The sequence below is a fragment of the Bifidobacterium sp. ESL0820 genome (assembly GCF_052606235.1).
The window spans coordinates 1,960,835-2,018,505 of record NZ_CP199594.1; the positions used below are offsets into that span (position 1 = coordinate 1,960,835).

At 61.8% G+C, this 57,671-nt stretch carries 49 protein-coding genes, 4 tRNA genes and 1 pseudogene (2 of these 54 running past the window's edge); 41 read left to right on the forward strand and 13 right to left on the reverse strand.

Translation table 11 applies throughout. The annotated features are described in order from the left end of the window. The 3 genes from ACUIAH_RS07745 to ACUIAH_RS07755 all read left to right on the forward strand — a co-directional run. On the forward strand, positions 1–144 hold the 3' portion of the coding sequence (locus ACUIAH_RS07745; RefSeq protein ID WP_081709230.1) for a hypothetical protein. It extends 135 nt beyond the left edge of the window; 144 of the gene's 279 nt are visible here — the last part of the coding sequence; the start codon falls outside the window, past its left edge; its stop codon occupies positions 142–144. Between the two features lie 256 nt (positions 145–400). Next, the gene (locus tag ACUIAH_RS07750) at positions 401–667 is read left to right on the forward strand and encodes a hypothetical protein (RefSeq protein ID WP_229131898.1); all 267 of its coding nucleotides are present in this window, start codon (positions 401–403) and stop codon (positions 665–667) included. A 503-nt stretch (positions 668–1,170) separates the two neighbouring features. Then, positions 1,171–1,887, forward strand: coding sequence for a hypothetical protein (locus ACUIAH_RS07755; protein ID WP_445340897.1), 717 nt, complete (start codon positions 1,171–1,173; stop codon positions 1,885–1,887). Between the two features lie 50 nt (positions 1,888–1,937). Here the strand turns inward: ACUIAH_RS07755 and ACUIAH_RS07760 are convergent, their stop codons facing one another. Together ACUIAH_RS07760 and ACUIAH_RS07765 are read right to left on the reverse strand one after the other, a co-directional pair. Continuing rightward, positions 1,938–3,164 (reverse strand): hypothetical protein, encoded by a 1,227-nt coding sequence (locus ACUIAH_RS07760; protein ID WP_445340898.1) that lies wholly within the window; start codon positions 3,162–3,164, stop codon positions 1,938–1,940. A 608-nt stretch (positions 3,165–3,772) separates the two neighbouring features. Continuing rightward, on the reverse strand, positions 3,773–4,102 hold the full coding sequence (locus ACUIAH_RS07765; RefSeq protein WP_313835932.1) for a DUF4176 domain-containing protein: 330 nt from the start codon (positions 4,100–4,102) through the stop codon (positions 3,773–3,775). Positions 4,103–4,420: 318 nt separating this feature from the next. On the opposite strand from ACUIAH_RS07765, the gene rpsO reads away from it, so the two are divergent. The 19 genes from rpsO (at position 4,421) to ACUIAH_RS07860 (ending at position 29,346) form a co-directional block, all read left to right on the forward strand. Next, a complete protein-coding gene (rpsO, locus tag ACUIAH_RS07770) occupies positions 4,421–4,690 on the forward strand; it encodes a 30S ribosomal protein S15 (protein ID WP_024626835.1) in 270 nt (89 codons plus the stop codon). 250 nt (positions 4,691–4,940) lie between these two features. Then, positions 4,941–7,694 carry a polyribonucleotide nucleotidyltransferase gene (locus tag ACUIAH_RS07775; protein ID WP_445340899.1) on the forward strand — a complete coding sequence of 918 codons (2,754 nt, stop codon included), beginning with the start codon at positions 4,941–4,943 and terminating at the stop codon, positions 7,692–7,694. A gap of 80 nt (positions 7,695–7,774) precedes the next feature. Next, a complete protein-coding gene (locus ACUIAH_RS07780) occupies positions 7,775–8,365 on the forward strand; it encodes a LemA family protein (protein WP_313838346.1) in 591 nt (196 codons plus the stop codon). Further along, complete coding sequence (locus ACUIAH_RS07785; RefSeq protein ID WP_445340900.1) at positions 8,362–10,626, forward strand: DUF2207 family protein; 2,265 nt, start codon at positions 8,362–8,364, stop codon at positions 10,624–10,626. The genes ACUIAH_RS07780 and ACUIAH_RS07785 overlap by 4 nt, the downstream gene beginning before the upstream one ends. Before the next feature lie 78 nt (positions 10,627–10,704). Beyond that, positions 10,705–11,586 carry an aldo/keto reductase gene (locus ACUIAH_RS07790; protein ID WP_445340901.1) on the forward strand — a complete coding sequence of 294 codons (882 nt, stop codon included), beginning with the start codon at positions 10,705–10,707 and terminating at the stop codon, positions 11,584–11,586. Next, complete coding sequence (locus ACUIAH_RS07795; protein ID WP_445340902.1) at positions 11,583–12,563, forward strand: polyphenol oxidase family protein; 981 nt, start codon at positions 11,583–11,585, stop codon at positions 12,561–12,563. Before ACUIAH_RS07790 ends, ACUIAH_RS07795 begins: the two co-directional genes overlap by 4 nt. Before the next feature lie 119 nt (positions 12,564–12,682). Continuing rightward, entirely contained in the window at positions 12,683–13,474 is a 792-nt protein-coding gene (locus ACUIAH_RS07800) for an IspD/TarI family cytidylyltransferase (protein WP_445340903.1), read from the forward strand. A gap of 22 nt (positions 13,475–13,496) precedes the next feature. Further along, positions 13,497–14,216 carry a pyroglutamyl-peptidase I family protein gene (locus ACUIAH_RS07805; protein WP_445340904.1) on the forward strand — a complete coding sequence of 240 codons (720 nt, stop codon included), beginning with the start codon at positions 13,497–13,499 and terminating at the stop codon, positions 14,214–14,216. A gap of 144 nt (positions 14,217–14,360) precedes the next feature. After that, a complete protein-coding gene (locus ACUIAH_RS07810) occupies positions 14,361–16,097 on the forward strand; it encodes a cell division protein (protein ID WP_445340905.1) in 1,737 nt (578 codons plus the stop codon). A 176-nt stretch (positions 16,098–16,273) separates the two neighbouring features. Beyond that, positions 16,274–17,257 carry a lysostaphin resistance A-like protein gene (locus tag ACUIAH_RS07815; RefSeq protein WP_445340906.1) on the forward strand — a complete coding sequence of 328 codons (984 nt, stop codon included), beginning with the start codon at positions 16,274–16,276 and terminating at the stop codon, positions 17,255–17,257. Positions 17,258–17,371: 114 nt separating this feature from the next. Beyond that, positions 17,372–18,736 (forward strand): C1 family peptidase, encoded by a 1,365-nt coding sequence (locus ACUIAH_RS07820; protein ID WP_313841428.1) that lies wholly within the window; start codon positions 17,372–17,374, stop codon positions 18,734–18,736. 169 nt (positions 18,737–18,905) lie between these two features. Further along, entirely contained in the window at positions 18,906–20,042 is a 1,137-nt protein-coding gene (locus tag ACUIAH_RS07825; protein WP_445341581.1) for a 3-deoxy-7-phosphoheptulonate synthase, read from the forward strand. Then, complete coding sequence (locus ACUIAH_RS07830) at positions 20,023–21,243, forward strand: 3-deoxy-7-phosphoheptulonate synthase (protein WP_045924840.1); 1,221 nt, start codon at positions 20,023–20,025, stop codon at positions 21,241–21,243. Before ACUIAH_RS07825 ends, ACUIAH_RS07830 begins: the two co-directional genes overlap by 20 nt. Before the next feature lie 64 nt (positions 21,244–21,307). Beyond that, complete coding sequence (gene mtnN / locus ACUIAH_RS07835; protein ID WP_045924839.1) at positions 21,308–22,042, forward strand: 5'-methylthioadenosine/S-adenosylhomocysteine nucleosidase; 735 nt, start codon at positions 21,308–21,310, stop codon at positions 22,040–22,042. A gap of 378 nt (positions 22,043–22,420) precedes the next feature. Continuing rightward, positions 22,421–22,942: a 50S ribosomal protein L10 gene (rplJ, locus tag ACUIAH_RS07840; protein WP_445340907.1), complete on the forward strand. Its 522-nt coding sequence runs from the start codon at positions 22,421–22,423 to the stop codon at positions 22,940–22,942. Positions 22,943–23,044: 102 nt separating this feature from the next. Beyond that, entirely contained in the window at positions 23,045–23,425 is a 381-nt protein-coding gene (rplL, locus tag ACUIAH_RS07845) for a 50S ribosomal protein L7/L12 (RefSeq protein WP_045924837.1), read from the forward strand. 394 nt (positions 23,426–23,819) lie between these two features. Further along, on the forward strand, positions 23,820–25,394 hold the full coding sequence (locus ACUIAH_RS07850; protein WP_445340908.1) for a variant leucine-rich repeat-containing protein: 1,575 nt from the start codon (positions 23,820–23,822) through the stop codon (positions 25,392–25,394). Positions 25,395–25,402: 8 nt separating this feature from the next. After that, positions 25,403–29,113 carry a helicase gene (locus tag ACUIAH_RS07855; RefSeq protein ID WP_445340909.1) on the forward strand — a complete coding sequence of 1,237 codons (3,711 nt, stop codon included), beginning with the start codon at positions 25,403–25,405 and terminating at the stop codon, positions 29,111–29,113. Continuing rightward, complete coding sequence (locus ACUIAH_RS07860; RefSeq protein ID WP_445340910.1) at positions 29,113–29,346, forward strand: hypothetical protein; 234 nt, start codon at positions 29,113–29,115, stop codon at positions 29,344–29,346. The genes ACUIAH_RS07855 and ACUIAH_RS07860 overlap by 1 nt, the downstream gene beginning before the upstream one ends. A gap of 9 nt (positions 29,347–29,355) precedes the next feature. Here the strand turns inward: ACUIAH_RS07860 and mscL are convergent, their stop codons facing one another. From mscL to ACUIAH_RS07880, 4 genes and pseudogenes are all read right to left on the reverse strand, one after another. Further along, a complete protein-coding gene (gene mscL / locus ACUIAH_RS07865; protein ID WP_045924834.1) occupies positions 29,356–29,883 on the reverse strand; it encodes a large conductance mechanosensitive channel protein MscL in 528 nt (175 codons plus the stop codon). 649 nt (positions 29,884–30,532) lie between these two features. Next, positions 30,533–30,823, reverse strand: a pseudogene (locus tag ACUIAH_RS07870) (hypothetical protein); the annotation flags it as partial. A 72-nt stretch (positions 30,824–30,895) separates the two neighbouring features. Next, positions 30,896–31,108: an FmdB family zinc ribbon protein gene (locus tag ACUIAH_RS07875; RefSeq protein ID WP_045924833.1), complete on the reverse strand. Its 213-nt coding sequence runs from the start codon at positions 31,106–31,108 to the stop codon at positions 30,896–30,898. Positions 31,109–31,209: 101 nt separating this feature from the next. Then, positions 31,210–31,887 carry a 5-formyltetrahydrofolate cyclo-ligase gene (locus ACUIAH_RS07880; RefSeq protein ID WP_445340911.1) on the reverse strand — a complete coding sequence of 226 codons (678 nt, stop codon included), beginning with the start codon at positions 31,885–31,887 and terminating at the stop codon, positions 31,210–31,212. A gap of 79 nt (positions 31,888–31,966) precedes the next feature. On the opposite strand from ACUIAH_RS07880, the gene ACUIAH_RS07885 reads away from it, so the two are divergent. The 13 genes from ACUIAH_RS07885 to rpmG all read left to right on the forward strand — a co-directional run bounded on the left by ACUIAH_RS07885 (position 31,967) and on the right by rpmG (position 42,195). After that, positions 31,967–32,620 (forward strand): GNAT family N-acetyltransferase, encoded by a 654-nt coding sequence (locus ACUIAH_RS07885; protein WP_445340912.1) that lies wholly within the window; start codon positions 31,967–31,969, stop codon positions 32,618–32,620. Positions 32,621–32,723: 103 nt separating this feature from the next. After that, positions 32,724–34,127, forward strand: coding sequence for a hypothetical protein (locus ACUIAH_RS07890; protein WP_445340913.1), 1,404 nt, complete (start codon positions 32,724–32,726; stop codon positions 34,125–34,127). 178 nt (positions 34,128–34,305) lie between these two features. Beyond that, a complete protein-coding gene (groES, locus tag ACUIAH_RS07895; RefSeq protein WP_015022393.1) occupies positions 34,306–34,599 on the forward strand; it encodes a co-chaperone GroES in 294 nt (97 codons plus the stop codon). A 118-nt stretch (positions 34,600–34,717) separates the two neighbouring features. After that, positions 34,718–35,818, forward strand: a complete 1,101-nt coding sequence (locus tag ACUIAH_RS07900) for a histidinol-phosphate transaminase (protein ID WP_445341582.1) — start codon at positions 34,718–34,720, stop codon at positions 35,816–35,818. A gap of 178 nt (positions 35,819–35,996) precedes the next feature. After that, a complete protein-coding gene (gene nrdI / locus ACUIAH_RS07905; RefSeq protein WP_445340914.1) occupies positions 35,997–36,485 on the forward strand; it encodes a class Ib ribonucleoside-diphosphate reductase assembly flavoprotein NrdI in 489 nt (162 codons plus the stop codon). Positions 36,486–36,550: 65 nt separating this feature from the next. Further along, positions 36,551–37,546: a class 1b ribonucleoside-diphosphate reductase subunit beta gene (gene nrdF / locus ACUIAH_RS07910; RefSeq protein WP_445341583.1), complete on the forward strand. Its 996-nt coding sequence runs from the start codon at positions 36,551–36,553 to the stop codon at positions 37,544–37,546. Between the two features lie 175 nt (positions 37,547–37,721). Beyond that, on the forward strand, positions 37,722–38,219 hold the full coding sequence (gene nrdI, locus ACUIAH_RS07915) for a class Ib ribonucleoside-diphosphate reductase assembly flavoprotein NrdI (RefSeq protein ID WP_101432834.1): 498 nt from the start codon (positions 37,722–37,724) through the stop codon (positions 38,217–38,219). A gap of 51 nt (positions 38,220–38,270) precedes the next feature. Then, on the forward strand, positions 38,271–40,466 hold the full coding sequence (nrdE, locus tag ACUIAH_RS07920; protein WP_445340915.1) for a class 1b ribonucleoside-diphosphate reductase subunit alpha: 2,196 nt from the start codon (positions 38,271–38,273) through the stop codon (positions 40,464–40,466). Between the two features lie 170 nt (positions 40,467–40,636). Then, positions 40,637–41,632 carry a class 1b ribonucleoside-diphosphate reductase subunit beta gene (gene nrdF / locus ACUIAH_RS07925; protein ID WP_045924827.1) on the forward strand — a complete coding sequence of 332 codons (996 nt, stop codon included), beginning with the start codon at positions 40,637–40,639 and terminating at the stop codon, positions 41,630–41,632. 116 nt (positions 41,633–41,748) lie between these two features. Further along, a tRNA-Tyr gene (locus tag ACUIAH_RS07930) sits at positions 41,749–41,830 on the forward strand. Position 41,831: 1 nt separating this feature from the next. Next, positions 41,832–41,903 (forward strand) — tRNA-Thr (locus ACUIAH_RS07935). Positions 41,904–41,907: 4 nt separating this feature from the next. Then, positions 41,908–41,981: transfer RNA gene (locus ACUIAH_RS07940), tRNA-Met, on the forward strand. 46 nt (positions 41,982–42,027) lie between these two features. Next, positions 42,028–42,195 carry a 50S ribosomal protein L33 gene (gene rpmG, locus ACUIAH_RS07945; RefSeq protein ID WP_015022386.1) on the forward strand — a complete coding sequence of 56 codons (168 nt, stop codon included), beginning with the start codon at positions 42,028–42,030 and terminating at the stop codon, positions 42,193–42,195. Positions 42,196–42,356: 161 nt separating this feature from the next. Here the strand turns inward: rpmG and ACUIAH_RS07950 are convergent, their stop codons facing one another. From ACUIAH_RS07950 to ACUIAH_RS07970, 5 genes are all read right to left on the reverse strand, one after another. Continuing rightward, on the reverse strand, positions 42,357–43,688 hold the full coding sequence (locus tag ACUIAH_RS07950; RefSeq protein ID WP_445340916.1) for an O-acetylhomoserine aminocarboxypropyltransferase/cysteine synthase family protein: 1,332 nt from the start codon (positions 43,686–43,688) through the stop codon (positions 42,357–42,359). A 112-nt stretch (positions 43,689–43,800) separates the two neighbouring features. Continuing rightward, positions 43,801–45,582, reverse strand: a complete 1,782-nt coding sequence (locus tag ACUIAH_RS07955) for an ATP-binding cassette domain-containing protein (RefSeq protein ID WP_445340917.1) — start codon at positions 45,580–45,582, stop codon at positions 43,801–43,803. After that, positions 45,579–47,399, reverse strand: coding sequence for an ABC transporter permease (locus tag ACUIAH_RS07960; RefSeq protein WP_445340918.1), 1,821 nt, complete (start codon positions 47,397–47,399; stop codon positions 45,579–45,581). Before ACUIAH_RS07960 ends, ACUIAH_RS07955 begins: the two co-directional genes overlap by 4 nt. A 9-nt stretch (positions 47,400–47,408) precedes the next feature. Then, positions 47,409–48,599: an ABC transporter substrate-binding protein gene (locus tag ACUIAH_RS07965; protein WP_445340919.1), complete on the reverse strand. Its 1,191-nt coding sequence runs from the start codon at positions 48,597–48,599 to the stop codon at positions 47,409–47,411. Positions 48,600–48,649: 50 nt separating this feature from the next. Further along, positions 48,650–49,714, reverse strand: a complete 1,065-nt coding sequence (locus ACUIAH_RS07970) for a uroporphyrinogen decarboxylase family protein (RefSeq protein ID WP_445340920.1) — start codon at positions 49,712–49,714, stop codon at positions 48,650–48,652. A gap of 393 nt (positions 49,715–50,107) precedes the next feature. On the opposite strand from ACUIAH_RS07970, the gene ACUIAH_RS07975 reads away from it, so the two are divergent. The 4 genes from ACUIAH_RS07975 to dapC all read left to right on the forward strand — a co-directional run bounded on the left by ACUIAH_RS07975 (position 50,108) and on the right by dapC (position 54,530). Further along, positions 50,108–51,337 carry an FAD-binding protein gene (locus tag ACUIAH_RS07975; RefSeq protein WP_445340921.1) on the forward strand — a complete coding sequence of 410 codons (1,230 nt, stop codon included), beginning with the start codon at positions 50,108–50,110 and terminating at the stop codon, positions 51,335–51,337. A gap of 93 nt (positions 51,338–51,430) precedes the next feature. Continuing rightward, entirely contained in the window at positions 51,431–52,954 is a 1,524-nt protein-coding gene (locus ACUIAH_RS07980; protein ID WP_045924822.1) for an amino acid permease, read from the forward strand. 57 nt (positions 52,955–53,011) lie between these two features. Continuing rightward, a complete protein-coding gene (fdxA, locus tag ACUIAH_RS07985) occupies positions 53,012–53,329 on the forward strand; it encodes a ferredoxin (protein ID WP_015022367.1) in 318 nt (105 codons plus the stop codon). 70 nt (positions 53,330–53,399) lie between these two features. Further along, positions 53,400–54,530 carry a succinyldiaminopimelate transaminase gene (dapC, locus tag ACUIAH_RS07990; RefSeq protein ID WP_445340922.1) on the forward strand — a complete coding sequence of 377 codons (1,131 nt, stop codon included), beginning with the start codon at positions 53,400–53,402 and terminating at the stop codon, positions 54,528–54,530. Here the strand turns inward: dapC and dinB are convergent. After that, positions 54,527–55,798: a DNA polymerase IV gene (gene dinB / locus ACUIAH_RS07995; protein WP_045924820.1), complete on the reverse strand. Its 1,272-nt coding sequence runs from the start codon at positions 55,796–55,798 to the stop codon at positions 54,527–54,529. The genes dapC and dinB overlap by 4 nt on opposite strands. Positions 55,799–56,024: 226 nt before the next feature. Here dinB and ACUIAH_RS08000 point away from each other — a divergent pair. Beyond that, positions 56,025–56,114: transfer RNA gene (locus ACUIAH_RS08000), tRNA-Ser, on the forward strand. Positions 56,115–56,323: 209 nt separating this feature from the next. Here the strand turns inward: ACUIAH_RS08000 and ACUIAH_RS08005 are convergent. Further along, complete coding sequence (locus tag ACUIAH_RS08005) at positions 56,324–56,986, reverse strand: IMPACT family protein (protein ID WP_445340923.1); 663 nt, start codon at positions 56,984–56,986, stop codon at positions 56,324–56,326. Positions 56,987–57,094: 108 nt separating this feature from the next. On the opposite strand from ACUIAH_RS08005, the gene ACUIAH_RS08010 reads away from it, so the two are divergent. Then, positions 57,095–57,671: the 5' portion of an AbrB family transcriptional regulator gene (locus ACUIAH_RS08010; protein WP_445340924.1), read on the forward strand. 56 nt of this gene lie beyond the right edge of the window; 577 of the gene's 633 nt are visible here — the first part of the coding sequence; its start codon is at positions 57,095–57,097; its stop codon lies off the right edge, out of view.

Genomic DNA, 57,671 nt, shown 5'->3' on the forward strand with positions numbered 1-57,671 from the left:
AGAGTCTGGGATTCGTTGGATGATGAGGACAGGCGAATGATCCAGTCGGATCGTACATACTATGGGACAAACTATGGTGCTGGCTTCGGCGGCGACACCAAGGTGAGTTTCTACGATGTCCTCGGCATCAGGCAGTTCGACTGATTCATCCCCGGATTCCTGTATGCTGTTGTAATCAGCAAGAGAATCGCCACTGGAGCGCTGGTGGAGAGTCCATAACCGCTTCATAGTTCGTACATGAGTGTTTGATTCTCTGGGGATGGTCCAGCCGTCTGTTCGGCCAAAAATGAGAATGCTCTGTGTCCCCAGCAGGCGCGGGGATGATCCTGCGGGGCATGGGATGGATGCCCTGCAGGTTCACAAAGATGAGAGGAGACGAATGGCCATGGATGAGGATTTCATGAGAGAAATGGCAACCAAGGACAAGGCCTGCACCACTCATGACAACATCCCCCAGGATCTGATCGACAGTTATGCGTCGAGGCATCCCATCACTGAGAAAATGGATGAAGCCGAGCGCCGGGTCTGGGATTCGTTGGATGATGAGGATAGGAGAATGATCCAGTCGGATCGCGTGTACTACGGTACAAATTACGGTACAGGCTGCGGTCCTGGTGACGAGTATGTGAGTTTCCGTGATGTCATCGGCATCAGGCAGTTCGATTGATTCATCCACCAAGCTCCCATATGCCGCTGCAATCAGCAAAAGAATCGCTATTAGAGTGCCGGGGAGAATCCATAACCGCTTCATAGTCCGTACATGAGTGTTTGATTCTCTCCAGCCGGAGTAATCGCATTGGTGTGCCCTGATTGAGGGTTTTGTCTGCTTTGTATATGACTAGCGGTAGGTGACTAGCAGGGTGTTTGAACACGGATCGTCATGGTTTTCAGATGAGCATGATCGGCTGGTCAGAAGACGCGGCCCGGGTGCTCATCGGATGCGTGGGGGATGAGTCTGGGTCTGCAGCATTTTTGGTCGCCGAAATCAGGTGTTCCTCGCTTCTGCGTGGATGGGCTGTGTCGCTTTCAGGATGACTCCATTTATCTGCTACCGTCTGGATGCCAAGTGTTTGCGAATTGTACTTTCCGCTCTTAAGCGCGGGTGCGCTGCCCGGTATAAGCTTGTAGGCGATGTGTCCACGAGCAGCGGGCTTGGAGGTGTGGTCGCCGATGGAGCAATTCGACGATGCGGATGGCGCGGAATCCGGCAGAAGCGATGCAACGGATTCCGCAGTCGTGCAACCGCACCCGGATGAGGCGACCGCAGTGAACAAGGTTTCGGCTCATCCTGAGGCGACCATTCCGGACTCTGAATACTCTCTGGCTGAGATCGAGCAGCGCCGTGCCCGCCCGGTCCGCTGGGTGGTCTTCGCGCTGGCGATTCTCTTGGCCATCGTCATTCCTTATGGATATGGGCGCTCTCTGGCCATCAACCATACCCAGGGCGTGCTCCACTATGCCTCGGTTCTGGATCCGCGCGGCATTGCCCTGATTGCCTGGACCGTGACTGTGCTGACCTTTATGGGCATCGGCATGTCCATCATCGAGTCGTCTTCCTGGTTCTGGCGGGTGGTCTTCGTGCTGAGCCTGGCTGCCGAACAGCTGATCGCCGGCCTCTGTCTGCTCAAGATGAACTTCTGGTACAGCACCTTCGTGGTCTACCAGCATCAGGCCATCCTGGCCAACGCGGCCAACTTGGGCATCATCGCGGCCGGGCTGGGCGTGGCGGTCTTTGCCGTTATTTTTGTGGCCATCCTGGTCTGCGTGCGCAAGGATTCCCCCTGGAACACGCTGACTCACAGCTGGTCGGCACTGTCCATGTTCTTCATCATTGAACTGATTGCCATCGCCATCGTCCTCTTCGGAGGCCTCATCACCGCGGCTTGAATCATAGGATCGCGAATTTACTAGGGGATGGGGGCTGATGCATATGGGCTTTACTCGGCTAATTCCCGATCCAGGCGTTTGGCTATCCGCTCGGCGTAGGAGGTATCTATGATGATTAGGCTCCCGCAGGTCACAAACAGAGCGACCAAGGGCCAGCCCATGAGGGTATGGACCCATTCGGGAAGGGTGAAGAAATCAGTGAGGAACATGAGCGGCACCAGGATGTAAACGCTGTAGCCGAGGACATGCATGGTGTAGGGGATGGTAGTTCCTGTGATGTATCGCATGCCGATCCAGTAGTTGTCGAGGGCGATTTGGAGTTCGCGGCTGCTGGCCGGGGTCATTTGGTGTTGGGGGAATTGCCGGTGGGTGGCCCAAACCCATGCGCCGACGCCGATGGCGAGGCCTAGGACGCAGCTGACGATCGCTGTGGTCCGTCGGGGCATGCCCAGGAGGACATCGCCCCCCTGGAGTGGAGGGTGCGGTCTGGAGCGGTGCCATGCGCGGGCTATTTTCAAGGCGGATATGAAGATGATGACGATCATCGCGGTGATGTATAAGGGGACGGAGTAGTGTCTTCTGTTGTATTCCCTGGCTTCCGGGGTCCGGTAGCGCATGGGGGCCTTAACGGGCTGGTTGCGGACGCGGTCCCAGTAGACGCGGGTGAACCGGTCGGGCAGGAAGCCGATGGCTTCGTAGCGCCACCATGCGGGGCGGCTGGCGTGCCAGTTCGGCGTCGGCCGTTTCCGGCGGCGGACCGGGTCCTCCCGCCGGTGATCGCGGGCGAGGGCGCGGACCTGGCGGGCGCGCAGGAGCCTGGTGACGGGGTTGTCGGGTCCCTTCCAGGCCAGGAGGCTGACCTGGTCCTGGGTGAAGATGACCAGGCCGGGGTCGGGGGTGTGGCCGACGCCGACCTCGGGCAGGGGAGCGTCGCCCCCGGGAACTACGCCGGGTCCGCAGGCAAGGCCGCCCACGGAGCAGATCCTGCCCGCGTACCATGGACCGGATGACCCGGTGGTCTGTTCGGGTGGCTGCACATACTGGCCGACCAGGCGGACCACTAGCCCGTCCTCTCCCAGACCGTCGAACCATCCGGTGCCTCTGTAGGCCCCGGATACGCTGGCAGGCCCGTCGGCCAGGACGACCAGCGAGCCCAGGGGCAGGACCTGCCCGGGCCGGGGCCGGCCGATCCTGCCGCGCCGCCGCCACACATGCCCCTGGAAGGTCTGCAGGCACAGGCCCCGCGCCAGGAGGTAGGGCGCCAGGACGCGGTCCATCAGCCGCCTCGACCTCCACGCATTGAACGACATCAACACAAACAACCAGACCAGCATCGCCGGAGAGCCTAATACGACATCTATCAATAGGTACAACATCAGTACGCCCCCACTAATGTCATCCCCGGTTTCAATCCGAGCCGCGCACATGGCAATGCAGGAGACAGCGGGAAAGCTACCATAGATTGTCCTTCATGTGGCCCCACTGTCATCTCCGTTCCCGCGATTGACGGAATCGTCGTGAAAAGCGTTGTCGGCTACTGTACCGAGGTATCCTACGACTAAACCAATTCCAGCTCCTACAATCGTACCTGGTCCAGGGGCGGCTCCTGATTCAGCACTGATAACACCACCAGAGGCAGTGAGCAGGCCATGAGCTATAGCATCTTGGGTAGCTGCCTGTTGTCAGTATGTGCCGAAGGAATCAGCAATGCCGCTCAATGATTCAAAACCGCCAGAAAGAAAATCGCCGACCATGAAAGTGTGGTTCAACGTATTCAGTTGCATAGCCTTGGCGGTTGCTTCATCAACGCATCCGTCAAGGTCGTTTTTGGTCTTCTCACCTCTATCTCTTTTATCGAGTATGTCCTATGTGACCGGTAACTGAATTAGAGATGAAGGTGGGGGTAGGAGGTTGATTTGGTGACTTCATCAAACCTTCGTTCATAGGATCGTTCCTCGGCGTTGATATATCCCATGAACACCATTTCCGTCACGTCTTGGCGGTTGAAGAAAACGATCTTGGCCGGATCAGTCATGCCATACGGGAATTGTACGGCACCATAGTCAAAGTAACCCGTTGTTCCATGCATGACTGTCAAGGGAGCGCGGGCGATGATAACCAGCAGGGTACCCGGGTCTCTTCTGGTTTTCACCACGGATCCCAAAGGAAGAATGGTATTTTCTGATTTGATGGAGTTCTGCTCGGATTGTTTCATTAGGTGCCCTCTTTGGTGGATGAATGAAGTTACATTCCTTCAACTTCTCTAACAACCTATGGCAGGACTACATGTAAATCACGGTCGGTTCGTGCAACACAGTGCGACATTTTCGCTACATCGGAGTGAAGTGACTCATTTCTCATTGGCGCCAATCCAATTTTCGCTGCGCTTTCCTCCACTTTGTTGATTCCCTCACTGTTCGCTTGGTCCGCAAAATGTGTATAATGGACTTTTGGCGTGTTTCGCCCGCGGATCGAGAGCGCTTCAGCATAGGGCTGGTGCACCGCGTAACGGAAGAATGCAAGAGGAGGAGCCGTGGCTCTTACGAGTGAGCAGAAGCAGGCAATCGTCAAGGAATACGCGACCCACGAGGGTGACACCGGTTCCCCCGAGGTCCAGGTGGCTCTGCTGAGCAAGCGCATCTCCGACCTGACCGAGCACCTCAAGCAGCATCAGCACGACCATCATTCGCGTCGCGGCCTGCTGCTCATGGTCGGCCATCGTCGCCGGTTGCTGGATTACCTCAAGAAGGTGGACATCAACCGCTACCGTTCCCTGGTGGAGCGTCTTGGACTACGCCACTAATATGCATGCTTTCGCCCGGGCCTAGCGCTCGGGCGCTTTTGCATGACTGAACCAGGCACCGTTGACCCCGGGATGGGGTTGCAGAAGATGGTGCTGAATTGAAATGCAAGGTTGGTCCGCAAGGAATGAAGATAGCCGGACATGGGGTTCGGCAGGACCAGACCGAAGTTCAAGGATCTCCGGCAGTCAATTGATGCCGAGCATCCTGACATCAGGTAGTAAACAAGCAGTAAACAAAAGGAGGAACCCTATGGAGGGTCCCGAAATCACGGCTGTAGAAGCCAGGATCGATAACGGATCATACGGCAAGCGCACGGTGCGCTTCGAGACAGGTCGTCTCGCCCAGCAGGCGGATGGGGCAGTAGCCGCCTATCTTGATGACGATTCCATGGTGCTGTCCACCACCACCGCCGGGTCCAGCCCCAAGGAGAACTACGACTTCTTCCCGCTGACCGTTGATGTGGAAGAGAAGATGTACGCCGCGGGCAAGATCCCCGGCTCCTTCTTCCGCCGCGAGGGTCGGCCCTCCAACGAGGCCATCCTGGCCTGCCGGTTGATTGACCGCCCCCTGCGCCCCCTCTTCCCGCACACCCTGCGCAACGAGGTCCAGGTCGTGGAGACCATCCTGGCTGTCAACCCCGAGGATGCCTACGACGTGCTGGCCCTGAACGCGGCTTCCGCCTCCACCCTCATCTCCGGTCTGCCCTTCGAGGGCCCGGTCTCGGGTCTGCGCCTGGCCCTGATCGATGGTCAGTGGGTGGCCTTCCCCCGCTGGAGCGAGCGCGAGCGCGCTGTCTTCGAGCTGGTCGTGGCCGGTCGTGTGGTCGAGGGCGGGGACGTCGCCATCGCCATGATCGAGGCAGGCGCCGGCAAGAACGCCTGGAGCCTGATCTATGACGAGGGCCAGATCAAGCCCGACGAAGAGGTGGTCGCCCAGGGTCTTGAGGCTGCCAAGCCCTTCATCAAGGTTCTGTGCGAGGCCCAGAGCGAGCTCAAGGCCAAAGCCGCCAAGCCCACCAAGGAGTTCCAGCTCTTCCCCGAGTACACCGACGAGCTCTATGAGCGCATCGACCAGGTGGCTCATGCCGACCTGGACCAGGCCCTCTCCATCGCGGAGAAGCTGCCCCGCCAGGAGCGCATCCACGAGATCAAGGAGAAGGTCCGCGAGGCTCTGGCTGACGAGTTCACCGACATGGACGAGGCCGAGAAGGACAAGGAGCTGGGCAACGCCTTCAAGGAGCTCCAGCGCCAGATTGTCCGCCGTCGCATCCTGACCCAGGACTACCGCATTGACGGCCGCGGCCTGCGCGACATCCGCACCCTGTCCGCCGAGGTGGACGTGGTGCCTCGCGTGCATGGCTCCGCCCTCTTCCAGCGTGGTGAGACCCAGGTGCTGGGCGTCACCACCCTGAACATGCTGAAGATGGAGCAGACCATCGACGCCCTGTCCGGCCCCACCACCAAGCGCTACATGCACAACTACGAGATGCCGCCCTATTCGACCGGCGAGACCGGCCGCGTGGGGTCGCCCAAGCGCCGCGAGGTGGGCCATGGCAACCTGGCCGAGCGCGCGCTGATCCCGGTTCTGCCCAGCCGAGAGGAGTTCCCCTACGCCATCCGTCAGGTTTCCGAGGCCATCGGCTCCAACGGATCCACCTCCATGGGCTCCGTCTGCGCCTCCACCCTGTCCCTGCTGGCTGCCGGCGTGCCCCTGAAGGCACCTGTGGCGGGCATCGCCATGGGTCTGGTCACAGGCGAGGTCGACGGTCGGCCCACCTACAAGACCCTGACCGACATTCTGGGCGCCGAGGATGCCTTCGGCGACATGGACTTCAAGGTGGCCGGCACCTCCGAGTTCATCACCTCCCTGCAGCTGGACACCAAGCTGGACGGCATCCCCGCCGACATCCTGGCCGCCGCCCTGCAGCAGGCCAAGGAAGCCCGGGCCACCATCCTGGACGTGATCAACGAGTGCATCGACGGGCCTGCCGAGATGAGCCCCTATGCGCCGCGCATCATCACCACCCAGGTTCCGGTTGACAAGATCGGTGAGGTCATCGGACCCAAGGGCAAGATGATCAACCAGATCCAGGAGGACACCGGTGCCGACGTCTCCATCGAGGACGACGGCACGGTCTACATCGCCTCCGAGGGCGGCGAGGCAGCGGCCAAGGCCAAGGAGGTCATCGACCAGATCGCCAACCCGCACGTGCCCGAGGCGGGGGAGACCTTCAACGGCAAGGTGGTCAAGATCACCAGCTTTGGCGCCTTCGTCAACCTGACCCCTGGCACCGACGGGCTTCTGCACATCTCGCAGATTCGCAACCTGGCCAACGGCGAGCGCATCGACTCCGTGGAGGACGTCCTCAAGGAGGGCGACACCGTCGAGGTCATCGTCCAGGGTGTGGACGACCGCGGCAAGATCTCCCTGGCCATCCCCGGCTTCGAGGATCAGGAGTCTGCAGGCGGCCGTGATCGTGGCGGCCGCACAGACCGTCGTGACCGTGGCGGTGATCGTCGTGAGCGTGGCGGACGTGGTGACCGTGATCGTCGTGATCGCCGCAGTCGTTCCTCCGACCGTGAGGATCGGTATGAGGCCCCGCGCCGTTCCCGTTCCGAGCGTGATGATCGCTACTACGACGACGAGGACCAGGAGGATCGTCCCCGGCACCGTCGTCAGAGCCGCGACCGTGACTATGAGGATGGCGGAGACTGGTTCGAGGACGAGGACCGTGGCTCACGCCGCGATCGTCGCCGGGTCTCCCGCGATGATGATGAGGATCGTGGCGGCCGGGGCCGTGGCGAGCGTCGTGGCCGTGGCGACCGCGGCGGTCGTCATGAGCGTCGCTCTTCCGGACGTGGCGGCTACCGTGGCCGCAGGGAGAATCCGCGCTACGCTGCCGACGAGCACTACGACGAGTACCGGGCCGACCGGGAGGAGCGCTCAGAGCGTCCCCGTCGCCGCGTACGCAGGGACTTCGATCCCTTCGACAGTGAGGACTGATTCCCACTGATGCCGGGACCCCGTTCCATTGGACGGGGTCCCGTTTTTGTCTCTTCTGAATTTAGTGAGAGAATTATGGCATGTCCGTATCAATGATCGTGCTCATCATCATCGTTTTGCTGGTCGTGTTGCTGGTCATCTGGGGAATCGGTATCTACAACGGTTTGGTCAACTTGCGCAACCGGGTGGCCAATGGCTGGGCCCAGATTGACGTCCAGCTCAAGCAGCGTGCCGACCTGGTGCCCAACCTGGTCCAGACGGTCAAGGGCTACGCCTCACACGAGTCCACCGTCTTGGAGGAGGTGACCAAAGCCCGTGCCGACGTGGCCCAGGCCCAGGCCCAGACGGCTGGCGGAGACCAGATGCAGGCCCGTGCTGATGCTGAGCAGCGGCTGGGTCAATCCTTGGTCACTCTGATGGCCCGGGCGGAGGCCTACCCTGAGCTCAAGGCCAACCAGAACTTCCTGGACTTGCAGCGTCAGCTCAAGGACCTGGAGGACAAGATCGCCTACGCCAGGCAGTTCTACAATGATGTGGTTCAGAAGTTCAACACCCGCATCGAGACGGTCCCCTCAAACATCATCGCATCCCTCTTCCACTTTCGTCAGGCCCAGTACTTCCAAGCCGACGAGGGCAGCCGCCAGGCGCCAGTTGTGGACTTCGGACAGTGAACGCCCCAGCAGCCTCCTCCGGGAAGGCGGCCTCGAATCATCCCTCCTCGGGCCATCCCTCTTGGAGCACCTCACGCTTTCTCGGGGCCTTGGCGCTGGCTCTGGTGGCAGTCTTGGTGACGTGCCTCGCTGTCCTGTATATCTCCAACAGGAATCGTCCCGACCTGGTATACGATTCGGTGGATTATGATGTCCAGGTCCTGGATAATGGGGATTTGCGTATCAGTCAGACCCTGACTGTCACCATGAATTCCCGCGAGGACGACCACGGCAAAAAACGCCCTTGGCGGGAGCTCTACCAGCGCTATCAGATCAAGCCTGACCGGCTGACCGGCATAAGCGACGTAAGCGTGACTGACCTGACTAATGGCTCCACATACAGGCAGACCAACCCGCTAAAGTATCCTGATGATGTCAAGTACATTCACGACTGGGACAAGAACTGGGCTGGCACCTGGTATATGGGCATGGTCTCGGATTGGAAGCTGAAATCCTACAAGCCGGGCGATGCGGGCCAAGGGTCCGCCTGCGGCGATCAGGGGAATCAATGCCAGGTGGAGCTGGGCTGGAACATTCCACAGACTGCCAAGGATTCAGGTCGGCGCTTCCGCATCGACATGACCTTCCACGGGGTCACCACTGCCCATCCCGATGTGGCCGAATTCCAATGGGAGCCCGTGGGCGACACCAACCAGATTCCCGTTGAGCATGTGAGCGCCAATGTCAAGCTGCCCAAGCAGACAGGAACGGAGAAGGGCAAGGACGCGAAGGCCTGGCTGCACTTCGCTGGCAGGGGTTCCTACGATGTGGTAGATGACAGCCGTATCCGATTCTCCGCAGACCACATCAAGCCGGGCCAGCATCTGGATTTGGTGGTGCTCTTCGATGCGGGGAGGACTTCCTCGGTGGTCAGGACCGATTCTCAGCCGGCACGCGACCGTATTGTTGGGCAGGAGCGTCCGCAGTACGAGCGCTGGCACGCTGAGCAGACCAGACGGGCGCGGATCGCACTCTTGACGGGCGTCTTGGTACTCTTGGCTGCTATCGGGCTGATTGCAGTGATGCTTTGGCATGCCTTCCGCAATTATGGAGACTCCCAGTACCAAGGCGATATCATCTACTACCGTCAGCCTCCTGATCTGTCACCCGCCGTGGCCGCCGTTATCAACGATGTGATGCTGACCCGAGAATCCCCTATTGGCAGGCAATTGTCAGCAACCATTCTCTCCCTGGCCTCCAAGCGGGCCATCGCTCTTGTTCCCGTCAAGTATGAGGACCGGGCGAGTTTCGGCGAAGGATCCGTGACCACCCAGGTGAGGAGCTTGCTGCTTAAAGGCAAACAGCAGTCCATGGAGGTGGTCATCAATCCGGTCTGCAGCAAGGATCGAGCATCCCTGGCCCTGTCCTCAAGCGAGGAAGCCTGCCTGAGCATGCTGGAAGGTGCCTCCACTCTGATAGGCTCCGAGAATAAACGCTTCGACCTGTATGAGATGATTGCGCTCTTCGCCAAGACTGAATCCGATAATGGCAGGGCCTACCTGGATGCTTTCTACCAGGCTGTCGAGTATGAGACCAACAATGCCGACCTGCGCGCCTATCGTCATAATGTAGGGATCTTTGCCTTCCTGGCTGTGCTCTTGGCTGCTTTCATTCTGTTGGCCGGATTCCTGCCGGGCACCGTACTGGTACGTGCGCCCTTGGCTATGCTTCTGGTGGCTGTGGTGACATTCTCCTTGCGCTATAACTGTTGGCGGGTGCTGAGCAGGAATGGACAGCCCATGGCCGGGCAGGTGTCGGGACTTCGGCGCTATCTGCTTGACTTCAGCGATTTTAGCCACCGGGGTGTGGAGGATCTGGTGCTCTGGGACCGTTACCTGGTTTACGCTACGGCCTTCGGCATAAGCGACCGGGTCGTCGCTCAGCTGGCACAGGACAGCCCTGAACTGATCGACTCCGACTGGCTGAATGACAATGCGCGCGGCAGCCTGCTCTACTGGACCTTCCTGCCTTACAGTCAGAATGATGCGGCGGCTTCCTCCCTGAGTGACCCTGAAGCATTGGCTGTCAATTCAGCGCTCGGCCAAGGTGGCGTGATTGATTTGGGTACTCAATTGACCCAGGGACTCGACCAGATTGGCGGCCTGATTGGCATGGCCAGCGGCAACGGCTCTGGCAGCGTTATTGGTGGGTTTGGCGACGGCGGTGGCTCCTTCGATGGTGGCGGCGGTGGTTCCGGTGGCGGATCCTTCGGCGGCCGCTGAGACCGGGCCGCCAGTTAAGCTCGATGGGAGGCCGGCGGTGTCGAAGCCGGCCTCAATCTACAAGACGGGAGTACATGCATGACATCGTCGATGCGGGCCTTGGGGCCCTTTACTACGACAGCGGTCGGACTGGGTTGCATGGGATTGTCCATCGAGGGCAAACCGGACCAGGCAACGGCCATCGACGTCATCCACCAGGCCCTGGATGCCGGTTGTCGACATCTGGATACCGCCTGGTCATACTACGAATCGGGCGGCCCCGAACAGACCAACGAGCGACTGGTTCGCCAGGCTTTGGACTCCTGGAAGGGCCCCCGTCAGGACGTGCTGGTGGCCACCAAGGTTGGGCACTACCGCAACTTCACTGACGGGCGACCCACTTGGGCTGTGGATGGTCGGCCGGAGAGCCTGATCCGGCACGCCAAGGAGTCCGCTCAGGCCCTGGGCGTGGACACCATTGACCTGCTCTATATGCACCGTCCTGACCCCCAGGTGCCCTACCAGGAGTCGTTGGAGGCCATGGCTGAGCTGGCCAAGCAGGGCGTGGCCCGGACCCTGGGTGTCTCCAACGTAGATATTGAGCGGATGGACCTGGCTCGCAAGATTCTGGGCGATGACCTCGTAGCCGTGCAGAACCAGTTCTCACCCACCTTCACCAGCTCCCGCCAGGAGCTGGACCATGCGGCTGAACTGGGTCTGGCCTTCGTCTGCTGGAGCCCCCTGGGAGGCTTCCGAGCACCCAAGGACGAAACTCGTTATGATGCCTTCCGGCAGGTGGCCCAGGAGCGCGGCGTCTCCCACCAGCGCGTGGTCCTGGCCTGGGAACTGTCCCAGAACAGCAACGTCTTTGTGGTTCCCGGGGCTCACAGGGCGGCCACCATTCTGGATTCCCTACAGGCGGCTGACATGGAACTGAGCGAGGACGAGATGGACCGCCTGAACCGGGCGGCGACTGCATGAGTCCCAAGCCTGAACCAAGAGAGCAGGGCACCCAGAGCGCTCAGGGCCAAGCCTGGGATCGGGAACGGACCCTACTGGACAGCAGTTCCCTGCCGTCACTGGACGATCAGGGCCGGCCGATCCCGGTCACCATTCCCATAGCCCTGGCGCCTGGGATCAAAGTGGTCTACACCACCAGGCTGGGCGGGGTCTCCTCGGGCGATTATGCCCAGCTGAATCTCGGCGGCAAGGGGGGCGACGACCCGCAGGCGGTGGCTGCCAACCGTCAGGCCCTGGGCCGCCAGCTGGACCGTCCCATGGTCCTGGTGGATCAGGTTCATTCAGCCAAGGTCTGGGACGCTGACCAGGGTCAGCCCCAGGGGCGCTGCGAAGCCGATGCGCAGGTGACCACCCGTCGTGACCTGGCCCTGGGCATCTTCGCGGCCGATTGCCTCCCCGTGCTGCTGGCCGACCCGCAGGCCGGCGTGATGGGTGCGGCGCATTGCGGTCGTCGTGGTCTGGTGGCCGGTGTCATTCCGGCCACAGTCAAGGCCATGGCCGACAAGGGCGCCGACCCCTCCAGGATCGTGGCAACGCTGGGGCCTCGGATCTGCGCAGACTGCTATCAGGTGTGTTCGAACCTGGCTGATGACTTCGAGAAGCGCTTCCCCGGCGCATCCGGACCATGTCGATTCGGCGGAATCGCCATCGACATCGCCGCTGCAGCCAGGATGGAACTGAAGGCGGCAGGAGTGACCCGTATCGTAGATTCCGCCCCCCGGGTCGGTGCCGCCACCAGCTACCTGCGTCAGGATCCGGACCTGGAAGAGCTCTGCAGCCATGACAGTGAGGGTCCCTCCCTGTCGAAGCGTCTTGAGGATCTGCGCCGACCCTTGTGCACTCTGGAGAATCCGCTCTGGTACTCCCACCGCCGGGCCTCGCTGGCCAGCAAGGCGGGGGAGGGGCGCATGCTGGCCCTTATCCTGGCCGACGACTGATGCAGCATGTTGATTGATCCGGCTTCCGGCAGCTGGAGCAGGCCTCGGGTGCAGATGTTCGGTGCAGATAGCGCCGGGCCTGCGCCCCTTCCTCTCCTCGCGTGAGTACCGTTGAGTCTATGAGTGAGAGCAGAGCATCAGCAGCCCCGTCCGAGGTCAGTCAGGATAACGCCGAGCCAGAGGAGCAGATTCAGCCAGTTGTGGCGGTGATTCTGGCAGCCGGGCTGGGCGTTCGGTTTGACGAGAGCAACCCCAAGCAGCTGGTGCAGGTGGGCGGCAAACCCATCATCGCCTGGTCAATTGATGCCTTCCAGTTCAATGCCCGGGTCACCGACATCCTGGTCGTGGTCAACGATCGGGTGCGGGAGGCTGTCGAGGCCATCGTGGGCGACGACACCTACGACAAGGTCCGCACGGTCATCCAGGGCGGCATCGAGCGCATGGACAGCACAGAGGCGGCCCTGCAGACCCTGGCCGAAGCGGAGATCCCCCAGGATGCCAAGCTGCTCATCCACGACGCGGTACGTCCCTTCGTCAGCCAGGAGTCCATCAATGGCTGCATCGATGCCTTGGATACCTTCAACGCCGCTACCGTGGCCTTGGCTTCGACCGACACCATGCTGATGGCCGGCGACCTGGGCGAGCGCAAGGTGGTCCGTAAAGTGCCCGACCGAGACAACATGTTCCGGGCCCAGACCCCGCAGGCCTTCCGTTTCAGCACCCTCCGCAAGGCCTACGACCTGGCCGCCGCAGACCCCGACTTCCATCCCACCGACGACACCCGGGTGGTGGTGGATCGCCTGCCCGAGGAGCCGGTGGCCATCGTGGCCGGCAGCGTGACCAACATGAAGATCACCCTGCCTTCGGACGTGCCCATGGCTGAATGGATAGCGCGCTCCCTGGCCGGGTGAAGTCCTGTGTACCATGGGGCACATGGAGCAGATCAAGGTCATCGTCGCCGGATACGATCATTACGAGGGTGTTGATGTCAACCCTTCCTATCAGGTCTCACAGGCTTTGGCCGAGCATGGCATGGAAGGCATGCGGCCAGTCGGCCCCACCGAGGAGGATCCCTTGGAGGGCGTGGATCTGGCTATTTCCTCCGTTACCATGCCTGTCAGCTTCGCCAAGGCCTGGCCCATCCTGCATGAGGCCATAGAGCGCGTGCGCCCTGATATCATCATCGCCACAGGGCTCAAGCGTCGGGCTCGTGGCATCGCCATGGAGCGCTGCGCCGTCAACCTCAAGGAGGACGACGCTGACGATCGTGAAACCCTGGGGGAGCAGGAGTCTCGAGATACCGTCCCTCTTGCCAGCCGCCAGCCCATCGACCCCCAGGGCCCGGCCGCCTACTGGACCCGACTGCCGCTGAGGGCCATCCTGCACGACTTCGGCACCTGCGGCATTCCTGCCACACTGAGCTCGGACGCGGGCACCTATGTCTGCAACGCGCTCTTCTACAACCTGCTGGCATGGGCTGCAGGACACAAGGATGTCCTGGCCGGGTTCGTCAGCCTTCCCCTGGTCAACGAAAGCGGCGGTCAGGAGTGCGGCCTGCCCCTGGATCAGCAGATACAGGCTGTGCGCGAGGTGGTCAATGAGACCATTCGCTACTATCGCAGGCCCTCCTCCAGTCCCATTCTCATTGCCTGAGACCCGTATGTAAGGCCAATGTGTCGGCGGCAGGTCAGACGGCGACTTTAGGCCGGTCATGGGGTAGAGTCGAGGTAAATCCACCGGACCGAAGACATTTCTGTCACGGGCCGGCATGTCCTGGTGGCGAAGAGGAGTGTTTCCATGGCCGAAGATCAGTTTCCCGTTGTCCTGCGAGGCTATGACAAGGAGCGGGTCGACCAGGCCTTGGCGGCCTCGCGGAGCAATCTAGCCCGGTTGCGTCAGCAGATCAAGGCCGATGACGATCGCATTCTGAAGCTGGAGGCGGAACTCCAGGAGGTCAAGTCCCGCAAGGCCGAACAGCCGCGCAACTCCTTTGCTTCACTTGGAGCCAACGCCCAGCAGCTGCTGGCCTCGGCCGAACAGACCAGCACCGAGCTGCTCAATCGCGCCAAGCAGGATGCGGCATCCACCAAGACCTCCGCCCAGGAGAAGGCGACGACCCTGGTCAACGAGGCTCAGCTTGAAGCCAAGCACATTGTGGACGAGGCCAACGCCAAGGCCAAGTCCATCGTTGAGGCCGCCAACGACGAAGCCAGGACCGTCACCACCACCGCCAAGCAGCAGAGCGAACAGAACAAGGCTGCAGCCGATAAGGTGGTGGCCGAACGTCGTCAGGCTCTGGATCTGGAGCTGCAGAACTCCCGCGAGGAGCATGAGAAGCGTCTGGCAACCAGCAAGGCCACCCAGGACAAGGAGCTGTCCGAACAGAAGGCCAAGGCTGCCAAGGAGATTGCCGACAAGCGGCGCAAGAGCGACGAGGAGATCGCCAAGCTCAAGAAAGAGGCCAACGATCAGATTCAGAAGGCCCTGGCCGAGGCCAACAAGAAGCTGGCCGACGTGCGCGAGCAGGTCTCCAAGAGCCTGAATGACGCCCGCAGGCAGGCTTCGGAGATCACCGACAAAGCCAAGTCCGAGGCCCAGCAGATCGTGGATGAGTCCAAGGTCACCAGCGCCGAGACCATGGCCAAGGTCAACGCGGAGGCCGAGCAGGTCCGCTCCGACATCGCCGCTCAGCAGGAGGATGCCACCAAGAAGGTGGGCGAGCTGCTCAAGAGCCTGGAGGAGCGTCGGGTAAAGACCGAGAAGGAGACCCAGGAGCTGATTGAACAGGCCAAGGCCACCCGAAAGGATGCCGATTCGTTCGCCTCCTTCAAGCGGGAGGAGTCCGAGCGCAAGGCCAACCAGTTGCTGGAGGAGGCCAAGCAGCGCGCCCAAACCGAGATCGAGGACCAGCGCAAGGCCGCCCAGGCCGAGCTTGACGGGCTCAAGGACCACATCGCCAAGCTGCAGCACCGGGAGGCCACCATTACCGCTCGGGTCGACGAGCTGCGGAACATCTTCTCCAAGTCCTTCGGCAACTTCGACGGCTTCCATGATGAGGCTGTGGTCAATGACCAGGACGAGGGGCAGGCGCCCAGCGTGCCCGTGGTCAATGCTGTGCCTGCCGCGGATCCGCTGCCGGCCCCTGCTTCGTCGGCTTCGGCGGCATCCTCGGAGGCTGAAGACGAGGATCAGGCCGTCGATCAGCCCCTTGCCGATGCCCAGGCAGAAGCCCCTCAGACATCAGTCGATCCGGTAGCAGTCAGCCAGTCAGCCGATGGTGCGGCAACTGATTCCGACAGTAATTCCGGGGATGATGCCAGCGCGGCTGAGGCTGCGGCTGTCAGGTCCTCAGCCAATATGCCTACTCAGGTTCTGCCCTCTCCGGCGCCGAGCGCCCTTCCCGATACATCCGCCCAGGCCGATGACGCGCCGGCCCAGGATGAGGCCGGACAGGTGGAGAAGGCAGTCACCGATCAGGAAACTACGGTTATCCCGCCCATCAACGACGACGCTACCCCGACCGATCGGGACTGATCAGCAAAGGACATTGTCCGTCGGGGCCGGGTTGCAGGCATGGTCTGCGATCCGGCCCTGTCGTTCCGCCTTGCTTGGAAGTTGGGTGGCCGTCAATCTCGACCAGAACACCTGCTGAGGCCTAGAGTCGGTAGTGAAGAGGTCCAGGCCAAGGGTCACGGGGTTGGGAGAGCGTCATGCAGCAATCACGGCACGCATCATCACATGTGTCTGGCACGGGGTCGTCCGGGTCGGCTGTGGCTTCTCGCCCATGGAGTGCCCAGGTGCGCCGTGGGGTGGACCTGCAATCCCTCTATGCCCTGGTGTACCTGGTGGTGGCCAACCTGATCGCGGGGGTTTTGAATCTGCCCTCGGTGGCCGCGGCCCTGGGCATTGCCCGTCAGCCGGGGCTGGGCGATCTGCTGGGCGATCTGGTCATGCTGGTCTTTCTCTTCGGCACCCGCAGCCAGGATCTGCTCGGGCGTGGCTCCAACCCTGTGCAGTACAAGGCTCAGACCAATCCCGGTCCGGCCGTGCTGATCGGGGCCATCCTGCTGATCATGCTGGCCAGCAGCATCGAGACCGGCTTCACCTGGGTGGTCAACCAGGGATCCCAGGCCCTGGGGCTGGTCTACCACTCCACCACCTCCCAGATCGCTGCGGGCCAGCATGGGTTCCTGTCGCCCCTGGACACGGCCATCCTGGTCCCTGTCGTCGAAGAATTCCTGCTGCGCGGCGTGGTCATGGGCCGACTGAAGCCCTACGGACGGACCTTCGCCATCGTCACCTCCTCCCTTATCTTCGCCTGCCTGCACGGAGACGTCACCCAGAGTCTGTTCACCTTCCTGCTGGGCCTGGTTCTGGGTGTCATCGCCATGGAATATTCCATCCTCTGGTCCATGGCCCTGCACATTTTCAACAACCTGGTCCTGGCTGACGCCATGATGTGGCTGACCCAGACGGTGCCAGCCCGCACCGGCACGATGATCAACCAGGGCATGACCCTTCTGGGGCTGGTTGGGGGACTGGTAGTCCTCTGGCTGATTCGGGGCCGGCTGGCAGACCGTCTGCGCGCCGATCGTTCACGCTCCGGCACCTATAAGGGCTGGATCTCCCTTGGATTGGCCGTCCTGTTGGTTCTGGCCGTGGTCAATGCGGCCCAGCGCTTCTCCCTGGCTTGACAAAGGTACAGTTGTCCACATCCTCCGCCAGGCGAACCTTTGAGGACCGATTCCCGCTATGCTGGATGCAGGGATGCAGATACATCCGTATGAAAGGAAACAAGGATAGACCGTATGACATCAGTACTGACACCACTGGATCAGACCCGTCTGGAGGGCCTGCGCACCGCCTTTGATGAGCGCGAGGCCAACCACGTCGCCATGAACGCTGTCACTCAGGTAGGCATTGACGAAGTGGCCCACAACTATAACCGCTCCCGCCTGCTCCAGCACCGATTTTCGGTCAGCATCGATAATGGCACGGTCACCTCGCAGGCGCATTCCGGACGTTGCTGGCTTTTCAGCTCGCTGAATGTAGCCCGCTTTGTGGCCCGCAAGGCGCTGAACATCGATGGTAAAAGCACTGCCAACCCTATGGGCGATTTCGAGCTGTCCCAGAACTACGCCATGTACTATGACAAGCTTGAGCGCGTCAACTACTTCCTGCGCGACGTGGCGGCTCTGGTGCGTGCCGGCGAGCCCGTCGACTCCCAGCTCATGCGCTTCTTGATGGGCGATGTCATGGGCGATGGCGGCCAGTGGATCATGGCCATGAACATCTATAAGAAGTACGGTGCAGTGCCCAAGCAGTTCTATCCCGAGACCGCTTCCTCCCAGAACACCAGCCAGATGAACGACCAGCTCCGTCGCCTGCTTCATCAGGCCACGGCTCACATGGTGGCCAACCCGGATGGCATCGACGGGATCATTGATCGGACCCTGGAGGCCGGTCACCGTATCCTGACCATTCATCTGGGCACCCCGCCCACCAGCTTCGACTGGGAGTGGACCGACAAGGACGGCGTCTTCCACAGGGATGGGCGGATCACCCCGCAGGAGTTCTGGAAGCGCTACGTGAATGCCGGACTTGAAGACTATGTCTGCCTGGTCGACGATCCGCGTCCCGAGCACCCCAAGGGCCGCAAGATCGGCATCGAGCATCTGGGCAACGTGGCTGGCGGCGATCCCACCGAGTATCTGAACGTTCCGGTGGAGGTCATGAAGGACTGCGCCCGTCGTCTGATGAGCGAGCAGGGCCTGCCGGTCTGGTTCGGCGCCGACTGCCACCCCATGATGGACCGCAAGGCCGGCCAGTGGGCCACTGACCTGTTCGAGTACGGCCGGGTCTACGGTGTGGACTTCGACATGGACAAGGAGCAGCGGGTGCGCTTCGGCGACTCGGCCCAGAACCACGCCATGGCATTCGTGGGTGTGGATGTGGCCGATGACGGCCGGACCACCAACCGCTGGCGGGTGGAGAACTCCTGGGGCGGGGACATCGCCAACAAGGGCTACTTCACCATGAGCGACGACTGGTTCAGCCAGTATGTCTATGAGGTGGCCGTACCCAAGTCCATGCTGTCCGAGGAGTATCGCCGGGCCTTTGACCAAGAGGCCATCATGCTGCCCGCCTGGGATCCCATGGGCGCCCTGGCCTGAGCAACGTCACCAATTTATCCATCTAATTGTTCGTTCCCGTGGTCTGCATGGATCGCGGGAACGGACCGCCCGCATTGGTCCGGATGCGGGCGGTCATAAGGAATTCGGGCAGGATCGTCGCAGTACGACAGAGAGGAGAGCGACCGTGGCATTCGTCAAGGAACCGGATATCATCCCGGAAGAGGAACGGCAGTATTTTGCTGATACGGCCGTCTTTCCCGAAACAGTGGACGTCAACATCCGTCAGTTGGATCCCATCCCGGCCCCCAGGGTCTTTCTGCGCTCGCGGCCCTTGGATTCGGAGCGTATGGAGTTGGTGCGGGACTCCCGTCAGGCCATTCGGGATGTTCTGCATGGCCGGGACGATCGGCTGCTGGTCATCACCGGCCCCTGCTCAGTCCACGACCCGGAGGCTGCTCTGGAGTACGCCCGTCGTCTGTCGGCCGTCAATGAGCGGTTGAAGGATCGGCTGCTGATCGTCATGCGGGTCTACTTTGAGAAACCCCGGACCACAGTGGGCTGGAAGGGGCTGATCAACGACCCCGATCTGGATGGAACATTCAATATTCGCAAGGGGATTCGCCTTGCCCGTCAGGTGCTCTGGCAGGTTCTGGGACAAGGGATTCCGGCGGCCACGGAATGGTTGGATCCCATCACCCCGCAGTATCTCTCTGACGCGGTCAGCTGGGGGGCCATCGGGGCTCGGAACACGGAGAGCCAGGTCCACAGGGAACTGGCCAGCGGCATGTCCATGCCCATGGGTTTCAAGAATTCGACCGAGGGCAGCGTAAAGGCAGCGGTTGATTCCTGCCTGGCTGCAGCATCCGAGCATCACTTCCTGTCCATCAACCTGGACGGCCATGTCATCGCTGCCGAGACCAGGGGCAATCCAGATTGTCACTTGATTCTGCGCGGTTCCAGTCATGGCCCCAACTACGATTCGGAGTCCGTCCGGTCCGCCCTGGAGGCCATGCATCAGGCCCCGCTGGGCCCTGGTGCCTGCCGGGGGCTGATCGTCGACGCAGCCCATGGCAACTGTGGCAAGGATCCAGTGCGTGAGGCCCAGGTGGTCGAAGAGCTGGCAGAACGTATCGCCAAGGGTGAGCAGGGCCTGTCAGGCATCATGATGGAGAGCTTCCTTGAGGGCGGTCACCAGGCTCCGGCCCCGCTGGATCACCTGGTCTTCGGCCGGTCCGTCACCGATGCCTGCATTTCCTGGGACAGGACCGAGGAACTGCTGCAGATCCTGGCCGATGCCGTGCAGGCTCGTCGGGAAAGGAGAAAGCATGAGCCGGATGAAGGATGAGCCACAGGAGCCTCTGCCCCGACCCAGCAAGGCCTACGAGGTTGAACTGGTGCACAAGGCGCTGGCGGCAGGCGTCAACCCCCTGCAGACCGGGAACGTGCCCAGGTGGGAGGACGAGGTAGGCATAGGCCGGATCGTCAACAGGAGGGTCTTTGAGCTTGACCGCCTGCCTTCGCCCGCGCAGATGCTGACTCGATATCCCTTGGACGGATCGGCCAAGGATCTGGTCATCCGCTCCCGGCAGGAAATCGTGGACTGCCTGCATGGGCGGGACGACCGGCTGCTGGTCATTGTGGGTCCATGCTCCATCCACGACCCCGATGCTGCGCTGGACTATGCCCGTCGTCTGTCGGCCGTCAACGAGCGGTTGAGGGATCGGCTGCTGATCGTCATGCGGGTCTACTTCGAGAAGCCTCGGACCACGGTCGGTTGGAAGGGCCTGATCAACGACCCCGACCTGGATGGCAGCTATAACATCCAGAAGGGCCTGGTACTGGCACGGCGCATTTTGCTGGGTGTGCTGGAGACCGGGCTTCCGGCGGCCACGGAATTTCTTGAGCCTACATCGCCCCAGTACATTTCTGACGCGGTCAGTTGGGGGGCCATTGGTGCCCGGAACACGGAGAGCCAGGTCCATCGGCAGCTGGCCAGCGGCATGTCCATGCCCATCGGCTTCAAGAACGCCACGGATGGCAGCGTGGATGTGTCCATTGATTCCTGCTATGCAGCCTCTCAGCGCCATACCTTCTTCGGAATAGACCATGAGGGTCAGGCTGCGGCTGTGGCGACCATGGGCAACCCCGACTGCCATCTGGTTCTTCGCGGCTCCAAGTCCGGCCCCAACTATGATCAGGATTCGGTGCGGGCAGCCCTTGCCGTGCTGCGCCAGCGCATGCCTGAGGACAGCGCGGCTGCCCACGGACTGCTCATCGATGCTTCCCATGGCAATTCCGGCAAGGACGAGCGGCGCCAGATCCAGGTTGTCCATGAGCTGGCCCGGCGGATAGGCGACGGTGAGGAAGGCGTCACTGGCCTGATGATGGAGAGTTTCATACGTGGAGGCAATCAGAAGCCGGCCCCATTGGACCAGCTGGTCTACGGGTGTTCGATCACCGACCGTTGCATCTCCTGGCCTGATACCCAGGACCTGCTGGAGGAGCTGGCAGGAGCAGTGGATCGTCGTCGAAGCGCAACTCGTTGACTTGCGCCTGCAGTAGTCTGGTCGGGCTGCAGTTGCCAGTGGAATCTTGGATAAGGAGTCAGGTATGAGCGAAGCGGATGCTTCCCCGAAGGGTGAGGATCGGCGGCCGGTTGCCGTCATCGGGGCCATGGATGAGGAGGTGGCCCTGATCGGCCGAGGTCTGCAGCAGGCGGATCAGGATCCCCGGGCCGGTGAAGCTGGCCTGAAGGTCATATGCGGCGCCCTGAATGGGGCGCACGGCCCGGTTCGTCTGGCTGCCACCGTGGGTGGCATGGGTACTGTTAACATCGCCGCCACCACACAGTATTTGATCGATGCCTTCCGCCCCAGGGCCGTTATCTTCTCCGGCATTGCGGGCAACCTGAACAAGGACCTGCACATCAACGACGTGGTTCTTGGCGGCACCCTGCGTTATTTGGATACCGACATGCGATTGGTGGCCCAGTCGGCCCCCGGCACCGAGGAGTTCCACTCGGACCCTCGCCTGCTGGATCTGGCAAGCCGGACCCTGGACTCCATGGGGATCAAGCACATCGTCGGCACCATTGCAACAGGTGACTACTTCGTGGACAGCCCGGAGAAGATCGCCGAAGTCAAGGAGCAGACCGGGGCCGACGCGGTCGAGATGGAGGGCGCGGCTGTCTGCCATGTGGCGGCCCGCAACAAGGTGCCAGCCCTGGTCATCCGCGCTCTGAGCGACAACGCCGACACCGACTACGAGGTCTTCCGGGAGTTCGACATCTCCGAATATGCCGACACGGCCGCCAGGCTGGTGCTGGGCATCGTGCGCGAGCTCTGAGCGCAGGTCAGCAAGGAGCCCTCAGCCGTGCAGCTTGGCGCCTATGGGCCTGTGATCTGACGGGTTGCGCCCGTCAGGGCCCAGATGTCGTGAATCTGCTGCAGTTCTGCAGTCCCCGAAGCTGGCTGGCTCCGAACTTGCCGTGCCTGTGAACTTGACGGCTGCACCTGACCTGTGTAATATTGCCCCTTGCATACCAAAGACCGTTGGTCGGGACCCTTGGGTCTCCTAAGTTCGGTTGATCGAGCCAGCACAGGTTGAGTTTCAAATCGGTCCTTGTGACCTGTTTTTTCGCTCTGCCTGTCGGCAGGGCTTTCTTTTTGCCCGCCATGCTCGGTCGTCCGGCTCCCTCCAGAGGTCTGTCTAGGAAGGAACGCCATGAAAAGGCCCGAAAAGGAAGAGGCTGTCGCCAGGCTGACGGACAAGTTCCGTGACGCCGACGCCATCATCCTCACCGAGTACCGCGGGCTCAGTGTTCCGCAGGTCGCCGATCTGCGGAACAAGCTAGGCCGCGATACTTCCTACAACGTGGCGAAGAACACGCTAGCCCGGATTGCAGCCAAAGAGGCTGGAATCGAGGGTCTCGATGAGATGCTTGCCGGCCCCTGCGCCATCACCTTCGTCAAGGGTGATTACGTCAATGCCGCCAAGGCGCTGCGTGATTTCGCCAAGGACAACCAGGCACTGATCGTCAAGGGCGGCTTCATTGATGGAGCTGTTGTTGACGCGGATGCCATGAAGAAGATCGCGGATCTGGAATCCCGCGATATTCTGCTCTCCCGGATGGCCGGCGCGCTCAAGGGCACCATGTCCAAGGCCGCCAACCTGTTCGTCGCTGTGCCTACCAAGGCCGTGCGCACGTTCGACGCCCTGCGCGAGAAGCAGGAAAAGGCCGCCTGAGTCCACGGCACTGGCCCGGATTCATACGGCAAACACAAAAAAAGATGTTCGGTGATCGGCCTACCAGTCAATGCCGGTCGCCACAAATGAAAGGAAGCCATTATGGCCAAGCTCTCTGCTGACGAGCTCATCGACGCGTTCAAGGAAATGACTCTGGTCGAGCTGTCCGACTTCGTCAAGAAGTTCGAGGACGAGTTCGACGTCGAGGCCTCCGCCCCCGTGGCCGTGGCCGCTGCCGCCCCCGGTGCTGCTGCTCCGGCTGAGGAGGAGAAGACCGAGTTCGACGTCGTCCTCTCCGCCATCGGCGACAAGAAGATCCAGGTCATCAAGGCTGTCAAGGCCATCACCAACCTGGGCCTGGCCGATGCCAAGGCTCTGGTTGACGGTGCCCCCAAGGCCGTCCTGGAAGGTGCCAAGAAGGAGGACGCCGACAAGGCCAAGGCTCAGCTGGAAGAGGCCGGCGCCACCGTCGAGCTCAAGTAGTCATCGGCTCTTTCTGAGCCCTTGCATGCTGGAAAGCCCTGTGTCGTCACCGACGGCCCGGGGCTTTCCCATATCCGGCCATGCCATGGGGGATGGGTGTGCCTGTTGGGTCGACCTTGGACCAAACGATTATGAGTCGCTTGCTATCCGCACAAGAGTGGATCAAAGTGTCTGAATTGATTCATGGCAGGCAATGAACCACCTGCCGTTTTTCGCAATCAGGTCTGCAGATGCTCCCGATCCTGACGGCTCCAAGTGCTGGGCTATGCCTGCGAACCTATCATGTGTCCTTTATCAGTTAATTCGGCACGCAATCAATCCTATCTCTGGGTTTCATGACAGAATAGGCGATAGTACCGAGTGAAGGCGGCTGCAGATTTGGGAGGTCGAAAACGTGAGTGACGATCGGCGACCGGGGCAGGTGTGGATAGTCAAGTTCAATGGGGCGGAAGAGACCCGGCTCAAGCCTGGCGAGACCGTCGAGATCGGCCGCAAGCCTCTGCGTCCGCTGGCCGATGACGGTCGGCGTCGTCTGGAGGTGCCCGATCAGACTAAATCCATGTCCAAGCGGCATGCCATTTTCGCCGTCGACCAGGACGGTCTGGCCACCCTGCGCGACATGGGTTCCACCAACGGCTCCTATCTAATCCAGTCCGACGGATCGCTGGTCAGGCTGCCTGTGGACGCCGCCTTCCCCCTGTCCAGCAGCTCGGCTCGCTTTCAGTTCGGTGATGTCCCTGTCGACTTCGTGCGCATCAACAATCCCGAAGAGGATACGACCGATCCCTCGCCCCGGGTGCCCGACCTCTTCTCATACTCCACACAGCCCCGGGGCGTGGTGGAGCCTGATGCGGCTGAAATGTCCGTCGACGACATTCTGGACATGCGCGCCGGCGAGCCCACTGGCATCTTCAAGGCCGACGGGGTCCGCAACCGGGTCACTGCCCTTCACGATATGGCCCTGGGCGCTGCCAAGACAGCCGATTCTTCCCAAGAGGCCAGCGGTGCTTCACAGGATCGTCCCAGGACTGCCCCAGCCGCGCAGGGTTCGGAGGGCAATCCGTCGTCGCCTTTCTCAGGAAGAGCAGAGCCCACAGATTCGCGAGGCCCGCAGGTTCGGTATTCTGACAATGCTGATTCAGCTGGGCATGGCCAGACTGACAGGGGGCCGGCTGATGCCGGCTCGGCTGATGGTCAGGGATCATACCCTCGCAGGGCCTATGCCGACCAGCAGGATGATAGAGCATTCGAAGACCGCGAAGGTGATCGGCGTGGTGGCGAAGCCCGCCAGCCTCTGCCATGGCAGGAGCACGAATCCGAGCAGAGTCTGCCGCTGGTCGGCACTCGGCAGGAGGACAGCCAGCCGGTCGACCGCGATCTTTTCGCTGATGCTCGTCGTTCCCGTTCCGCTGAATCCGCCCCTGATCAGGATCGCTACGACCAGGATGCTCGCGATGCCCGTGATGATCGTCGGCATCGCGATGATCGTGCAGCTTCCGGCCGCAGGGGCTATGCAGATGGTCAATCTAGGCAAGGCCGGGGGAGGGAAGCGGACACCGCCCAGGGATTCACCCCGCTGGGAGCCGTAGAGCTGGCCCGCCTCTCCAAGAAGGAATCGGATCAGGCCCGACGTCCTCAGCCAGCGGATCAGCCGGATGATGACCAGCAGTATCAGCCGGCCTTCGAGCCCGGATCGGTCTTCGAGCGGGTCTCCAAGGGTGACTATGACCGTGGCCAGGAGGCCATCGTGGTGGACGGAATGAGCTCCGATGATGCCAAGCGTACTGGTGACTTCGCCCTGCAGTTCGCCATGGCCAAGCATCGCCAGCTGCTGCCCTTTCTGGCGATGAATCCGGCCCTCTATGATGATCTGTACGCCTGGTTGGAGGCTCAGGGCGATCAGGACATCGACGCGGCCCTGCGCAACAATGACGGGTATCACGAATATCTGAACGCCGTGCGGAAGTGAGTGGACGGATGAGCGAGACGGTAATGAGCACCGGGGGATCGGAAGAAGACAAACGGGCCGAAGATGCACAGGCATCAACGGCCGGGTCCTCCTCCGACCGTACGGCAGAAGAGGTCAAGGCCCCGTTGACTCCACTGGAGCGAATCCGGGGATGGCGCCAGGACTACCAGAACCAGGTGGGACTGACCCCACTGGAGAATGTGTCGCAACTGGCGGCGCAGATGGACCTCACGCACGCGCATCCTTCAGGCATTGCCCAGCTCTTCGCCAGCGGCCAGGTTCATCTGGATGCGCTTTTCCGGGACCGCGGCATGCTGCGTGCGGCCCACCGTCGCATGGAGCGGGTCCTGGACGATCAGGCCGCCAAGGAGCGCGCCAGCGGTTTCGCCCAGCTCTCCATGGTGGTAGGGGTGGCTGCCTGGCAGGGGCGCGACATGCCCGTACTGCTCTATCCCGTGCGCATCGATGAGAGCACACAGGGGGCCTCCAGGGCTTCCATCAGATTCACAGGCAAGGTGGATCTTAATCCTGCCTTGATCTCGGCCATGCACGAGCGGGGCATCACCCTGGATCCGGAGCGTCTGTTTTCCGCCTCCCACTATCAGGGCGGCACCCCCGAAACCTCATCGCTTTTCAAGGACATGACGGCCCTGATCACGCCGCATATCAGCGACTTCACCATTGAGCGGAAAATCGTTCTGGGGTGCTTTATCGAGCCATCGGCCCAGCTGCTGGGCGAAAGCCTTCGGATTCTGGATCGGATGACCGCTGGGTCCACCGGCAACGATCTGCTGGATGCCTTGGCTGGCGACCAGGCAGCCTCCGAGCGGCTCAAGGGCGGACCAGCGCCCGACTACAGCCCCTTCGATGCTGACCCTCACAGCGAGTTTGAGGCTGGAGATGTGGACAACCGGGTCCGTTATGCCGCCCAGCTGGTGGCGACCGGGCACAGCGTGCTCGTGGATGAGCAGACCGGCCTCCACAGCGCCGACGATGCCCTGGCCATCGCCTCGCGCTGCGTCACCGCCGGCAGGACCGTGCTCTATGTGCCCTGCGTGGTGGAGGAAAAGCGGCGTTTCCAGCATCGTTTGGATGCTGCCGGGATGGCTGACATGGCCCTTGATCTGACCGACGACCAGCTGGGCAGGGTCCTGGACCAACGGCTGATCGATGCAGTGGGGTTCAAACCCGGCAAGGCCAGCGAGCATTTTGATCAGGTGGCTGACGAGCTTGTGGGTGTCCGCTCCCGACTGACCCGCTACCTGGGCGATCTGCATGGGGTGGATTCCAGCTGGGGGGTTTCGGCCTACCAAACCATTCAGAATCTGGCCAACATCGCCAATATGCCTACGCACCCTGCCACCCGTGTCCGTCTGGGCGCGGCCACCGCCCACGATCTGCAGCCCGATTTGGATACGTGGGCGGACAAGCTGGAGAGGGCTGCCGAGCTGGGCGAATTCGTCATCGGCCCCCAGGACACTCCTTGGTTCGGTGCCACCCTGGTCAACGAGAACGAGGCTGTGGACGCATACTCCCGTGTGGTTCGTCTTCTGCAACGGCTTCTGCCGGACACCCGTGAGCAGGTCAAGTCCACTGTAGAGACCTGCGGATTCCCCGTGCCCGCCACCGTCAAGGATTGGGGACGGCAGGTGGTGGTCCTCAAGAACCTGCGCCGGGTCCTGGATGTATTCCAGCCTTCCATCTTCGAGCGCGATATTCCCGCCATGATCGAGGCCACCAAGTCCAAGGCCGATCGCAAGGCCAATGGCACCAATCTGGGATTCTGGGAGCGTCGGCGTCTGGTCAAGGAGGCCAAGAGCCTGCTCAGGCCCGGCGCCCAGGTCGAGGATCTGCATGAGTCGCTGGTGGTGGTCTCCAAGCAGGCCGAGCAGTGGCGGACTTTCGTCCCCCACGGCGGCTGGCCGGTCCTGCCACCCAAACTGGACGTCATCATCGATACGCAGGAATCCCTGATCCGCGACATGACAGCTCTGGACACCGTCCTGGACTCGACTCCGGCTGGCGGCGATCTGGAGACCATGGACTTCAACAAGGTGGAGGAGCGACTCAAGGCGCTCTTTGACGACCATACAGCCTTGGATACCTTGCCTGAGCGCTGCGCTTTGGAGGGTGAATTCAGCAAGGCCGGGCTGGAGGAGCTGGTCCAGGATCTGCGCAACCGCCAGGTTGAAGGCAAGGCGGTAAGGGCCGAGCTGCAACTGGCCTGGTGGACCACGGTCTTCGACGACATCATGCGCTCCTCGCAGATCATCTCCAACCAGGATGGCTCCGCCCTGTCCAACGCAGCCGACCGCTTCAGTCAGGTGGATGCCCAGCATGTGGCCAGCGTGGGGCCCATGGTTGCCCAGGAGAGCGAAAAGCGTCTGTCCGAGCTGCTTTTCTCGCGCACCCAGGAGGCCAATCAGCTGCACACCATGCTGGCCGGCAACCCCGGTGCCTCCCTTGCGGTCTTCCAACAGGCCCACCCTGGCATACTGTCGGCGGCCAAGCCCATCATCATCGCGACTCCGGCCACGCTGGCAACCAGGACCAATCCGACACAGCTGGCCGACACCGTCATCATCGATGCCGGGGCCCATATGCCTTCCATCCAGGTGCTGACTGTGCTGGCTCGGGCCCGGCAGGTGGCGGTCATCGCCCACCGGCCCACCATCACTTCGGATGGCCTTTTGCAACTGGTCGACCATCTGGTCCCGGTCACCGTCAAAGCCCGACCCTCGCGCCGTTCGATTCGGTTGGACGCCTTCCTGAAGGATCACGGCTATGGGGATTTGTCGGCACCTGTCCCCGATTGTCGGGAACCTGGCAGGGTGACCCTGACCAGGGTGGAGGGCGCTGGCGTCCCAGTCATGGCCACCGGTCTGGTCGAGTCCAGCCAACAGGAGGTCGCTGCCGTTGTCGACATGCTCAAGCGCAGGGCCGGATCCTTCTCCCTGGTGCCGAACAGTTATCTGCTGACTGTGGTCACCCTGTCGGCTACCCACCGCTCAAGGCTGGGCGCCGAACTCAAGTCGGCGGCAGCCAAGGACAGGGTCTTCGCCAAGTTCCTGCGGCATGTACGCATCGTCGGCATTGACGAGGTCTGCGGCGCTCGTGCCACGGACGTGATCCTCACTCTGGGCTTTGCCAAGACCACCCACGGCCGTCTCCTGCAGCAGTTCGGCGATCTGGAGGGCGAAGGGGGCAAGGGCATGCTGCTGGATGCCTTGGTTCTGCCGGATCGGAATCTGGATATCGTCGCGGCGTTCTCTGCTGATGATCTGGAGGATGATCGCCTTCACCAGCCTGGACCGCGTCTGCTCAAGGAGCTGTTGACCTGGGTTGAGCATCCCGACGCGGAACCGGCCCGGCCCGAGCAGGCCGAGCAGTCCACTAATGTGCTCTTCCGTGATCTGGCCCAGCGGCTGCGGACCCGGGGGCTGGACGTGGCCTTGGATTACGGGTACGACCAGGCGCCCCGGATTCCGCTGGTGGTCGGGCTCAAGAACAAGCCCTTTGCTTTGGCCGTGCTGACCGATGACGCCGAGTTCATGCATACCCAGTCCACACGGGAACGTCACCGGTTCACCACTGAGGACCTGCAGTATCTTGGCTGGTCGGTCATGACCGTTTGGAGCGTTTCGGCCTTCGTCAACCCCGACAAGGAAGCCGACAGGATCGTCGCCCGCCTTGCCGATATCTATCAGCAGGCGCGTTGATGGCGGATGATCAGCTAGACCACGGCGATCAGGCCGGTGAGCCTGCGGCTTCGCGCCCGCGTCAGCATCGCCGCGTGGTGCGCCCAGGCAGGGAACGGTTCGATGTCGACGGCATCGAGGAGGATCCCCAGGACAGGATCTGTGCGCATGATCGTCTTGACGGGGATGACCGGCGGATCCTGGGCGAGCTGCCGCCCCACTGGGGACTCTTCCCCAATGAGCGCGGCGACTGACTGCCGGTCCTAGTCCTGGCCTTTGGGCAGTCCGGTTCCGGCCTGTTGACTGTCTGAACCTGTTGACTGGTGGATGTCTTCGGCGATCTGGCGCAGCAGCTGAAGGGTCTGGTCCTGAGGGCTGGGTGCGTTGGGCTGGTCCTTGATGCCCGAGGCTGCCCGGCTCAACTGCCGCAGTTTGTTGATGGGCATGATGATGCAGAAGTAGACGGCGATGGCGATCAAGAGGAAGTTGAGCAGGGCCGTCAGAATGGCGCCAAAGGAGATGGTGGCGTTCCGGTAGCTGATGGTCAGGAGTCCCGACAGGTCCGGTTTGCCGAAGATCATGGCGATCAGGGGGCTGATCAGATTGTTGACGATGGCGTTGACCACGCTGGTCACCGCAGAACCCATGACCACGCCCACGGCCATATCCACCATGGATCCGCGTGAGATGAACTGCTTGAACTCGCCCAGCACCCCCTTGTTGCTGATCTGCGAGATTTTGTGGACTGCTTCGGCGGTATCCTTGGCCGCCACCTGATTGATCGAGGCCATCCTGCATCCTTCCGTAGCCGATGTGAGGCATGGAGCGCCCATGCCTGCTTCTTCCTCCATTATCGCGGGCCCAGAATGGTTTCGGTTTTCCGACATGATCGGAGGGTGTCGGTGCAGAAGTGCTGTCGGGGCGGATGGCGATGACGGGTGTGGATGGATCCAGCGATAGCAAGAGCAGAGCCTGACTGGCATTCAGGGCGAAGACGGCCTGGGACGCTTGCCGGATCTGGTTGCCCTCCCGCTCTTCCGGGTCGGATCGATCTTTGGCGATGGTCTGCGCCGGTTGCAGCGCCAGTGCCTGCTCGGCTATCATGCAGTGTCCGCCGCCTGAGGCCTGCCCGGGAGTCGGCGTCTGCATGTCGTTGACTTGCTGGCTATGGGCAAGCCCTGGCGCCCTATCAGAACCTGGTCGGTCTTGTGTGGAGAGTGGTGGCAGAGAACTGGGTTGGGCGGGATGCGTGCTGGCGGCGGCTGGGCAGTTCCCCGAGGCCAGCAAACTCGCCTGGTCGCCAGCCTGCAGGTTTCCCGGGTCGTCGGCAAGGCGAACAGTCACCGGGGTGGTTCCAGGTGGCTGTGCCGGTCTGCTGCTGATCATGGCCGTGGTCAGCGGTTGCCCTGTGTGGACGCTGATCATCAGCCGCTGCCCACGTACTTGCGCAAATGAGGGGATCAGGCCGGGCAGACCTTCCCTGCCATGCAGGATTCGCGTTTCAACCATGGCGGGCTCAATGGTTGATCCGCGTGCAATGGGCCGCGCGGCGACCAGTACAGATAGGCGGCCCTGAGCCTGAAGCAGGATCTGCAGGGTGCAGAAGACCGCAAGCCCTAATGCCAGGGCGGCCCCTACACGCCGCAACCGAAAAAGTCGCCGTCGGCGGGTCAGGGATCCGGCTGCCGATGAAGGCTTATCCCTATTGCTGAAGATGGAAAAATCGGCCATGCCCCCAGCCTGCCAGGATCTTGGCCGGCGTATGGGTCTGCATGGTCGATGTGGTCGAATGTGCTTCTCGGTCTACTTGCTGCTTGTGGAGCCCGAGGAGGAGGATGAGGCTCCGTCGGTCCGGTAGAAGCCATGGCCCTTGAACTCGATGGGCACTGCGGAGAAGATCTTGCGGACCTGCTGTTGCCCGCACTTGGGGCAGATGGTGATGGGTTCGTCGTTGAAGGACTGCTCCTTGGTGAAGTCGTATCCGCAGTTCTTGCAGCGATAATGATAGGTGGGCACCGTTCTTTCCCTCCGCTGATGGTCGGTTCGCTCGACGATTGGTTCAACACCCAATATCCTAGTGGTGGCTTCGACCAGAAAAATCGGCGCCGGGCCTCTCGTCAGCCTTGTTCATCACCATTATGGTCTGTGCCGGGCCTTCGTGACAGACCTGCGGCTGTGGGCGTGAAACCTTCAGGCGTCAGGACTGCATCCACAGGGAGATCATGGTCCAGATGGGGCAGAGGGGCTTCCACGAATTCGCCGGGCCAGCAGATGCCCACTACCGGGGTCCGGTCTGCACGCAGGGCCAGGGCACGGTCATACCAGCCGCCGCCCCGGCCCAGGCGAATGCCGGCATGGTCGATGGCCAGCGCTGGCACCAGAATCAGATCGGCCTTACCTAAGGCCTGCGCCGGCAGGGCAGGCATATCGGGTTCGTCAGGCCGCCAACCTGGAATCCGCTTCATGTCACCCAGATCCTGCCGTGATTGCAGTCGGCCCCAACCTACTTGGGTGCCTGTACCCAGCATGGGGATGAGCACCTGGTCGCCACGGCCCAGTAGGAGATCCAGGCTGGGGTCCATGGCTATCTCCCCACGAATGGAGGCAAAAGCAGCCACGGTCAGGCTTTGGCCGCCTGGTGAGCGTTCGATCCTGGCAAGCACCTGGCCTGCCAGCAGATCGGCAAGCTTGCGGCCTGCGTCCAGGCATCGGGCCGGGTCGATACGCCGTCGGGCTTCAAGCAGCCGGCTGCGTCGATCCTGCTTGTCCCTATCGATGCGTTCCTGCTCGTTCATGTCCCCAGTTCTACCAGCAGGGGCTCTCCCTGGTGGACGCATGCCTGCCTCAGCAGCCGTTCGGTGAGAACATGGAGCCATGTCGGTTCTGCATACCTTCCGCCAGGTCTGGCAGGGTTCCCGAGCCCGTTCGGACCATGCCCTGGATCTGCCTGATCGTCTGACTTCGCCCCCGGGCCATGGGGACTTCCTGCTGAGGCCCATCCGCGAGGGCGATCAAGCAGCCTGGAACGCGGTCCGATGGAGGAATCGCGATTGGCTGGCCCCATGGGAGTCGGGGGATCCCCGCCACGGGCCTGGCATGACCTATGCCCAGTGGATGCAGGAGCTGGCACGTGCCCGGCAGGAGGGGACTTCCGCGGTCTTCCTGATGGAGTTTCATCAGAGCATCGTGGGGCAGATTTCCTTGGGTGCCATCCGCTACGGGTCCATGCGTGCAGCGACAGCGGGCTACTGGGTGGACCAGGATTGGATTGGTCACGGGTTCGCGCCCCTGGCTCTGGCCATGCTGGCTGACTGGGCCTTCAGGGACAGGAACGGACCCCATCTGCACCGGCTTGAGGTGGCGATTCTGCCTGAAAACGAACGGTCTCTGCGCGTAGTCCAGAAGCTGGGCATGGAGCCGGAGGGGCTGCGCCGCAGCTACATGTACGTCAACGGACAGTGGCGGGACCACCTGACCTTCGCCTGGATCAGTGACCAATTCGATCCGGATTTGCTGGCTCATCTATGAGCCCCTGGGACGGACATGGTCGACACGCTGGGTTTGACTTGCCGCTTGGGGCATACCGTCAACTAACGTAGTACCTATGGTTTATGAATCACTCAGCAGCATCGTGGTTTTGGTGATTGCGGTGATTCTGGTGCTGGGTTGGTTGCCGTTTCGCACCGTCAAGGGCATGAAGCGGGCCTCGGAGCATCGCCAGGACAGGCTTTCCACCTCCCTGCACATGGTGGGTCGGGAAGACGGCATGAGGTTCTGCGACAGGCAGTCGAGGACGGTGAAAGGGTTGGTCATGCAGCAAGGGCAGCAGGATGGCAACCGGCGCAGTCAAGCCCAGCGCGTCAAGCAGATCAGACAGTTGCGCCGCGCGGCCATACGCCGTCGTCGCATCCTGGTCGTTACCCTCTTGGTTGTCACCCTGCTGGTGGCCGGCTGCTCCTTCCTTATGGACTACAGCCCATGGTTTGCTTTGATTCCCCTGGCGCTGGTGGTAGTGGTGTTGGCTGCAGGCGCGCATGCTTCGGCCCAGGCGCGGGCCTGGGAGCGCAATTTAGCCCAGCGGCGTGCCCGGCAGCGTCGTCAGCAGGCAGCCAGTCTGACTAAGAGCAAGACCTCCGGCAAGCCTGGACAGGCCAAGAATGAGGGCGGCACCGAAACTGCCACGGATGTGCTTGATCAGGGTGAGATTCGTCAAACACTGGCCCAGGCCAAGGCTGATCAGCAGGCAGCCCTCAAAGCCAGGCATCACAATTCGTCCAAGCCTGCAAAGTCTGCAGTCAGTAGCAGCAAGGCCAAGAGTTCAGCCGGGTCCGCCAAGTTGAGCGAAAAGACTGCTGCGCAGACCGCACATACGTCGAACAAGCCGTCCGCCGCCAAGAAAGCCTCTGAACGGACCCCAGCCAAACAAACGGCTTCTAGACCGGAGGCTTCCAAACCGGCAACTACCAAATCTTCAAGGGCCCAAAAGGCTGCCTCCAAGCCAGCAGCGCCCAAGTCGTCAGTTGACAAGTCCGCTGCCTCTCCTCAGTCGGCATCCGTGCAATCCGCCGCTGCCCAGTCAGGCAAGTCGGGATCGGTCTCTGCATCTGCTGGCAACGAGCACCCTGCTTCGTCGGCTCAGTCCTCCGCATCCGGGGGATCGTCGTCCTCGGCAAAGGCCCAGGACGACGCCACCAATGAGCTCAAGCGCATCAATCCCTCTCCGGCCTTGGATGCCTTCGGCATGGCAGCAGGCCAGGATCTGATCTCCTTCTCCCTGGGATCAGCCCATGACGAGGGAACAGACGAGGACGGCAGGAATAGCGAGGACGAGGGTCCTCACAGCCTGGAGATCAAGTCCACCCGGCAGGTCTCCGTGGCCCGTCCCCCCGAAAAGAAGAAGGCCGACGGGCAGCCCGACGACTTTCACAAGAGGGAGATGCAGGCTCAGGTCGAGGTGCCCGACCGCAGCGAGGACTCCCTGTCCATCGGCGTGGAGGCTATATTGGCCCGGCGTCGTCCGGCAGCCAAGTCCTGATGGATCAATCGGCGATTGATCTTTCACCACCAGCGTTAGCACTCAAGTTGGCAGAGTGCTAATTTCGCGCTACTATAGCTTGTAGCGCAAAGGAATGCGTGGTGAGTGTTCGTCAGCCTCTCATCGACGTTCCGGCGTGGGTTCATTGGCTGTTCTCACAAGATGTAGGAGGTCCACAGTGTCGATTTCACTCACACCGTTGGAAGACAAGATCGTCATCAAGCAGGCTGAGGCGGAGACCAAGACCGCTTCCGGGCTGGTCATTCCCGATACCGCCAAGGAGAAGCCCCAGCAGGGCGAGGTGCTGGCGGCAGGCCCCGGCCGTCGTGACGACAAGGGCGAGCGCATCCCCATGGATGTCAAGGTTGGCGACAAGGTTCTGTACTCCAAGTATGGCGGCACCGAGGTCAACTACGGCGGCGAGGACTACCTGATCGTGTCCGCGCGCGACGTTCTGGCCATCCTCAAGTAAAGAGGCGGTGATAGTGGCCCCTGGTCCTGTGCAAGGACCGGGGGCCATTCGCGTCTCGGGAGACCGTGCAGCGGAACAGACACCGCGGGGACATATGGCGGCCACTAGCATGGTGCCCATGTACTATCGTCATCGCGCCAGCATTGATTCCCTGCCCGGATACCGGCAGGGCAGCCCGGCACCAGCCGTTCCCGGGTTGACCAGCTACAAGATCTCAAGCAACGAGAACCCCTATCCGCCCCTGCCGGGCGTGGTTCAGACCGTCTCCGAACAGGCCTTGGGCCATCTGAACCGTTATCCGGATATGCGTGGCACCCGTCTGGTGGAGCGGCTGGCCCAGCTGCACGGGGTGGATCCCGCATGCATCCAGCTGGGATGCGGGTCCACTGAGGTCATTACCCAGCTGGTTGACCTGGTGGCCGGTCATGGCGACCAGGTGGTCTATCCTTGGCGCAGTTTCGAGGCCTATCCCATCATCGTCACCTCGGCTGGAGCCACAGGGGTGTCCGTGCCCTTGGATAAAGAGGGGCGGCATGACATCGATGCCATGATCGCCGCGGTCAACGACCGCACCAGACTGGTCATCGTCAACAATCCCAACAATCCGACTGCGACCAACGTCGACCGCGACCAGGCCGAACGGCTGCTGCAGGCCCTGCCCGCCGACCTGCCGGTGCTCTTTGACGAGGCCTATATACAGTTCAACGACGACCCTGACCGCGCCGACGGATTGTCACTCATGCGCGAGCATCCCAACGTGATAGTGGCCCGGACCTTCTCCAAGGCCTACGGACTGGCGGGGCTGCGGATTGGATACGCCGTGGCTGCCGAGCCGATCATTGCCGGCATGAACAAGGTGGCCCTGCCCTTCGGCGTCTCCGATGTGGCCCAGACGGCGGCAATGGCCAGCCTGGATGCACAGGACCGCCTGGCCGAACGGGTCCAGGCACTCAAGCAGGAGCGGGCCAGAGTACTGGCTGGTTTGCAGGAACAGGGGTGGAAGATCCCCCAACCTCGGGCCAACTACTACTGGCTGCCCCTGGGCCAGGCCTCCGCGCAGGCTGATCAGCGTTTCCGCGATGCCGGCCTGTCGGTCAGGACCTTCCCTGGCGAGGGCATCCGCATCACTGTGGGGGAGAGGGAGGCCAACGACCGGGTGCTGGAGGTCTGCGCCGACCTGCGTCGACAGGGTTTGCCGCAGGACCCGATCGCCGACTGAAGGTTGCGCTGGCGCAATCGTAAAAGCATTTGACTGCCGTCCCTGCTGTTGTATGGAATGTCACAGCGGGGGCGGTTTTGCTCCTGTGAACTTGTGTCGTCTTGGATAAACCTATATATTGTGGTTGGCTGGCCAAGTATATCCAACATATAGTGTTTATCAAGGAGCAGCAGTCACTATGTCTTCAGCAGATGTGGATCGGCACGATCCTCCCGATGGCGCCTCCAGGCTGGTGTATTTCTCCAGCGTCTCCAACAACACCCACCGCTTTGTGCAGCGGCTGGGCGTGGAGGAGCCCATCCGCATCCCCCTGTATGAACGGCGCCAGCCCATGCCTGTTATGGATGTGCCCTACCTTCTGCTGGTGCCCACCTATGGGGGCGGGTCAGCCAAGGGGGCCGTGCCCAAGCAGGTCATCCACTTCCTGAACAATCCGGTCAATCGCGGACTGATCCGCGGGGTCATCACCTCGGGCAACCGCAACTTTGGCAGCGCCTATTGCGCGGCCGGCCCGTTGATAGCCCGCCGGTGCGGTGTTCCTGAGCTCTATCGCTTTGAGCTGCTGGGCACTTCGGAGGATGTTCAGGCGGTCAGGGTCATTCTGGCCGGAATGGGAGTGCAGCTCCAGCAGCAGTCGACTGATTCACGAAAGGCGGTTTTGTCATGAGCCAGCAGGAAAGCACCAAAGAGAGCACCAAGTCAGAGGCCGGCGTCTATGCCGACGACGAGATGATGCGCCAATCCATCACCCCGCCCCAGTACCGTGTCACCCCTGAGGCCAGGATTCGCCCGGTCAATTGGAACAAGATCACCGACGAGAAGGATCTGGAGGTCTGGAACCGCCTGGTCTCCAACTTCTGGCTGCCCGAAAAGGTGCCCCTGTCCAACGACATCCCATCCTGGAACACGCTGACCGATCACGAGCGCCAGACCACGGTCCGCGTCTTCACCGGGCTGACCATGCTGGACACCACCCAGGCCACCATCGGCGAGCTGGTGCAGATCGATCACGCCCGCACCGAGCAGGAACAGGCCATCTACACCAATATCGCCTTCATGCAGTCGGTCCATGCCCGCTCCTACTCATCGGTCTTCTCCACCCTCTGCTCCAGCGAGGAGATCGACAAGGCCTACCGCTGGGCCGTGGCCAACGATGTCCTCCAGGAGCGCGTCCACACGGTCCTGCACGAGTATGTCAGCGAGGATCCCCTGAAGCGCAAGGTGGCCTCCACCATGCTCTCCTCGCTTATGCTCTATGCGGGCTTCTACCTGCCCCTCTACTTCTCCAGCCATGCCAAGCTGATGAACACGGCTGACATGATCCGGCTGATCCTGCGCGACAAGGCCATCCATGGCTATTACTCGGGCTACAAGTATCAGCGGGGTCTGGAGGAGAGGACCGAGGCCGACCAGGCCATGCTGGAGAAGTTCACCAACGATTTGCTGGACAAGCTCTACGATCTGGAGATGGTCTACTCCGGGCAGATCTATGAGGGCTTCCCCTTCGTCGAGGATGTCTTCGCCTTCGTCCGCTACAATGCCAATAAGGCGCTGATGAACCTGGGCTATCCGGCCCGGTTCGCAGCCGACCAGACCGATGTCAGCTCGGAGATCCTGGCGGCCCTGTCGCCATCGGCCAACGAGAACCATGATTTCTTCTCGGGTTCGGGCTCCTCCTACGTCATGGGGCATTCCGAGTCCACGGACGACGATGACTGGGACTTCTAGGCCAGTTGGAGACGGTGTGATATTGGGCACAGAAAACCCTATATATGCTCACCGTTTCCGATATCAACAGCACATATAGTAGTTCAGGCTCGCGCTGGGCGGGTTCTGATCGGTCCGTCCTCAGGGCGGGCATCACCGTCAAGACAGGCTCTGGATGGCCTGATCAGGAGGAAGCATGGAGCAACAGCAGACCGCCGGAACTGATTCGGAGCTCAGCGCTCCCGAGTTCGCCGCCCAGGGTCAGCGCCTGGGGGCTGTGGTCTACTTCTCATCGGCCTCGCGCAACACCGCCCGGTTCATCGCCAACTGCCATTTGGATGAGGAGGGGATTGACGTCTTCCGCATCCCTCTGAGGCCCAAGGACCCGCCGCTCAACATTCGACAGCCCTACATCCTGATCGTCCCCACCTATGGGGGCGGATCGGCCAAGAAGGCGGTCATGCCGCAGATCAAGCGCTTCCTGAACGACCCGGCCAACCGGGCCGGCATCCGCGGGGTCATCGCCTCGGGCAACACCAACTTCGGGGAGGCCTTCTGCATGGCGGGGGACATCATCTCCCGCAAGTGCAATGTTCCCTTCCTCTACTATTTCGAGCTCATGGGCACCAAGGAGGACCAGGAGAAGGTCCGCCGCGGGGTTGTGGATTTCTTCCGCAACCACCCCGAGTCCTGAGCCAATTTCATTACACGCATCATCACCGCAAAACTCATGAAAGGACACCCGATGGGAGCAAACGAGGACACGTCCCTGGCCCTGGACAGGACCGCATCCGAGGATGAGGAGACCTTCGATCCGGCTCACGACTACCATGCCCTGAACGCCATGCTGAACCTGTACGACAAGGACGGCAGGATCCAGTTCGACAAGGACCACGAGGCCGAGCGCCAGTACATGGACCGGCACGTGCGGCCCAACACCATGACCTTCCCCTCCACGGCCGAGCGGATTACCTACCTCCTGGATCACGAGTACTACGACCGGAAGGTCTTCGATCATTACACCCCTGAGTTCCTGGACAGGATCTACAAGCATGCGGCCGAGAGCGGCTTCGAATTCGAGACCTTCCTGGGCGCCTTCAAGTTCTACACCTCCTACGCGCTGAAGACCTTCGACGGCAAGCGCTACCTGGAGGACTTCCCCCAGCGCTGCGTGGCGGTGGCCCTGGAACTGGCCGACGGGGACGAGCAGGCCGCCATGAAGTACACGGACGAGATCATCTCCGGCCGCTTCCAGCCCGCTACACCCACCTTCCTGAACCTGGGCAAGGCCCAGCGCGGCGAGCCGGTCTCCTGCTTCCTGGTGCGCATCGAGGACAACATGGAGTCCATCTCCCGCGGCGTCAACGCCGCCCTGCAGCTGTCCAAGAGGGGCGGCGGCGTGGCCCTGCTGCTCAGCAACCTGCGCGAGATGGGCGCGCCCATCAAGCACATCGAGAACCAGTCCAGCGGCGTGGTCCCGGTCATGAAGCTCCTGGAGGATTCCTTCTCCTACGCCAACCAGCTGGGCGCCCGCCAGGGTGCCGGCGCCGTCTACCTGTCGGCCCACCACCCTGACATCATGCGCTTCCTGGATACCAAGCGGGAGAATGCGGACGAGAAGATCCGCATCAAGTCCCTGGCCCTGGGCGTGGTCATCCCCGACATCACCTTCGAGCTGGCCAAGCGCAAGGAGCCCATGGCCCTCTTCTCGCCCTACGACGTGGAGCGGGTCTACGGCAAGCCCTTCGCTGACATCCCCATCACCGAGCACTATGAGGAGATGGTCAAGGACAAGCGGATCCACAAGAAGTACATCGACGCCCGTGACTTCTTCATGACCCTGGCCGAGATCCAGTTCGAGTCCGGCTACCCCTACATCCTCTTCGAGGACACGGTCAACAAGGCCAACCCCATCGACGGCCGGATCACCATGTCCAACCTCTGCTCGGAGATCCTGCAGGTCCAGGAGCCCAGCACCTACTCCGAGAACCTGAACTACGAGCATATCGGCCGCGACATCTCATGCAACCTGGGGTCCCTCAACATCGCCAAGGCCATGGACGGCGGACTGGCTGACACGGTCGAAACCTCGGTGCGGGCCCTGACCTCCGTCTCCGACCACACCAACATCGAGGCCGTCCCCTCCATCAAGAGGGGCAACGATGAAGGCCATGCCATCGGCCTGGGTCAGATGAACCTCCATGGCTTCCTGGCCCGCGAGGGCATCCACTACGGGTCCGAGGAGGGGCTGGACTTCACGGACATGTACTTCATGACCGTGGCCTACCACGCCTACAGGGCCTCCCACGCCCTGGCCGTGGAGCGGGGGAAGGCCTTCGCCTCCTTCGCCAAGTCCGACTACGCCAAGCCGGCAGGACAGGGGAACTACTTCGACAAGTACACCGAGGGCAGCCGTTCCCTGGAGCCCAGGACCCAGCGGATCAAGGACCTCTTCGACCAGTATCAGGTCCACATCCCCACGGTGGAGGACTGGAAGGAACTCCAGGCGGCCATCCTCAAGGACGGCATCTACAACCAGAACCTCCAGGCCGTCCCCCCGACCGGGTCCATCTCCTACATCAACCACTCCACCAGCTCCATCCACCCGATCGCCTCCAAGATCGAGATCCGCAAGGAGGGCAAGATCGGGCGCGTCTACTACCCGGCCCCCTACATGACCAACGAGAACCTGGACTACTTCGAGGACGCCTACGAGATCGGCTGGAAGAAGATCGTGGACACCTACGCCGAGGCCACCCAGCACGTGGACCAGGGGCTCTCGCTGACCCTCTTCTTCCCAGACACGGCCACCACACGCGACCTGAACAAGGCTCAGATCTACGCTTGGCGCAAGGGGATCAAGACCCTCTACTACATCAGGATCCGCCAGCAGGCGCTGGAGGGCACCGAGGTCGAGGGCTGCGTCAGCTGCATGCTCTAAGGCGCCTGTCCTCAGGAATGTGCAATCCCTGGTCGGTGCCGTCTTTGAGGGCGGCGCCGGCCCTTTGGCATCCGCATCCACAGGCCGGGTCCGTCCATGCGATAGACTGACGGTCCAGTCTTGATCCGCTTCGCACTGTCGAACACCCATCCAACAAGGAGCAATCAACCATGGTCCCACCCATTTCCATTCCCCGGCAGCCGCTGAAGCTGATCGACCGGGTCTCCGCCATCAACTGGAACCGTCTGGAGGACGAGAAGGACCTGGAGGTCTGGGACCGTCTGACCGGCAACTTCTGGCTGCCTGAGAAGGTTCCCGTCAGCAATGATCTGCCCTCCTGGCAGTCTATGAGCGAGGAGGAGCACACCCTGACCATGCGGGTCTTCACCGGCCTGACCCTTCTGGACACCATCCAGGGGACCGTGGGCGCCGTCAGCCTGATCCCGGATGCGCTGACGCCCCATGAGGAGGCGGTCTACACCAACATCGCCTTCATGGAGTCGGTCCATGCCAAGTCCTACTCCTCCATCTTCTCCACCCTGGCCTCCACGCCCCAGATCGATGCCGCCTTCGAGTGGAGCGAGCACAACGAGTTCCTCCAGCGCAAGGCCCAGATTGTCCTGGACTACTACGAGGGCGACAACCCTCTGAAGCGCAAGGTGGCCTCCACCCTGCTGGAGTCCTTCCTCTTCTACTCGGGCTTCTACCTGCCCATGTACTTCTCCAGCCATGCCAAGCTGACCAACACGGCCGATCTGATCCGCTTGATCATCCGGGATGAGGCCGTGCATGGCTACTACATCGGCTACAAGTACCAGAAGGGGCTGGCCAAGGTCTCCGACTCTGAGCGTCAGGCCATGAGCGACTACACCTATGAGCTCCTGGGCGACCTGTACGACAACGAGGTGGAATACACCGAGAGCCTGTACTCCGGGGTGGGCCTGGTGGAGGATGTCACCAAGTTCCTGCGCTACAACGGCAACAAGGCCCTGATGAACCTGGGCTATCCCGCCCTCTTCCCCTCGGACACCACCGATGTGAATCCGGCCATCATCGCATCCCTGAGCCCCAACGCCGACGAGAACCACGACTTCTTCTCCGGCTCTGGCTCCTCCTACGTCATGGGCAAGGCCGTGGAGACGGACGACGAGGACTGGGATTTCTGACCGGTCTGTCCCGCCCTGACGCGGAAGACACGACGTTGGAGTGGGACTTGCGGAAAACAGAAAAACATGTCATTATAGGCAAGTTGCCGTACGGAGCTCCGGTTCTAGTGCGGCATGGCGGATTTCCCAAGCGGTCAAAGGGAGCTGACTGTAAATCAGCCGCGTAATGCTTCAGAGGTTCGAATCCTCTATCCGCCACGCCTCGGTAGCTCAGTGGCAGAGCACTTCCTTGGTAAGGAAGAGGTCGTGAGTCCGATTCTCACCCGAGGCTCTCTGGCGGGGTAGCTCAGCTGGCTAGAGCGTACGACTCATAATCGTAAGGTCAAGAGTTCGAGTCTCTTCCTCGCTACTGTGGCCGACATACGTCGGTCGTGCAACGACTATAGAGGTGAACCATGGCAAAAGCCGCAGATATCCGTCCTGGCATTACGCTGGCGTGCACCGTGTGCAAGGAGCGTAATTACATTACGACCAAGAACCGTCGTAACACTCCTGACCGTCTGGAGCTCAAGAAGTTCTGCCCCCGTTGCGGCAAGCATACCCTGCACCGGGAGACCCGCTGAGTTCTTCCCGTCTTTTGGCTTCATCGGAACCCGACCATCTGGTCGGGTTCTTTTTTATACAAGCGTTCTTCCTTATGCAAATCCGCCTATGTTCCTGCCCCGCATTATCTGCGGATAGTGTTGGAAGCAGAACGGGTTTGGCGATGTAGGGGGCTCAGCCTTCAGAGAGCGCCCTGGTAGGCGGCCGCAAAGGCCTGATCCAGATCGGCGATCAGGTCGTCCGGGTTTTCCAGGCCTACGGAGATTCGAATCAGGTCGTCGCCCACACCGGCGCTGAGGCGGTAGGGTTCTGGAACCTCCCTGTGGGTGATCCTGGCCGGGTCCACAATCAGGGTGCGACAGTCGCCGATGTTGGGCATATAGCTCATGAGATGCACTGAGTCCACGATGCGCTTGACCTGCTCGTAGCCTCCCTGGACTTTGAAAGACAGGATCGTGCCGACGCCCTTGGGCAGCAAGGTCGAAGCCAGGCGGTCCTGCTGGTCTGCATCCCCCTGGTGCCGACCCTCGGGAATGCCCGAATAGTTGACCTGCTCCACCTGGGGAATGGTCAGCAGGTGGCGGGCCAGGGTTGTTGCCGTTTTCACCTCGGTGGCGACCCGCTGGGGCAGAGTCTCAAGGCCGGTCAGCTGCAGGTAGGCGGTGAAGGGGCTCATGACCGCTCCGAAGGTGTGCAGGTACTTGGTATGGACCCTGTGCAGGAAGGCCATCTTGCCGAAGGCATCCAGAAAGCTGACCATGGACCCGTGCCGCTCGTCGCTGATGATCAGCTCGGGCTGGCTCATCTGCGGGAAGCGGCCATTGCCCCAGTCGAACCGTCCCGCATCCACGATGACCCCGCCCAGGGCATTGCCGTGGCCGCTGATCCCCTTGGTGGTCGAATGCACGACGATGTCGGCGCCGAAGTCGATCGGGTTGAGCAGGTATGGCGTGGGCACCGTATTGTCGATGATCAGGGCCAGTCCATGCCGGTGGGCCAGTTCGGCCAGGCCAGGGATGTCGGCTATGGCTGTGGACGGATTGGCCACGGACTCAGCGAAGATGGCCCTGGTGTCGTCCTGGATCAGGGATTCCACCGCGTCAAGGTCGTTGATGTCGTCCACAAAATCCGTTTCGATGCCGAAGTTGGGAAAGAAAGTCTTCATGGTATCCACGGATGTTCCATAAAGATCGACAGGGGAGATCAGCCTCCCGCCACCTTCGGCTGCGCACATGAGGGCGGACGACACGGCGGCCATCCCCGAGGCCATGGCTACAGCCCCCTTGCCCCCCTCCAGACTGGCCAGGCGGTCCTCCAGGACCTTGACGGTGGGGTTGGCCAGGCGGGAGTATGAGAACCCTTGAATTTCGCCGGCGGCCAGGGCATCTCCCCGGTCGGCGGTAACCATGTCAAAGGCGGCCGACTGGTAGATGGGGACGTTGGCTGCGCCCCCGCCCTGGCTCTGACAGTCATAGCCGTCATGGACGGCTTTTGTTGCAAATCCTTTGCTCATGCGGGTGTCTTCCTCTGCTTGTGTCCGGTCGGGAATCCCTTGCTAGCCCACCATCGAATCTTCTTTCAGGGTCTCGGGCAAGGCTCCGCTCATAGGTGTTCCTTATTGCCCGCTATCGGGAGGTTGCCTTGCCCAGGTATGCCTGGCGGACACGTTCATCATTCAAGAGCTGTCGGGCGGGCCCCTCCAGACGGATCAGGCCGTTCTGCAGCACGTACCCGTAGTCGGCGATGGACAGGGCCAGCTCGGCCTGCTGCTCGACCAGAAGGATGGAGATGCCCAGCTGGTCCCGAAGGGAGGCGATCTGCTCAAGCACCTGGTCGACCAGCTTGGGCGAGAGGCCCATGGTCGGCTCGTCCATGCATATCAGCCGGGGATGGCTCATCAGGGCCCTGCCGAAGGCCAGCATCTGCTGCTCGCCTCCTGACAGGGTGCCGGCCTGCTGCCCGCGGCGTTCGGCCAGGCGGGGGAAGCGCTCATATATGGTATCCAGATCCTGTTCGATCTGATTGCGCTCCCTTTGGGTGTAGGCGCCCATACGCAGGTTCTCCTCCACGCTCATGGCCGCGAAGACCCTTCTTGCCTCCGGAACTGAGGCGATTCCGGAACGGACCCGATCCTTGGTGGGGGTGTGGGTGATTTCCTGTCCATCCAAACGGATGGTCCCCTCCTTTGGAGCCAGCAGGCCCAGGATGGTCTTCATGGTTGTGGACTTGCCCGATGCATTCCCGCCCAGAAGCGAGACGATGCCGCCCTGAGGAACGCGAAGACTGACATGGTCCAAGGCCTTGACCGGGCCATAGCTCACATCGACGGCATCCAGGGAGAGCAATGTTCGATCTTCCTCGGCGGTTGGCTTCCCACCATCGCCATCAGACTCCTCAGCTTTGGTTTTTAACCTGGTTCCGGTGCTGTCGGGATCCAGGCCATCGGTCGGTTCTGCAATGGTGGCCGGAGCCAGGGCGTTCTGCCGAGCCAGGACATCCGCCTGCCCGTTCATGGGGGCATCGTTGCGGGGTCTGCGGTCGCCCAGGTATGCGGTGATGACGCGGGGATCGGCACTGACCTGCTTGGGAAGTCCGGAGGCAATGATCCTGCCGCCGTCCATGGCGATGACCTGATCGCACAGTGCTTCGATCAGGTCGATCTTGTGCTCCACCAGAAGCATGGTCTGCCCCTGGGCCTTGAGTTCCAGGAGCTGCTGCAGCACCTCGGCGGTCTCCGACTGGTTCATTCCTGCCGTGGGCTCGTCCAAGACCAGGATGTCGGGTGAGCTGACGTGGGCTCTGGCTATCTCGGTGCGTCGCCGGTTGGCGTAGGAGAGTGTGTAGGCGGCCTGGGTGCGATGCTCCTCCAGGCGCTCGCTGAATCTGTCAATTTCAGACTGGACGGCCTTGCGCTCGACGACCGCCTCCCTCCGGCAAGCGGGACCGGGCACCAGCGTCAGCCAGGTCTGCGTCAGCAGGGGGATCCATCGCAGGACGGGCCACCGCTCCAGGCGGCGAAAGGGTCTGCGGGCTTCCAGGCGTCTATGGAATCCTACGGCCACATTCTCCTCAACGCTCATGGTCGGAAAGACCCTGCCGTTCTGGAAGGTGCGGGACACCCCCTGCTCGGCCATGTCCGTAGCGGGCAGGCCGGTCACGGTGCGCCCCTTAAGGCTGATCTGGCCCGAGTCGGGCTTGAGAAATCCGCAGATCAGGTTGATGGTCGTGGACTTTCCTGATCCGTTGGGGCCGATAATGCCTATCACCTGGCCGGATGCCAGATCCATGTTGACGTCGGCCACCGCCTGCAGTCCCTGGAAGCTCTTGCTCAGATCGCGCACGCTGAGCAGGGGTTGATCGGGATTGTCGCGTACAGGTTCGGGATTGTGTCGGCTGCCCGTCATCATGCCCTCCTTTTGGTTGAGAACAGACCCTGTGGTCTGCAGATGATGAAGATGATCAGGACGAGTCCGTAGGCCATGATTCTCACCTCGGGCAGGATGCGCAGCAGTTCAGGGGCGCCTACCAGGATCAGGGAGCCGATCACGGCTCCGGTCGGGGACTTCATCCCACCCAGGACGATGATGGTCAGGATCAGGGTCGACATGGTCGGATTGAAGAGGGTCGGGTCGATATAGGTGTACTGGTGTGCCAGCAGGGCTCCTGCGATACCTGCCGACCCGCATGCCAGGGCGTAGGCCAGCGCCTTGTAGGCCCCTGTCCTGATCCCCAGGGACCAGGCCGCTTGTCCGTCCTCGCCGATGGCCTCGAAGACGTGGCCCAGATGTGAGGACCGGATCCGGGAGGTCACTGCAAGGACCAGAAGAAGAATGACCAGATCCAGCAGGTACTGCATCTGCTGGGTGTAGAGCGGCTTGCCCAGGAATGTCGGCAGGGGAATGCCCTGCAGACCTAGCGAGCCCCTGGTCAGAGGTTCCCAGATGCGGATGATGGCGACCATGACTGCTCCCACCCCTATGGTGGCGATAGCCACATAGTGGCCACTGAGCTTCCATACCGGGAATGTCAGCAGGGATGCGGCCAGGGCGGCGATGACGGCCGCGCCCAGCAGGGAGAGCGTGAAAGGCCAATGCAGACGCATGGTCAACAGGGCCGAGGCGTAGGCTCCCACGGCCACAGGTCCCGCCAACCCCAGGATGGTCTGCCCGGCCGAGCCCGAGATCAGCGTCAGGCCCACTGCGGCAATGGCGTATATGGCAACCTGGGTCCCGATGCCGGCCAGATGGTCGGAGAAAATGAAGGGGGTGGCCAGAGCGGCTGCCGCAAGGCCGAGGTTGGCCCAAAGCGGCAGTCGGATGGGTGTGGCGGCTTCCGGGAGGGTTCCGGTCATGGGCTCCTTGCCCATGTCTGCCTTGCGGCCCAGGAATCCCGAGGGCTTGAGAATCAGAACCAACAGGAGGGTGCCGAAGGTGATCAGGTCGTGCACGCCATCGCCGAAGAGTCCTACGCCGACGGCCTCGGCCAAACCCAGCACCAGGCCACCGATGATGGCTCCGGGGATGGAGCCCAGCCCGCCGATGGCGGCGGCCACAAAGGCCGTCATGCCGATGGCGTTGCCGTCCATGGGGTTGATGTTCGTCTTGAACAGGCCGATGAAAATTCCGGCGATGCCCGCCAGGACCGAGCCGATAACGAAGGCTATGGTGCGAATGGAGGTGACAGGTACTCCCATCTGCAATGCGGCCTGGGAATCCTGGGAGGTGGCCCTGATGGCCTGTCCGGTCCTGCCATAGGTCAAGAAGGCCCAGAGCGCAACCATGCTGGCCAGGGCAACCAGACCCATGACCAGGTCGGAGGTGCCGAAGCTGATGCCCAGGGCATGCAGGTTGTGGGTGGGCAGCAGCTGGGGGAAGGCCCGGGTCTGAGAGCCAAAGATCAGCTGCATCCCGTTATCCAGCACCTGTCCTAGACCCACGGTGCCCAGGAGCGCGGCGATCGGCTGTCGGCCTTCCAGGGGAGTGATGACCAGGAGGTTGGTGACCAGGCCGACCAGGCCCGTGACCAGGACGACGGCCAGGATGGTGGGAACGAGTCCCCAGCCTAGGGAGGAGCCTACCCACCAGGCCGTCATCATCCCGACTGCCACCAGCGACCCTTGTGCGAAGTTGGCCACATTGGTCACTCCGAAGACCAGGGACATACCCACGGCGGCCAGAGCGTAAACACCGCCGTGGATGAGTCCGGAAAAGAGCGTCTCGACCATGATCGCTGCTCACTCCTCGATCTGTTTGAATTTGCCCTGATCCACCTGGAGGAGGATGGGCTTGATCGTATCCGCCCGGCGGGTCTTGGTGTTGAACCGGAAAGTCCCTCCCTGGCCTTGGTAGAGCGGGAAGTCCTTGACCTTGCCTAGGGCCTCCTGGATGCCCTCCCTGGTGGGGCTGGTCTTCTCGCCAGCGTAGGCCAGGTCCTTGATGGCTTGGTAGGCAGTGATTTCGAAGTTGCCGGGGACGGTGTGATACCGGTCCTCAAAGCTCTTGACGAAAGCCTTGGCTTTCGCATCCTTGGTGCCTGTTGCCGAAAAGACGCCGGTAATGATGGCCCCTTGGGCGTTCGCTCCGGTCAGGGAGAGGAACTCCTTGGTCTCCTGACCGCCGAAGAAGGGTCCCTTATAGTCCAGTTTGTCCCGCAGGGTGTTGGCGATCAGCGCCCCATCTGGTCCGTAACCGATGTCCACCACGGCCTCGGGGGCGGCATTCTTGGCCGGGATCAGTATTGGAGTCAGGTCCGTGGAATCGGGCAGATAAGAGGACTGGTAGACGATCTGCACCCCGAGCCGTTCCGCAGCCTCCTTGAAGTACTGGAAGGATTCCTTCCCCCAGTCGTTTTCTATATAGACGACGGAGATCTTCTTGGCTCGCTTGGACACCGCCTCAGCGTTGGCTTCCTGGTAGGTCTTCTGCGATATTTGAGGTGTCCATACATGATCACCCGAATTCGTGAAGGTCGGCGAGGAGTTGTTGAAGCCGTAATGGACCAGCCCGGCCTGCTGGAAGATGGGCGATGCGGCTGAGGAGGCCGGCGAGGAGTAGTCGCCCACAACGGCGATGACCGATTTGTCGGAGGCGATCTTTGGGGCAACGGCGGCGTCCTGTTTGGCATCTGATTGGGTGTCGTAGTAGTCGATGTCCAGGCGCTTGCCCTGTATTCCGCCCTTCTTGTTGACCTGGTCCTTGGCCAGGTCGAAGCCCTGCTGGAACATCTTGCCGTACTCGGCGTAGAGACCGGTCTTAGGGTAGATGGCAGCGATGGTCACATGGTCTGACGATCCTGCGGAGGAGCCCTTGTCGCCTCCCAATCCGCAGGCCGACAGCGCTCCGGCCATGGCCATGGTGGTCATGAGGGCAACCATTGCCCTGATGGTGCCACGGTGCTGCCGGTGCTGCTTTGATGTGATGACCATGATGTCTCCCTTGGAGTTTGACGGTTGATGTCGGTGGGTTGTTTGTGGTTTCAGACTTGCTCGGGGGCCCGGGTTCCGCTCAGAAGGCGCAGGGCCTCCTCGTCGGCGGGCGTTGGGATGGTGCATGAGGGCGCCAGGAGGAAGGGACGGCCTTGACGGGCCCGGATGGTCTGATCCAATTCCTGGCGGATCTGGTCCACGTCGCCGCCTGGGTTGAAGAGTTCGAAGTCGGCTCCGCCCACGGGTACAGCAGGAAAGTCGGTGCTGATTTCAGGATTGCCTGGGCGGAACTGGTCCCAGTGGAGAAAATCGGGATTCAGATCGGTGAATTCTTCGGGATGGGCATCCTCCCGGCAGGTATGTACCAGGACCAGGGCTTCCGGATTGGCCTGTCTGACCGCTTGGATCACGATCCGGTCATAGGGCTTGGCCCATTCCTCCAGTTGCGCCTGGTTGAAGTAGCCATGGCTGGCCAGGCCCGTCTCGGCGAAAAAGATGCCGTCCAGACCAGCCCCGCCCTGCTCCTTGGGGCTGACCAGCAGAGCTGCGTAGTCGGCAAGGGTCCGGGCGATGTTGTCCAGCGCCGACTTGGCCGCCTCGGGCTGGTCGAAGATCAGCGTCTGCCTGTTCAGGCCCCTGTCATCCTCCTGCGCGGAGCCCTGCCCCTCGGGGTAGAGGGGGAGATCGCCCAATTGAAGGAGGACCGAGAGAGGGGAGAAGACCGTGTCGATGACTGCTCGGTCCTCAAGGCCGTCTCGGATGCCTCTTGCAGCCTGGATCTGCTCTTGGAGGACCTTATTGGTTTCAGGGTCGCGGTGATCGATGCGGGCGATATCCCCTGCCTCCTGGATGGCCGTGCGGACGGTGCGCGGGATCAGCCAGTCATAGTGATCCTTGTCGTAGACTGCGTCCCAGACCTCGGCGTAGTAGATGGCCCTCGGGTTGATCTTGACCCAGTCCCAATCCCACTTGCGAACGAAGTCCAAGGTGGCTGCGGCAAAATTCTCAGCACCGTACTCGTGTCCGATATGGTGCTGCCAGGCAGAGGTCAGCCAGGCTTGTTTCCCCTGGTCATGGGCTATCTGGTGGAACTGGGTTCGTCTGTCTTCTGTCATTGCATGCTCGTTTCCTGGTGCGTGTCCTATGGATGCCCGGTCGGGTGTCCAGGTATTTCCGGTGCCCTTCGTCCGGAAACAGGGCTTTGGAGATTCCCCTTCCCAAAGCTCTTGTCACATAAAACCCCCAGGAAGCAGGCCAGTCAACGACCTGGCATATAGGTAATATCTATCGCCGCTAATCGTCCCCTGGCCCCGCGCGGGTCTTGCGAAAGCTATAGGAAAAGCTGATAGGGGGGTCAGACAGGACTTCGCAGTCACCTTGATGCCCTTGCTTTGCTATCCGAGTATGACCGATTGATGATCGCCAAGGGTGACAGGGGGCATCCCAGGTTTGGCATGGCTCCTGCTCGGGAGAGGCCCTCATAAGGGGACGATGATACAGTGAATTGCATGTCTGACGTATCCTCCAGAGACACCATTCCGACCTTTGCCGATATCACCACTGTGGGTGTGGGCGGGAGCATGGCCGCCTTCGTTCAGCCCCAAAGCCGTGTGGGCATGATCGAGGCTGTGGAGGACGCGGATTCCAAGGGGTTGCCCCTCTGCCTGATCGGCGGGGGATCCAACCTGCTGGCCTCCGACCAGGATTTTCCCGGCGTGGTTGTGCGTGACACCCGTCAGGACATCAGCGTGCCCGACGAGGTGGCTCCGCCTGAAGGTGGTGCTCCTGTTGTTCACATCAACGCAACGGCTGGGACCAATTGGGATGATCTGGTCTCCTACTGCGTGCGCATGCACCTGATCGGGGCAGAGGGACTGTCCGGCATCCCCGGGACTGTCGGGGCCTCGGTGGTCCAGAACATCGGCGCCTACGGCCAGGAGGTCGGCCGCCTGGTCGACTCGGTCGAGGTCTGGGACCGCCAGGACAAGGTCACCGCCGAACTGCGGGCCTCGGATCTGGATTTCGGATACAGGACCTCCCTGCTCAAGCAGACCATGTATCAGGCGCCGGCTGTGCCCGACGCACGGTTCTTCCCCACGCCGCGCTACGTGGTCCTTTCGGTCACCCTGGTCCTGCGACATGGGTCCGCCTCTCAGGTGGGTTCCGCCCAGCTGGCCAGGGCCCTGGGTGTGGAGGTCGGGGCAACCCTTCCCCTGGAGCGGATCCGCCGGGCGGTTCTGACCGTCAGAGCAGGCAAGGGGATGCTGGAGGATCCCTACCGGTATCTGACCGATTGGATGGGATCCTGCCGTCGGACCTCCGACCTGGAAGAGGCTCTGGAGGCAGTCCAGGATGACCTTCACGGGCCCAGGGGCGAGCGGGTGCTGCTTGACCGTCATAGCTGCGGGAGTTTCTTCACCAATCCGATCATCAGTCGCAAGGCCGCGGATGCCCTGCCGGCGGATGCCCCGCGCTATCCTGTCGAAGACTCGGCATTGGTCAAGACCTCAGCAGCCTGGCTGATCGATCATGCAGGCTTCCACAGGGGATTCGCCCTGGAAGAGGGGTCGGCTGCCGCCCTGTCTGATGTGCACACACTGGCCTTGACCAACCGCGGAGGTGCTCGCTCAGACGACTTGGTGGCCTTGGCCCGTGCCATCCAGAAAGGTGTGGATTCCACCTTCGGCATCCATCTGATTCCCGAGCCTGTTACCCCAGGCATCGACCTGGCCTGGTAGCTCCTGCTTTCACGTATTGAGCGTATTTCGGTTTTGTATGGCACCATATCCTATGATTACTCGCCGGAGCGGGACTCATGAGTCGGGAGCAAGATGGAATTATTCAGGAAGAAATCGGTTGAACAGACCCTGGCAGAGACCGGGGAGGAAGGCAGGTCGCTCAAGCGGACGCTGACCACCTGGGATCTGGCCATCATGGCCGTCGCAGTGGCCGTGGGCGCGGGCATCTTCTCGGTGGGGGCCCAGGCAGCGGCCTTCCATGCGGGTCCGGCTGTCATCATCTCCTTCGTCATCGCAGGCATCGTCTGTGCGGCGGCCGTCATGTGCTACGCGGAGTTCGCCTCCATGATCCCGGTTTCGGGTTCGGCCTACACTTTCACTTACAACACCATGGGCGAACTGGTGGCTTGGATCATCGGCTGGGACCTGATTCTGGAGATGCTCATGGCCGCCTCGGTCATCTCCAAGTACTGGGGCGTCTACCTGAACGACTTCATCCATCTGATGGGCGGCACCTCCTTCAGCTCCAGCTTCCATCTGGGTGGCCTGGATGTGGACTTGGCCCCGCTGGTGGTCGTCACCCTCTTCACGGTCCTTCTGGTCCTGGGCACCAAGCTTTCAGCCCGGTTCGACGGCGCCTTGACCGTCCTCAAGATCGGCATCGTGGTCTTCGTCATCGTGGTGGGCTTCTTCTACGTAAAATTGGACAACTACCGGCCCTTCATCCCGCCTTCTGAGCCGGCTTCTGCCGTTCCGGGGGCCAGCGTGCCGGGAATCATGGGCCAGCCCCTCTGGCAGTGGGTCTCAGGCATGCAGCCCACCATCTACGGTATCCCCGGCATCCTCTCAGGCGCGGCCCTGGTCTTCTTCGCCTTCGTGGGATTCGATATTGTCGCCACCACCTCCGAGGAGGCCAAGGAGCCCCATAAGACCATTCCCCGCGGAATCGGCCTGGGCATGCTGATCGTCATCACCCTGTACATCCTGGTCGCCATCGTCACCACCGGCATGGTCTCCTACAAGGATCTGGCCAAGGCCAAGAATCCCTCCCTGGCCACAGGCTTCGAGATGGTCGGTGCTCCCTGGGCCGCCAAGATCATCTCCTTCGGCATCGTGGTGGGGCTGACCACCGTGGTCATGGTGCTCCTGCTGGGGCTGACCCGCATCGTCTTCGCCATGAGCCGGGACGGGCTTCTTCCGCGTGCCCTGTCCCGTACCGGCCGTCATGGCACGCCGGCCCGCATTCAGATCCTGGGCGGCATTGTGGTGGCTGTAGTGGCCTCCTGCTTCCCCATAGACGTCTTGTCCGACATGGTCAACATCGGCACGCTCTCGGCCTTCCTGCTGGTGGCCATCTCCCTGCCCATCATGCGCAAGCGCCGGCCTGACCTGCCCCGGTCCTTCAAGATGCCCGGCAACCCCTGGGTTCCCATTCTGATCGCCCTGGCCTGCCTCTGGCTCATGCTCAACCTGACCGTGCTGACCTGGATCCGGTTCGTGGTCTGGCTGGCTGCAGGACTGGCCATCTACTTCGGCTATTCCTACCGGCACTCCCTGCTTGGCCGTCATCAGCTCAGCGGGAAGATATCCAAGGCCACCCAGGCTGGTCTGGACTGACCTGGAGCGTCGGCGCTGCAGTGTAGAGTGAATACTCGCATACTCAGGAGGTAACCCATGACCTACGTCATCGCTCAGCCCTGCGTGGACGTCAAGGACAAGGCCTGCGTGGACGAATGCCCGGTGGACTGCATCTACGAGGGCGTCCGTTCGCTCTACATCAACCCCAACGAGTGCGTGGACTGCGGCGCCTGCGAGCCGGTCTGCCCGGTGGAGGCCATCTTCTACGAGGACGACCTGCCCGAGGAGTGGACCTGGTACAAGGACGCGGCGACTGATTTCTTCGCCCAGGTGGGGGATGCCGGCGGCGCTGCCGCGGTCGGCCCCTACGATCACGATCCGGAGGGTGTGGCAGCCCTGCCGCCCAACAAGTAGTCGATTCAGGCCGACGAGCCGCGGACGGGAGCCATCCCACCGCGGCTTATTTATAGGAGAAAGGCGGACCATGGGTTTCCACTCTTTCGAATCCCCCTACGACTGGTCAAGGATCGACCCCTATCGGCGGCGTGCTGAGCAATGCCCCGGCGGCCTGGTCGACCTGTCGGTAGGTTCGCCGGTGGATCCTGTGCCCAGGTCGGTCAGGGAGGCCTTGGCTGCGGCTGCGGATGACGGCCAGGCACGAGGCTATCCAAAAACTGCCGGTGATGGCCCTCTGAGGCAGGCCGTGGCCGACTGGTTCCGCCGTTGCCGCGGGGTCGATCTGGATGCCCTGGGAGCGGACCTGGTTCCCACCGTCGGATCCAAGGAGGCGGTGGCGCTCATGGCCTCCCTCCTGCATCTGGGGCCGGGGGACCGGGTAGTGCAGCCGAGGGTATCCTATCCCACCTATGCCATCGGAACCCAGCTGGCCGGGGCCCAGGTGACGACCGTGGATGATCCGGCTGATACGGATTCATGGGTGGACCTGCCCGGCGTGCGAGCCATATGGATCAATTCACCGGGCAACCCCAGTGGACGGGTCATCGACCGAGCCGGGTTGGCGAAGATTGTACGGGCAGCCCGTTCGATAGGGGCTACGGTCCTGAGTGACGAGTGCTATGCCCTGCTGGACTGGTCAGGATCCGCCCAAGCCTCACCCTGCATTTTGGAGTCTCAAGTCTGTGGCGGCGATGCCAGCGGGATACTGTGCCTGTACTCAATGAGCAAGCAGTCCAACATGGCCGGATACAGGGCTGCCCTGGTGGCAGGCGATGCTCAACTGGTGAAGGCCATGACCGCCTACCGCAAGCAGGTCGGACTGATTGTGCCAGGTCCAGTGCAAGGGGCCATGCAGGCCGCTCTGGAGGATGGCGAGGCCGTGACGGCCCAGCGCGATGTCTATGCTCGTCGCCTGCATGCACTGACTGAAGCTCTCGGAGCTTACGGATACGATGCCGTCATGCCTCAAGGCGGCCTTTATATCTGGGCACAAGCCCGTTCGGGCGATTGCTGGGCAGACATGGCTGAACTGTCCCGTCTGGGGATCCTGGCCAGCCCGGGGGAGTTCTACGGGGATGGCCGCTATCTGCGGTTCTCGTCAACCATCACTGACGAGCAGCTGGATCTGGCCCTGGGGCGTCTGCGGAGCGCCGCTTAGAGGCCCATGCTGACTGAGCCCTTGCCGTAGCGGTTCCTGATGGAGTCCATGGTGGCCTCTGCCTGATCCAGGCGCTGGGCCTCGCTGCCGGTGCGGCGTTTGCTCTCGTGGATGATGTCGTCCAAGGACGGCTGGATGGGAGTGTCCTCCACCCGGCTCAGGCCGGATGCGCTGACACCGGCCAGACGGATCAGCCTGGGCAGGGGTGTGTCCATGGGCACACCATCGGGCAGCCCCAGCATGGCCTTGAGCAGGCCGACTGCTTGCGGATAGATGCGGTTGGCTGAGTTGACCGGGGTTTCCAGGGTGTGGGCCTTGGTCATATAGCGCAGATCATCGAAGCGCAGTTTGACGGTGATGGTTCGGGCGATCAGGTCGTGCGATCGCAGTCCGGTGGCCACTTCGTTGCTGCAGACGCGCAGGAGGTCGCAGACCTGCTTCATGCTGGTCGTGTCGTGCAGGAAGGTGCGTTCCGCGCCTAGGGATTTCTCCGGCGCTCGCGGCTGGACCGGATCGTCGTCCAGTCCGTGTGAGGCCTGTGCCAGCTTCCTGGCTGTAAGGTTCGAGCCCGTGGCCCGAGTCAGATCCCGCTCGCTCATGGTGGCCAGGTCGGCCACGTCCTTGATGGCCCAGGCGTTGAGCCGCTTCTCCAGGGCCGGTCCGATGCCGGGGATGCCGCGCAGGGGCATCAGCTGGACGAACTCGGCCTGCCGGGCCTTGGGGATCAGCAGCATGCCGTCGGGCTTGGCGTTGGTGGAGGCCATCTTGGCTACCAGCTTGTTGGTGGCGATGCCCACCGAGCAGGTCACGTGGAATTGTCGGGCCACGCTGGCTCGAATCCACCGGGCGATGGCCGTGGGCATGCCCCAGCGCATGAGCGCCCCGGACACGTCCATATAGCATTCATCTACTGAGACCTGCTCGATCTGATCAGTAATTCGTGAGAAAACCGTATCAAATATCCTTCGTGAGATATTCCGGTAATAGGTCATGTCGACCGGGAGGAACACCCCTTGAGGGCACAGTCGCTCGGCACGTGCCAGGGGCATGGCCGAGTTGATGCCGAAAGCCCTGGCTTCATAGCTGGCCGCGGAGACCACCGAACGCCGTCCGGTGCCGATGATGACCGGCCGGCCCTGCAATTGAGGGTGTCGGGCGACTTCGCAGGAGGCGTAGAAGGCATCCATGTCAATGTGCAGCACCGTGCAGCCGGTCTCGTCATGTCCCCAGTCTTTCTTGGCGGCTGCAAGCCTCGGTGCGGTACTCATGGCTCCATGATATAAGGGGGCCCCAGAGGAACATGCAATAAATTATTCTCAAACGTAAATTCTTAGAAAAGATTCACAATTCTGGTTTTTATCCATGAAAATGAACGAATCTGTCCTGTGCTTCATTGCATCCTGTCGCGCCGGCGAGTCAGGTCGGTCAATCATGGTAATCTATTGTTTTGTTCCCAAAACTCTGGGGCTAAGGCCTTGGATCGGGAGCCTGCATGGAGACGTGCCTGAGTGGCCGAAAGGGGCACCCTGCTAAGGTGTTGACTGCGCAAGCGGTCCAGGAGTTCGAATCTCCTCGTCTCCGCCAGATGACCGGTGATCGCTGATTCTGCACGATCACCGGTCCTATTCATTACTGGGGATCCATTGCCAAAGACGTTTATTCCCATAGACTTTGTGGAGCTGCGGCCTGGAAAGGTCCGAGTCTGTGAGGCGGCGGACCGAAGATGCTTGGCGTGAGCCTGTCCGGCAGGGCAGATCACAGCTGGGCAATGGCTGCATGGCCCGTCCCGCCGATCATGTGGCAGATGAAGCTTGGTCCCCAGACAGGGGAATAAGTCTTTGGCCTTCGCCCAGTGCACTGGGTTCTGCCCGGCCTTGCAGAAGGTCGTCCAGCCGACCATGGAAGGCCGGCACCGCTGCGGGCTCCAGGTCGTAGATCAGCCGGACCTGATCAGTGAAGTCCTCGGTCTCCACGTGCCCCCCGGAGGTGCGGATCAGACGGCGCAGAGGATCGTACTCCGGATAGTCCACGGTGATCGCGAATCGCTGGGTCGGGAGCACACGTGCCTGCTTTGCCGCCTTGAGCGCCAGGGAGGCTGCTGAGGAGTAGGCCCGGATCAGCCCTCCTGACCCGAGAAGGATCCCCCCGAAGTAACGGGTCACCGTCAGGACGCAGTCGGTCACTCCCCGCCGACGCATGACCTCAAGTATGGGCTTGCCGGCCGTCCCGGAGGGCTCCCCGTCATCGCTCATGCGTTCGCTGGTGCGGCCTTCCGGTCCCCAGATCGCGCAGTGGCAGACGTGCCGGGCCTTGGGGTGCTGTAAACGGACCTCTTGGACGAAGGCCATGGCCGCCTGCTGGTCCTCCACATGGCAGGCCTGGCCGATGAACTCGGACTTCCGCTCGGTAAGGGAACCCGTGGCCGGTTTCTGCGGCGTATCCAGTATGGTGAGCAAATCGGCTTGCCTCCTATGCCTGTCGTCTCCTCGGTTCTTGCACTATCTCCATGCTAAGGGGGATCCCGGGCCGGGTCTGATATCAAGGAGAGGACCTAAGCTGGCCGCATGACCAATCCCCAGGACCAACCGGACACCGAATCCCCATCAGCCGGCAAGCCCCATGAGGCCCTGACCGTTTTCTATGAAAGGCTCAGGCATTCCACGGATACGGCCGAGCTGCACGAATTCGCCCGCAGCCCCCTGCCCGACAGGTCCGACCAGGCCGCCTTCTCGCGCTTCACGGCACTGCTGGAGGCAGTGGCTGGCAATGAGCATACGCCGGTGGAGGACAGGGTCTACCTGGCGCAGACCATGCCATTCCCCAACATTCTGGTCAAGCTCTCCCAGGATTCCAGCCCTGAGGTCCGACGGGCGGTGGCCGCCAACAAGGATGACAAGAACTGGCTGGTCGGTCTGCTCACCAAGGACGAGGACGCTGGTGTCAGGGCTGCTGCGCTGACCAACCCCATGACCTCCTGGAAGATGCGCCTGGAGGGCGCCCAGGACAATCGGGCCGATGCCGATACCCTGGACTTTCTCGGGGCTCTGGGCACTCGCGACGAGCAGGACGCCCCCCATGTGCTGGCCGCCATGGTGCGCCGGGCCGTGGCCCTGAATCCCAACACCGGGCAGGCGACCCTTG

Excerpts from the sequence above, each read along its gene's own strand:
- ACUIAH_RS07780 (WP_313838346.1), top strand. The coding sequence starts at position 7,775 with ATGTCCGTATCAATGATCGTGCTCATCATCATCGTTTTGCTGGTCGTG.
- ACUIAH_RS07805 (WP_445340904.1), top strand. The coding sequence starts at position 13,497 with ATGGAGCAGATCAAGGTCATCGTCGCCGGATACGATCATTACGAGGGT.
- mscL (WP_045924834.1), bottom strand. The coding sequence starts at position 29,883 with ATGGCCTCGATCAATCAGGTGGCGGCCAAGGATACCGCCGAAGCAGTC.
- ACUIAH_RS07880 (WP_445340911.1), bottom strand. The coding sequence starts at position 31,887 with ATGAACGAGCAGGAACGCATCGATAGGGACAAGCAGGATCGACGCAGC.
- ACUIAH_RS07795 (WP_445340902.1), top strand. The coding sequence starts at position 11,583 with ATGAGTCCCAAGCCTGAACCAAGAGAGCAGGGCACCCAGAGCGCTCAG.
- nrdF (WP_445341583.1), top strand. The coding sequence starts at position 36,551 with ATGCGCCAATCCATCACCCCGCCCCAGTACCGTGTCACCCCTGAGGCC.
- ACUIAH_RS07815 (WP_445340906.1), top strand. The coding sequence starts at position 16,274 with ATGCAGCAATCACGGCACGCATCATCACATGTGTCTGGCACGGGGTCG.
- rplJ (WP_445340907.1), top strand. The coding sequence starts at position 22,421 with ATGAAAAGGCCCGAAAAGGAAGAGGCTGTCGCCAGGCTGACGGACAAG.
- ACUIAH_RS07955 (WP_445340917.1), bottom strand. The coding sequence starts at position 45,582 with ATGATGACGGGCAGCCGACACAATCCCGAACCTGTACGCGACAATCCC.
- ACUIAH_RS07860 (WP_445340910.1), top strand. The coding sequence starts at position 29,113 with ATGGCGGATGATCAGCTAGACCACGGCGATCAGGCCGGTGAGCCTGCG.
- ACUIAH_RS07900 (WP_445341582.1), top strand. The coding sequence starts at position 34,718 with ATGTACTATCGTCATCGCGCCAGCATTGATTCCCTGCCCGGATACCGG.
- ACUIAH_RS07820 (WP_313841428.1), top strand. The coding sequence starts at position 17,372 with ATGACATCAGTACTGACACCACTGGATCAGACCCGTCTGGAGGGCCTG.
- ACUIAH_RS07775 (WP_445340899.1), top strand. The coding sequence starts at position 4,941 with ATGGAGGGTCCCGAAATCACGGCTGTAGAAGCCAGGATCGATAACGGA.
- dapC (WP_445340922.1), top strand. The coding sequence starts at position 53,400 with ATGGGTTTCCACTCTTTCGAATCCCCCTACGACTGGTCAAGGATCGAC.
- ACUIAH_RS07980 (WP_045924822.1), top strand. The coding sequence starts at position 51,431 with ATGGAATTATTCAGGAAGAAATCGGTTGAACAGACCCTGGCAGAGACC.
- ACUIAH_RS07790 (WP_445340901.1), top strand. The coding sequence starts at position 10,705 with ATGACATCGTCGATGCGGGCCTTGGGGCCCTTTACTACGACAGCGGTC.
- nrdI (WP_101432834.1), top strand. The coding sequence starts at position 37,722 with ATGGAGCAACAGCAGACCGCCGGAACTGATTCGGAGCTCAGCGCTCCC.
- nrdE (WP_445340915.1), top strand. The coding sequence starts at position 38,271 with ATGGGAGCAAACGAGGACACGTCCCTGGCCCTGGACAGGACCGCATCC.
- mtnN (WP_045924839.1), top strand. The coding sequence starts at position 21,308 with ATGAGCGAAGCGGATGCTTCCCCGAAGGGTGAGGATCGGCGGCCGGTT.
- ACUIAH_RS07750 (WP_229131898.1), top strand. The coding sequence starts at position 401 with ATGAGAGAAATGGCAACCAAGGACAAGGCCTGCACCACTCATGACAAC.
- nrdI (WP_445340914.1), top strand. The coding sequence starts at position 35,997 with ATGTCTTCAGCAGATGTGGATCGGCACGATCCTCCCGATGGCGCCTCC.
- ACUIAH_RS07800 (WP_445340903.1), top strand. The coding sequence starts at position 12,683 with ATGAGTGAGAGCAGAGCATCAGCAGCCCCGTCCGAGGTCAGTCAGGAT.
- ACUIAH_RS07885 (WP_445340912.1), top strand. The coding sequence starts at position 31,967 with ATGTCGGTTCTGCATACCTTCCGCCAGGTCTGGCAGGGTTCCCGAGCC.
- dinB (WP_045924820.1), bottom strand. The coding sequence starts at position 55,798 with ATGAGTACCGCACCGAGGCTTGCAGCCGCCAAGAAAGACTGGGGACAT.
- fdxA (WP_015022367.1), top strand. The coding sequence starts at position 53,012 with ATGACCTACGTCATCGCTCAGCCCTGCGTGGACGTCAAGGACAAGGCC.
- ACUIAH_RS07975 (WP_445340921.1), top strand. The coding sequence starts at position 50,108 with ATGTCTGACGTATCCTCCAGAGACACCATTCCGACCTTTGCCGATATC.
- ACUIAH_RS07965 (WP_445340919.1), bottom strand. The coding sequence starts at position 48,599 with ATGGTCATCACATCAAAGCAGCACCGGCAGCACCGTGGCACCATCAGG.
- ACUIAH_RS07855 (WP_445340909.1), top strand. The coding sequence starts at position 25,403 with ATGAGCGAGACGGTAATGAGCACCGGGGGATCGGAAGAAGACAAACGG.
- ACUIAH_RS07950 (WP_445340916.1), bottom strand. The coding sequence starts at position 43,688 with ATGAGCAAAGGATTTGCAACAAAAGCCGTCCATGACGGCTATGACTGT.
- rpmG (WP_015022386.1), top strand. The coding sequence starts at position 42,028 with ATGGCAAAAGCCGCAGATATCCGTCCTGGCATTACGCTGGCGTGCACC.
- rplL (WP_045924837.1), top strand. The coding sequence starts at position 23,045 with ATGGCCAAGCTCTCTGCTGACGAGCTCATCGACGCGTTCAAGGAAATG.
- ACUIAH_RS07970 (WP_445340920.1), bottom strand. The coding sequence starts at position 49,714 with ATGACAGAAGACAGACGAACCCAGTTCCACCAGATAGCCCATGACCAG.
- nrdF (WP_045924827.1), top strand. The coding sequence starts at position 40,637 with ATGGTCCCACCCATTTCCATTCCCCGGCAGCCGCTGAAGCTGATCGAC.
- ACUIAH_RS07830 (WP_045924840.1), top strand. The coding sequence starts at position 20,023 with ATGAGCCGGATGAAGGATGAGCCACAGGAGCCTCTGCCCCGACCCAGC.
- ACUIAH_RS07760 (WP_445340898.1), bottom strand. The coding sequence starts at position 3,164 with ATGGACCGCGTCCTGGCGCCCTACCTCCTGGCGCGGGGCCTGTGCCTG.
- ACUIAH_RS07960 (WP_445340918.1), bottom strand. The coding sequence starts at position 47,399 with ATGGTCGAGACGCTCTTTTCCGGACTCATCCACGGCGGTGTTTACGCT.
- ACUIAH_RS07810 (WP_445340905.1), top strand. The coding sequence starts at position 14,361 with ATGGCCGAAGATCAGTTTCCCGTTGTCCTGCGAGGCTATGACAAGGAG.
- ACUIAH_RS07765 (WP_313835932.1), bottom strand. The coding sequence starts at position 4,102 with ATGAAACAATCCGAGCAGAACTCCATCAAATCAGAAAATACCATTCTT.
- ACUIAH_RS07755 (WP_445340897.1), top strand. The coding sequence starts at position 1,171 with ATGGAGCAATTCGACGATGCGGATGGCGCGGAATCCGGCAGAAGCGAT.